Annotated in this window: 51 protein-coding genes, 1 tRNA gene and 9 pseudogenes (1 of these 61 cut by a window edge); 31 read left to right on the forward strand and 30 right to left on the reverse strand. The window is 68.4% G+C overall.

Annotated features, from left to right (window positions below):
- Window positions 1–395: 395 nt before the first annotated feature.
- Together CG747_RS50320 and CG747_RS50325 are read left to right on the forward strand one after the other, a co-directional pair.
- Window positions 396–1,283 (forward strand): recombinase family protein, encoded by an 888-nt coding sequence (locus tag CG747_RS50320; RefSeq protein WP_180985961.1) that lies wholly within the window; start codon window positions 396–398, stop codon window positions 1,281–1,283.
- A 447-nt stretch (window positions 1,284–1,730) separates the two neighbouring features.
- Window positions 1,731–1,925 (forward strand): annotated as a pseudogene (locus tag CG747_RS50325) (transposase); the annotation flags it as partial.
- Here CG747_RS50325 and CG747_RS50330 read toward each other — a convergent pair.
- The 8 genes and pseudogenes from CG747_RS50330 to CG747_RS42425 form a co-directional block, all read right to left on the reverse strand.
- On the reverse strand, window positions 1,916–2,665 hold the full coding sequence (locus CG747_RS50330) for a hypothetical protein (protein ID WP_257981125.1): 750 nt from the start codon (window positions 2,663–2,665) through the stop codon (window positions 1,916–1,918). The pseudogene CG747_RS50325 and the gene CG747_RS50330 overlap by 10 nt on opposite strands.
- 206 nt (window positions 2,666–2,871) lie before the next feature.
- Entirely contained in the window at window positions 2,872–3,477 is a 606-nt protein-coding gene (locus tag CG747_RS42395; RefSeq protein ID WP_100607235.1) for a TetR/AcrR family transcriptional regulator, read from the reverse strand.
- A complete protein-coding gene (locus tag CG747_RS42400) occupies window positions 3,474–4,418 on the reverse strand; it encodes an SDR family NAD(P)-dependent oxidoreductase (protein ID WP_100607236.1) in 945 nt (314 codons plus the stop codon). Before CG747_RS42400 ends, CG747_RS42395 begins: the two co-directional genes overlap by 4 nt.
- Window positions 4,419–4,691: 273 nt before the next feature.
- A pseudogene (locus CG747_RS42405) lies at window positions 4,692–5,567 on the reverse strand (IS701 family transposase); the annotation flags it as partial.
- 84 nt (window positions 5,568–5,651) lie between these two features.
- Window positions 5,652–6,029, reverse strand: coding sequence for a VOC family protein (locus CG747_RS42410; protein ID WP_100607237.1), 378 nt, complete (start codon window positions 6,027–6,029; stop codon window positions 5,652–5,654).
- Between the two features lie 277 nt (window positions 6,030–6,306).
- A complete protein-coding gene (locus CG747_RS42415) occupies window positions 6,307–6,588 on the reverse strand; it encodes a DUF3817 domain-containing protein (protein WP_100607238.1) in 282 nt (93 codons plus the stop codon).
- Window positions 6,589–6,590: 2 nt separating this feature from the next.
- A complete protein-coding gene (locus CG747_RS42420) occupies window positions 6,591–7,055 on the reverse strand; it encodes a DUF2269 family protein (protein ID WP_100607239.1) in 465 nt (154 codons plus the stop codon).
- A gap of 186 nt (window positions 7,056–7,241) precedes the next feature.
- A complete protein-coding gene (locus CG747_RS42425; RefSeq protein ID WP_100607240.1) occupies window positions 7,242–8,258 on the reverse strand; it encodes a cytochrome c oxidase assembly protein in 1,017 nt (338 codons plus the stop codon).
- Between the two features lie 260 nt (window positions 8,259–8,518).
- Here CG747_RS42425 and CG747_RS42430 point away from each other — a divergent pair, with 260 nt between their 5' ends.
- Window positions 8,519–9,133, forward strand: coding sequence for a plasmid pRiA4b ORF-3 family protein (locus CG747_RS42430; RefSeq protein ID WP_100607241.1), 615 nt, complete (start codon window positions 8,519–8,521; stop codon window positions 9,131–9,133).
- Here CG747_RS42430 and CG747_RS48575 read toward each other — a convergent pair.
- Complete coding sequence (locus CG747_RS48575) at window positions 9,101–9,346, reverse strand: hypothetical protein (protein ID WP_180985962.1); 246 nt, start codon at window positions 9,344–9,346, stop codon at window positions 9,101–9,103. The genes CG747_RS42430 and CG747_RS48575 overlap by 33 nt on opposite strands.
- Before the next feature lie 548 nt (window positions 9,347–9,894).
- Between CG747_RS48575 and CG747_RS42440 the strand changes: the two genes are divergently transcribed.
- Window positions 9,895–10,689, forward strand: coding sequence for a DJ-1/PfpI family protein (locus CG747_RS42440; RefSeq protein ID WP_219621631.1), 795 nt, complete (start codon window positions 9,895–9,897; stop codon window positions 10,687–10,689).
- Between the two features lie 165 nt (window positions 10,690–10,854).
- On the opposite strand, the pseudogene CG747_RS50335 reads toward CG747_RS42440, so the two are convergent.
- Window positions 10,855–11,016: pseudogene (locus CG747_RS50335) on the reverse strand (transposase); the annotation flags it as partial.
- Between the two features lie 161 nt (window positions 11,017–11,177).
- On the opposite strand from CG747_RS50335, the gene CG747_RS42450 reads away from it, so the two are divergent.
- The 4 genes from CG747_RS42450 (at window position 11,178) to CG747_RS42465 (ending at window position 14,876) form a co-directional block, all read left to right on the forward strand.
- Window positions 11,178–11,408, forward strand: a complete 231-nt coding sequence (locus CG747_RS42450) for a hypothetical protein (RefSeq protein ID WP_180985967.1) — start codon at window positions 11,178–11,180, stop codon at window positions 11,406–11,408.
- Window positions 11,409–11,750: 342 nt separating this feature from the next.
- A complete protein-coding gene (locus CG747_RS42455; protein ID WP_257981122.1) occupies window positions 11,751–12,719 on the forward strand; it encodes a heme o synthase in 969 nt (322 codons plus the stop codon).
- 238 nt (window positions 12,720–12,957) lie between these two features.
- Window positions 12,958–14,181, forward strand: coding sequence for a Dyp-type peroxidase (locus tag CG747_RS42460; RefSeq protein WP_100607244.1), 1,224 nt, complete (start codon window positions 12,958–12,960; stop codon window positions 14,179–14,181).
- 221 nt (window positions 14,182–14,402) lie between these two features.
- Complete coding sequence (locus tag CG747_RS42465; RefSeq protein WP_100607245.1) at window positions 14,403–14,876, forward strand: hypothetical protein; 474 nt, start codon at window positions 14,403–14,405, stop codon at window positions 14,874–14,876.
- A gap of 258 nt (window positions 14,877–15,134) precedes the next feature.
- Here CG747_RS42465 and CG747_RS50340 read toward each other — a convergent pair whose 3' ends face one another.
- The 3 genes from CG747_RS50340 to CG747_RS48965 form a co-directional block, all read right to left on the reverse strand.
- A complete protein-coding gene (locus CG747_RS50340) occupies window positions 15,135–15,263 on the reverse strand; it encodes a hypothetical protein (RefSeq protein WP_257981104.1) in 129 nt (42 codons plus the stop codon).
- A 188-nt stretch (window positions 15,264–15,451) separates the two neighbouring features.
- Window positions 15,452–16,129 carry a transposase family protein gene (locus CG747_RS42475; RefSeq protein ID WP_257981105.1) on the reverse strand — a complete coding sequence of 226 codons (678 nt, stop codon included), beginning with the start codon at window positions 16,127–16,129 and terminating at the stop codon, window positions 15,452–15,454.
- Between the two features lie 198 nt (window positions 16,130–16,327).
- On the reverse strand, window positions 16,328–17,056 hold the full coding sequence (locus tag CG747_RS48965) for a hypothetical protein (RefSeq protein WP_219621634.1): 729 nt from the start codon (window positions 17,054–17,056) through the stop codon (window positions 16,328–16,330).
- Between the two features lie 92 nt (window positions 17,057–17,148).
- On the opposite strand from CG747_RS48965, the gene CG747_RS50345 reads away from it, so the two are divergent.
- Together CG747_RS50345 and CG747_RS42490 are read left to right on the forward strand one after the other, a co-directional pair.
- A complete protein-coding gene (locus CG747_RS50345; RefSeq protein ID WP_257981106.1) occupies window positions 17,149–17,451 on the forward strand; it encodes a helix-turn-helix domain-containing protein in 303 nt (100 codons plus the stop codon).
- 234 nt (window positions 17,452–17,685) lie between these two features.
- Entirely contained in the window at window positions 17,686–18,147 is a 462-nt protein-coding gene (locus CG747_RS42490; RefSeq protein WP_180985963.1) for a MarR family winged helix-turn-helix transcriptional regulator, read from the forward strand.
- Between the two features lie 107 nt (window positions 18,148–18,254).
- On the opposite strand, the pseudogene CG747_RS48580 reads toward CG747_RS42490, so the two are convergent.
- Window positions 18,255–18,383: pseudogene (locus CG747_RS48580) on the reverse strand (IS5/IS1182 family transposase); the annotation flags it as partial.
- Between CG747_RS48580 and CG747_RS48585 the strand changes: the two are divergent.
- Window positions 18,378–18,536 (forward strand): annotated as a pseudogene (locus tag CG747_RS48585) (IS5/IS1182 family transposase); the annotation flags it as partial. The pseudogenes CG747_RS48580 and CG747_RS48585 sit on opposite strands and share 6 nt — an antisense overlap.
- 173 nt (window positions 18,537–18,709) lie before the next feature.
- Here CG747_RS48585 and CG747_RS42500 read toward each other — a convergent pair.
- Window positions 18,710–19,642: a LysR family transcriptional regulator gene (locus CG747_RS42500; RefSeq protein WP_100607250.1), complete on the reverse strand. Its 933-nt coding sequence runs from the start codon at window positions 19,640–19,642 to the stop codon at window positions 18,710–18,712.
- A gap of 81 nt (window positions 19,643–19,723) precedes the next feature.
- On the opposite strand from CG747_RS42500, the gene CG747_RS42505 reads away from it, so the two are divergent.
- Window positions 19,724–20,605, forward strand: coding sequence for an alpha/beta hydrolase (locus CG747_RS42505; RefSeq protein ID WP_180985964.1), 882 nt, complete (start codon window positions 19,724–19,726; stop codon window positions 20,603–20,605).
- Between the two features lie 104 nt (window positions 20,606–20,709).
- Window positions 20,710–22,431 (forward strand): MFS transporter, encoded by a 1,722-nt coding sequence (locus tag CG747_RS42510; RefSeq protein ID WP_308303846.1) that lies wholly within the window; start codon window positions 20,710–20,712, stop codon window positions 22,429–22,431.
- Window positions 22,432–22,706: 275 nt separating this feature from the next.
- Here the strand turns inward: CG747_RS42510 and CG747_RS42515 are convergent, their stop codons facing one another.
- Both CG747_RS42515 and CG747_RS42520 read right to left on the reverse strand, forming a co-directional pair.
- Entirely contained in the window at window positions 22,707–24,158 is a 1,452-nt protein-coding gene (locus CG747_RS42515; RefSeq protein WP_257981108.1) for a HAMP domain-containing sensor histidine kinase, read from the reverse strand.
- Window positions 24,155–24,835 (reverse strand): response regulator transcription factor, encoded by a 681-nt coding sequence (locus CG747_RS42520; protein ID WP_100607252.1) that lies wholly within the window; start codon window positions 24,833–24,835, stop codon window positions 24,155–24,157. Before CG747_RS42520 ends, CG747_RS42515 begins: the two co-directional genes overlap by 4 nt.
- A gap of 213 nt (window positions 24,836–25,048) precedes the next feature.
- Between CG747_RS42520 and CG747_RS42525 the strand changes: the two genes are divergently transcribed.
- The 4 genes from CG747_RS42525 (at window position 25,049) to CG747_RS42535 (ending at window position 28,049) form a co-directional block, all read left to right on the forward strand.
- Complete coding sequence (locus CG747_RS42525) at window positions 25,049–25,450, forward strand: hypothetical protein (RefSeq protein ID WP_257981109.1); 402 nt, start codon at window positions 25,049–25,051, stop codon at window positions 25,448–25,450.
- Window positions 25,447–27,453 (forward strand): beta-N-acetylglucosaminidase domain-containing protein, encoded by a 2,007-nt coding sequence (locus CG747_RS42530; protein ID WP_257981110.1) that lies wholly within the window; start codon window positions 25,447–25,449, stop codon window positions 27,451–27,453. The genes CG747_RS42525 and CG747_RS42530 overlap by 4 nt, the downstream gene beginning before the upstream one ends.
- Before the next feature lie 184 nt (window positions 27,454–27,637).
- Entirely contained in the window at window positions 27,638–27,766 is a 129-nt protein-coding gene (locus tag CG747_RS50350) for a hypothetical protein (RefSeq protein ID WP_257981111.1), read from the forward strand.
- Window positions 27,767–27,773: 7 nt separating this feature from the next.
- Window positions 27,774–28,049 carry a hypothetical protein gene (locus CG747_RS42535; protein ID WP_100607254.1) on the forward strand — a complete coding sequence of 92 codons (276 nt, stop codon included), beginning with the start codon at window positions 27,774–27,776 and terminating at the stop codon, window positions 28,047–28,049.
- Here the strand turns inward: CG747_RS42535 and CG747_RS42540 are convergent.
- Window positions 27,985–28,557, reverse strand: a complete 573-nt coding sequence (locus CG747_RS42540; RefSeq protein ID WP_257981112.1) for a hypothetical protein — start codon at window positions 28,555–28,557, stop codon at window positions 27,985–27,987. The genes CG747_RS42535 and CG747_RS42540 overlap by 65 nt on opposite strands.
- 1,142 nt (window positions 28,558–29,699) lie before the next feature.
- Here CG747_RS42540 and CG747_RS42545 point away from each other — a divergent pair.
- Entirely contained in the window at window positions 29,700–30,728 is a 1,029-nt protein-coding gene (locus CG747_RS42545; protein WP_100607255.1) for a phosphotransferase family protein, read from the forward strand.
- 5 nt (window positions 30,729–30,733) lie between these two features.
- Here CG747_RS42545 and CG747_RS42550 read toward each other — a convergent pair whose 3' ends face one another.
- Together CG747_RS42550 and CG747_RS42555 are read right to left on the reverse strand one after the other, a co-directional pair.
- Entirely contained in the window at window positions 30,734–31,024 is a 291-nt protein-coding gene (locus tag CG747_RS42550) for a hypothetical protein (protein ID WP_100607256.1), read from the reverse strand.
- 35 nt (window positions 31,025–31,059) lie between these two features.
- Window positions 31,060–31,353 carry a hypothetical protein gene (locus CG747_RS42555; RefSeq protein ID WP_100607257.1) on the reverse strand — a complete coding sequence of 98 codons (294 nt, stop codon included), beginning with the start codon at window positions 31,351–31,353 and terminating at the stop codon, window positions 31,060–31,062.
- A gap of 664 nt (window positions 31,354–32,017) precedes the next feature.
- Here CG747_RS42555 and CG747_RS48590 point away from each other — a divergent pair.
- Window positions 32,018–33,301, forward strand: a complete 1,284-nt coding sequence (locus CG747_RS48590; protein ID WP_180985965.1) for a hypothetical protein — start codon at window positions 32,018–32,020, stop codon at window positions 33,299–33,301.
- Window positions 33,302–33,458: 157 nt separating this feature from the next.
- Here CG747_RS48590 and CG747_RS42570 read toward each other — a convergent pair whose 3' ends face one another.
- Window positions 33,459–33,911, reverse strand: a complete 453-nt coding sequence (locus CG747_RS42570) for a Uma2 family endonuclease (RefSeq protein WP_257981123.1) — start codon at window positions 33,909–33,911, stop codon at window positions 33,459–33,461.
- Window positions 33,812–34,036: a hypothetical protein gene (locus tag CG747_RS50355; protein WP_257981113.1), complete on the reverse strand. Its 225-nt coding sequence runs from the start codon at window positions 34,034–34,036 to the stop codon at window positions 33,812–33,814. Before CG747_RS50355 ends, CG747_RS42570 begins: the two co-directional genes overlap by 100 nt.
- 179 nt (window positions 34,037–34,215) lie before the next feature.
- Here CG747_RS50355 and CG747_RS42575 point away from each other — a divergent pair.
- Window positions 34,216–34,289, forward strand: a tRNA-Met gene (locus CG747_RS42575).
- A 76-nt stretch (window positions 34,290–34,365) separates the two neighbouring features.
- Here the strand turns inward: CG747_RS42575 and CG747_RS42580 are convergent.
- The 5 genes from CG747_RS42580 to CG747_RS42600 all read right to left on the reverse strand — a co-directional run bounded on the left by CG747_RS42580 (window position 34,366) and on the right by CG747_RS42600 (window position 38,606).
- Window positions 34,366–34,923 (reverse strand): Uma2 family endonuclease, encoded by a 558-nt coding sequence (locus CG747_RS42580; RefSeq protein WP_100607259.1) that lies wholly within the window; start codon window positions 34,921–34,923, stop codon window positions 34,366–34,368.
- A gap of 257 nt (window positions 34,924–35,180) precedes the next feature.
- A complete protein-coding gene (locus tag CG747_RS42585; RefSeq protein ID WP_146022263.1) occupies window positions 35,181–35,519 on the reverse strand; it encodes a hypothetical protein in 339 nt (112 codons plus the stop codon).
- A gap of 326 nt (window positions 35,520–35,845) precedes the next feature.
- Entirely contained in the window at window positions 35,846–36,436 is a 591-nt protein-coding gene (locus tag CG747_RS42590; RefSeq protein ID WP_257981114.1) for a hypothetical protein, read from the reverse strand.
- Window positions 36,433–37,908 carry a HAMP domain-containing sensor histidine kinase gene (locus tag CG747_RS42595; protein WP_257981115.1) on the reverse strand — a complete coding sequence of 492 codons (1,476 nt, stop codon included), beginning with the start codon at window positions 37,906–37,908 and terminating at the stop codon, window positions 36,433–36,435. The genes CG747_RS42590 and CG747_RS42595 overlap by 4 nt, the downstream gene beginning before the upstream one ends.
- Complete coding sequence (locus CG747_RS42600) at window positions 37,905–38,606, reverse strand: response regulator transcription factor (RefSeq protein WP_100607262.1); 702 nt, start codon at window positions 38,604–38,606, stop codon at window positions 37,905–37,907. Before CG747_RS42600 ends, CG747_RS42595 begins: the two co-directional genes overlap by 4 nt.
- A 146-nt stretch (window positions 38,607–38,752) precedes the next feature.
- On the opposite strand from CG747_RS42600, the gene CG747_RS42605 reads away from it, so the two are divergent.
- The 5 genes and pseudogenes from CG747_RS42605 (at window position 38,753) to CG747_RS42625 (ending at window position 44,362) form a co-directional block, all read left to right on the forward strand.
- On the forward strand, window positions 38,753–39,571 hold the full coding sequence (locus tag CG747_RS42605) for a polysaccharide deacetylase family protein (protein ID WP_257981116.1): 819 nt from the start codon (window positions 38,753–38,755) through the stop codon (window positions 39,569–39,571).
- Window positions 39,572–39,667: 96 nt separating this feature from the next.
- Entirely contained in the window at window positions 39,668–40,504 is an 837-nt protein-coding gene (locus CG747_RS42610; RefSeq protein WP_100607263.1) for an SGNH/GDSL hydrolase family protein, read from the forward strand.
- Between the two features lie 180 nt (window positions 40,505–40,684).
- A complete protein-coding gene (locus CG747_RS42615) occupies window positions 40,685–41,932 on the forward strand; it encodes an acyltransferase (RefSeq protein ID WP_100607264.1) in 1,248 nt (415 codons plus the stop codon).
- 216 nt (window positions 41,933–42,148) lie between these two features.
- Window positions 42,149–43,091: pseudogene (locus CG747_RS42620) on the forward strand (cyclic nucleotide-binding domain-containing protein).
- Between the two features lie 476 nt (window positions 43,092–43,567).
- A pseudogene (locus CG747_RS42625) lies at window positions 43,568–44,362 on the forward strand (family 2 encapsulin nanocompartment cargo protein terpene cyclase).
- Between the two features lie 508 nt (window positions 44,363–44,870).
- Here the strand turns inward: CG747_RS42625 and CG747_RS42630 are convergent.
- Window positions 44,871–45,257, reverse strand: coding sequence for a hypothetical protein (locus CG747_RS42630; RefSeq protein ID WP_100607265.1), 387 nt, complete (start codon window positions 45,255–45,257; stop codon window positions 44,871–44,873).
- A gap of 682 nt (window positions 45,258–45,939) precedes the next feature.
- Here CG747_RS42630 and CG747_RS42640 point away from each other — a divergent pair.
- The 3 genes and pseudogenes from CG747_RS42640 to CG747_RS42650 all read left to right on the forward strand — a co-directional run bounded on the left by CG747_RS42640 (window position 45,940) and on the right by CG747_RS42650 (window position 48,836).
- Window positions 45,940–46,696: pseudogene (locus CG747_RS42640) on the forward strand (transposase).
- A gap of 113 nt (window positions 46,697–46,809) precedes the next feature.
- Entirely contained in the window at window positions 46,810–47,373 is a 564-nt protein-coding gene (locus CG747_RS42645) for a helix-turn-helix domain-containing protein (protein WP_100607267.1), read from the forward strand.
- Between the two features lie 29 nt (window positions 47,374–47,402).
- Complete coding sequence (locus CG747_RS42650) at window positions 47,403–48,836, forward strand: S9 family peptidase (protein WP_257981117.1); 1,434 nt, start codon at window positions 47,403–47,405, stop codon at window positions 48,834–48,836.
- 1,610 nt (window positions 48,837–50,446) lie between these two features.
- Here the strand turns inward: CG747_RS42650 and CG747_RS42655 are convergent.
- Both CG747_RS42655 and CG747_RS42660 read right to left on the reverse strand, forming a co-directional pair.
- The gene (locus tag CG747_RS42655) at window positions 50,447–51,355 is read right to left on the reverse strand and encodes a GNAT family N-acetyltransferase (RefSeq protein WP_257981118.1); all 909 of its coding nucleotides are present in this window, start codon (window positions 51,353–51,355) and stop codon (window positions 50,447–50,449) included.
- 239 nt (window positions 51,356–51,594) lie between these two features.
- Window positions 51,595–53,253 carry a mycolysin gene (locus tag CG747_RS42660; protein WP_257981119.1) on the reverse strand — a complete coding sequence of 553 codons (1,659 nt, stop codon included), beginning with the start codon at window positions 53,251–53,253 and terminating at the stop codon, window positions 51,595–51,597.
- Window positions 53,254–54,091: 838 nt separating this feature from the next.
- Between CG747_RS42660 and CG747_RS42665 the strand changes: the two are divergent.
- The 3 genes and pseudogenes from CG747_RS42665 to CG747_RS42675 form a co-directional block, all read left to right on the forward strand.
- Window positions 54,092–54,939, forward strand: a pseudogene (locus CG747_RS42665) (IS5 family transposase).
- 335 nt (window positions 54,940–55,274) lie between these two features.
- On the forward strand, window positions 55,275–56,057 hold the full coding sequence (locus tag CG747_RS42670; protein ID WP_100607269.1) for an ABC transporter ATP-binding protein: 783 nt from the start codon (window positions 55,275–55,277) through the stop codon (window positions 56,055–56,057).
- Between the two features lie 53 nt (window positions 56,058–56,110).
- Window positions 56,111–56,521, forward strand: partial view of an ABC transporter permease gene (locus CG747_RS42675; RefSeq protein ID WP_100607270.1) — the start only. The gene runs 2,133 nt beyond the window's last position; only the first 411 of its 2,544 coding nucleotides appear in the window; its start codon is at window positions 56,111–56,113; its stop codon lies off the right edge, out of view.

The raw sequence follows: 56,521 nt of genomic DNA on the forward strand, positions 1-56,521 counted from the left end.
CCAACGAGCTGAAGTCAGTAAACGCGGTCAAGCCTGAACGCCCGACGAGGACACCGCGACCAGTGGCTCGGCACCCGTCTGAAGGCCGCGCTCGTCCAGTTCCCGGCCGTGGCTGACGGTTCGCGCTGGAACAGGCCGACGTCGTCCACGCCATGACCACCACCCGGCACGCTGTTCCTCGACCTGCCGCGACAGAAATGGAAGCGTCGTATTTGCGGCAATGGGGCTCACGGCCTGCGGATCCATGATTGGGCTCGTGCCGAGCTGCGGCCTTGGCACCGCCCAAATCCGAGCTGCAAAGACGCTGGTCAAGTTGCTACATCCACAGCACCCCGCCGAAGCCAGTACCTATGGAAGCCGAAGAAGCACCGCACACAGCATCGGACCGGTCCGCCATGCTCAGGCGCGTTCAGCTGTCCCCAGACCAACCGGGGCCTGCTACCAGCCCGCCCCACAGCGCTTCTCGGTCCCGCGCGTCCACTGTCAGCCGGCCCGCCCGCCGCGTCGCCCGCCAGCACCTCTCCGCCGCCCAGAACGGCCAAGTCCAAGGTCGCATCGCCTACGGCTGGGTCCGGAAGGGAGAGCACAAAGGACAGCTCGTTCCGGCAGAGGCCAACATCGTCACCCGCATCTTCCAGGACTTCCTGACCGGCGAGTCCGCCTACATCCTCGCCAAGGCATTCAACGCCGAAGGAATCGAACCACCGGCCGCCAAGACCTGGTCCTCCACCATGGTCGCCAAGATGCTCCGCAATCCGCGTTACGCGGGCATGGTCTCCTACGAAGGACGCCACCTCGCCAAGGCTGCGACAGCCGGGGACGGTTGGTCCAGCGTCCTGTTCAACGACGCAGGCCGGCCGCTGCTCGGCTCATGGGAACCGATCGTCTCTCCCAAGGTCTGGTCGCAGGTCCAGTTCGAACTGCAACGCCGTCGCCGGAAGGCCGGCATCACACCCGGGGAGTCCGGACGAACACCGGTGATCAAGTACTTCCTCTCCGCCATCCAGCGCTGCAACAAGTGCCACCGCGGCCTGGTCGGACACGCCTACACACAACGCAAGACCGGCCGGATCATCCGCAACTACGAATGCCCACCGTCCGATCGGAACGGATGTGGAGGCACCGCCATCTCAGCTCCGTCTGCCGACCGCGCCGTCGAAGAAGCCATGACCGCCTTTGCCTACGCCCGCGGGTTCGCCGAGTACCTGCTGATGTGCGAACGGGAGGACGCCGACCCGCTAGCCGCGAACCGCGCGCATATCGCCGCCTTGTACGGGTGTTGACCTCACGACCTCACCGCCGAGGGAGCAACGTTGTCTCGATCGACTCGGGGTCGGGGCCGGCCAACGCCACCATCCAGCAGTGTCTGGTGCCGGTTCGTCTGTTCTACGACTTCCTCGTGGAGGAGGGCCTGCGGGAGTCGAATCCGGTCGGCCGGGGCCCGCTACACCCCCGGCCGGCGGGACGGGGCCAGCCATCAGCGAGGGCTGGTGCCCCGGCTGACCGAGCTGCTGTGGATCCCGAGGTCTCCACCGAACCCGGGGCGGTTCGGTTTCGCCCTGCTGTGAGTTGACGCACCGTTCGGGTGCTGTATCGGGCGGCGCGGGGCCGTCAGGCCGGCGAGCGCAGGACTCGGAACAGGGAGAACGTTGCTTGACGCGGCACTGGACCGTTTCTGATGGCTCTTGCTGGGGTGGTGGATCAGTGCTCCGGCTGGGCAGTTGCGTCGTATGGTGCGGCGACATGAGCTCACGGACGCGCAGTGGCAGAAAATCGAGGCTTTACTGCCCGCGAATGGCAAGCCTGGCGGGCAGTGGGCCGATCACCGCACAGTGATCAACGGAGTGCTGTTCAGGGCCCGTACCGGTGTTCCCTGGCCGGACCTGCCCGAACGGTACGGCCCCTGGCAGACCGTCTACGAACGGCACCGCCCAGGACTCCGCCGCCTCGGCAGTGACGAACGTGGCGGGGACCACGCCGGCGGGCGGGGGCCGAGCCGTTCGATTGGACGCTGCGGGGCCATCCGCCAGCACGCCTCGTCTACCAAGTGTGCAAACCACGCGGTCAACCGGCGGACCGCGGCGGTGCGTTCCTCCTCGCTGTCGATCTCGGCGCCGCGCTCAGCGGCATATCCCCGCAGCAGATCGTGCCGCTGATACCGGTCCGGGCCCGCCTCCTCCAGGAGGTGCACGGTCACAAGGGCGTCCAGGACGCGCCGGGCCCGGACGGTGGAGAGGTTCAGCAGGGCGCCGGCCGCAGCGGCGCTGAACTCCGCTGCGGGGTACAGGCCGAGGAGCCGGAACGCGCCCGCCTGGTCGTCGGGCAGGGCCTGGTAGGAGCTGTCCAGTATCGGCCGGATGCTCAGCTGTGGGTCGTCTGGGTCCGCCAGCGCGTCCAGCAGGGCGTCGTCGAGTTCTTCAACGACGTCGGCGACACGGCGGAGGGTGTGCGTGGCCAGCCGTTCGGCAACGATCCGAAGTGCGAGCGGCAGATGCGCACACCGGGCGGCCAGCCTGGCCGCGGCCTCCGGCTCCTCGTCGATGCGGGAGCCGACGATGGAGCGCAGCAAATGGCGCGCTTCGGGTGAGGTGAGAGCGGCAGCGACATGGACATCGGCGTGGGTGTCGACTCCGAGGGTCACGCTCGTGCTGGAACTGCTGGACACCTGTCCTCCTGGCGGTCCGCGGGGCTGGCGCTGCACCGACGGAGCACCGGGGACACACTGCGATGGGGCGTGTGAGCCAGGCTCTTGTCAGGTCACGTCCGGCGGTCCGCCGATGCAACTGCACGCGCACTCCCGGGTGCTGGACTGGTGGTCGAGCCCGCTGCGAGGTTGCGCATGTCCCGGCCGGGCGAAGGCCAGTCCGCCGCTTATGCGGCGGTGGCGCCCAGCAAGAGATCGAAGGCGTCATTCGCCTCGCGGAGCACCGCCGTCGCGTCGTGGCTGCCGAGGCGCCAGGCCGCCTGGTAACAGGCGACGGTCAACTGGGCGGCGAGGACGGCGGTGGCCGGCGGGGTGCCGTGGTCGATCAGGTGTTTCTCGAGGAGGTCGGCGTAGTGCCGGGTCTTGCGGGTGTGTCGGTCTTCGAGCTCGGGGTGCTGCTTGACCAGACGGTGGTAAACCGCGTAGTGGCCGGGGTTGCGGGCGGCCTCGGTGCAGATCACGAGCAGCAGCCGCCGAGATGTGGCCAGTGCCTGCGCGAGATCCTGGAGTGGCTCGGTGGGCGCATCGCGCATGGCCGCGGTGAGCGCGTGCAGGAAGTCGTCCTCGGTGGAGAAGACGACTTCCTGCTTGTCGCCGAAGTAGCGGAAGAAGGTGGTGCGGCCGATCTCGGCCCGCTGGGCGATCTCGTCCACGGTGACGGCATCGAACCCTCGCTCCATGAAGAGCTCGAAGGCCGTCTCGATGATCCGTTCCCGGGTCTGGCGGCGTTTGCGGTCCCGCAATGACTCCACCGGAAACTTGTTCGCGCTCATTCGGTCAGGATATCCGCCCGTCCCGCCCCGCGGTCAGCGTCGACGAGGCGGGCGGCCTCGCGCCACAGCTCCTCCTCGCGGGCCTCGTCCTGCGACTCTGGCGACGACGGCACGTTGCAGCCGCGATCGAGGTAGGACCCGTTCCGGGCGGTCAGCCCGGTCAGGATCGTCTCAGCGAGCCGCGCGCCCGCCTGCTGCGGTGTCATGCCCCGGCCGAGGAATCGCTGAAGCTGGAAGAATCCGTTGAGCACGCCCCGCACGGGCCCCGGGGCGTGGCGGAAGAAATCGGTGCCCGCGACGAGCGCCGGGTTGTAGGAGTAGGCGGCGACGCTCTCGGGCAGGCGGCGGGCCAGCGCGTGGGTCAGGTAGATGACGCCGAGTTTGCTGGTCGCGTACGCCCGCCCGGCCTCCCGCGCGCCACCGGTACGAGGCGTGGCCAGTCGTTCCGGCGTCTCCCAGTGCGGCGGCGGCGTGGCGCCGAGCGTGTAGCGGAACTGTCCGAAGTGGCAGTCGCTCGAGGTGAGCACGATCCAGCCGGGACCGGTAAACCGGGGCAGCAACTCCCTGACGAGCAGGTAGTGGGACAGCACATTGACCCCGAAGGTGATCTCGTACCCGTCCGTGGTGCGTTTCTCGGTCGTCGTGACCGTCAGGCCGGCGTTGCCGAGATAGCCGCCGAGCGGCGGCAGGTACCCGGTGTCGAGCCCACGCAGAATCTCCTCCACCGCCCGCCTGATCTCAGCGAGCGAAGCGAGGTCACAGTCCACGCCTGTGACCGCGGAAGCGCCGGTGGCCTGGGCGAGTTCCGCAGCGAGGCGTTCGCCGCCGCGGCGAGCCAGCACGACGTAGTGGTCCTGCGGCCGTGCCCGGATCAGCAACTCGGCGGACTCGCGGCCGAAACCGCGGGTCACGCCGGTCAACACGATGGTCCGGCTATCCATGGCAGACTCCTTGGTATCAAGTTCCAAGTGGTACTCAGTACCGTAACATGCCATGGCCCACTTCAACTTTGAGCGACGGAACGGCAGTTGACGCGCCGGCCCGCATTCCCAGGCTCGAACGGATCTACATCCGCGGCGTGCACCTCCCGGCTGCGAGGCGTGTGCGGGACCCCGCGAACTGGTACCCGAGCATCAAGGCGGCGATCGACCGGCTGACCGACAACAAGCGCTGGGTGCTTCCCGACGGACTACCTCGCTGTCGATTCCCTACTAGGCGAGTTCACCGGTGGTGCGGTTGCGGCGGATCAGCAGTTGGTGGTGGCCTGGTGCCGCTTCGGCAAGGTCGATGACGGCCCATTCGTAAAACCGCTGTCCTTTGCGCCGCGTCCGGCTGAGAGCATCTGCCAGGCTCGCTTGGGCACCTTCTTCGCCAGAGCATCGGCTCGGAACGTGCCTGCGGCGGTGGGCACTTCGGCCGAGCAGGCCACCGCGAGCACATAGCCGATGCCGCGTTCCTCCAAGGCAGTCCGCAGTTTCGGGTTGCCGCCGTAGACCTCGTCGCCCGTGACCCAGCCGACGCGGTGTCCGGCGTCCAGAAACCGTTCGATCATCACCCGGGCCAGTTCCGGCTTGGTCGCGAAGACGGTGTCCTCGCCGAGCCCTGCGGCCCGGCAGCGGTCCGGATCGCTTGTCCAGGAGCGCGGGATGTACAGCTCCCGGTCCACCGCCGCGTGCCCGCGCTCACCGGCGTAGACGAGGTAGACGGCGACCTGGGAAGTTCACGATCCGCCCGGCAGTGCCGGTGTACTGGAGCTGGACCCCGACGGTGCCGGTGCCTTTCTTCGCGTCGCCGGTCTCGTCGACGACCAGCACCGCGGCATCGTCGTGGAGGTGCTCGTCGACGTATTCGCGCACGTCATCACGGACGGCATCGGCGTCCCAGGAAGCCCGGCACAGCAGGTGCTGCATGCCGTGCGGGCCGGCCTCCCCGGCCCATTCGGCGATCGTCCAGCAGTTCTTCCGCGGCAGGTCCGACAGCAGGCCCAGCACCAACCGCCCGGCCCGCAAGCGGGGCTCGTACCGGGCGAACCGGCCCTCAATCCGGCCCGTGGCCACCTCGAACGCCTCCCGCCAACGCGCGGGATCCATGCTGTGACCTGCGGCCACCGTCTCTTCGTAAGTCCACACAACTCACGATGGCCAACGGTGGCCGCACCCCTGTGGTGTTGTCTGTCAGTCCCTGACGAGACAGAACGGGTGTCCTGCCGGATCCGCGAAGATGCGCCAGCTCCGCTTTCCTTCACCCTCATCGAGCAGTGTGGCGCCCAGCTTGAGGACGTCCCCCTGAGCTTGGTCCAGGTCTTTGACCCCCAGGTCGAGGTGGAACTGCTGGGGCCGAACGGGATCCGGCCACCGCGGTGGCTGATGGTCTTCCACCCGCTGGAAGGCCAGGACGAACCCACCGTCGATGTGGAGCGTTGCCCAGCCGTCGCCGAGCGACCACCGCGGATCCGGCTGATTCACCACTCCGCCGAGAAGCGACCGGTAGAACCGGGACAGCTCAGCGACATCAGCACAGTCCAACACGACACACTGCAGCTTGGCGATCATGAAGAACAGCGTAGAGCAGCCGCGCGCACCAGCCTCAAACGAGCCTGATCACGATCTACAGCTGGAGCATTAGAAAGCCGCCCCCCAATCGAACGCAATCGTTGATTCTCGCCGGTCGCCGTAGTGACTTTCCCCTGCTCCGCTCACGAACACTGCCCAGGTGCCGTTTCACACAGCCCTCATGATGAGGGTCTCCAGTTCGCTCGGGTCTTACCGGAGCCGCCGCCCGGACCTATGGAGCACAACAGTGGCTGGAGACAGGGCTGCTGCTGCACGGTCAGCCGCAGGCAGACGCCGTTGACTTCTCGGCAGAGGAGAGCTGCCTCAGAGCGAGAGTAGCTCCTACACCAGGAATAAAAGCCAGAACGACGATTGCACCTCGCTTCAGTGGATCGCGCAACACGCTGCCGATTGCAACCAAGTACCCGCATCCGTGGATTGGGCCGGTCAAGGATGCAACGGACGCATTATGCACCGTGGCGAGATTTATCAGGAGAATTGCCAGGGAGATGAGTTCGACCAGGGCCGCAATCTTTAGAGGGGTGCGGTTGCGGTCCATGTTCACGCTCCCGTGGTGGAGCCGGGACGGACGACCATCAATACGGTGACTGCTGCCCACAGCAGGTTGAAAAGGCTGGCATACATGGCCAGTTGAGCAGTGTGTGATCGCTCGATGGTGCCGTTGGTGGTGATGCGCGCAAGGAGCTTTTCCTGGTTGGGTAGTACGAGGACGACGAGGATGCCAGCCGCCGCCGCGGTCAAGATGATCGATGCGATCAGCCATGCGCTCCCGAGAATGCCCATGTACGAGGCAGTGGCGAACCCCAGTACCGGGACAGCCAGACCGATGCCGGCGTAGACCCGGCAGACTCGGTGGAGGAGTTGGATCGTAGCCGCCGTGGAAGTGTCCGACTCGCTTGCCCCGGCACGGCGGGCAGCCGGCGGGAACATGCTGGCCGCAACGGAAACGGGGCCGATCGCGATGATGGCAGCCAGGACATGGAGAGAAAGAAGGATTTTGGTCATGATTCAGTACGCTTCGCCGATCGTGAATTACGTATGAAGAACATTGCTATTCCTGTTACTCAGGCACCCGAAAACGAGCACCATGTGAAAGACGATTCGAATGACAGACTTGTGACTGCCACTGCGATTACTTCCTCGCCTACATCGGCATGACTCCGTTCCTTGGCCGGCCCGTAAACGGCCCTTTCATCGGTGCATACGCTGGCCCACCTCGCCCTGGTCGGTCTCCCACCAGGGGCGGAACCGCTCCGGAGCCTCGGGGGTCCCGGCTGCGACGGAGGCCGGCGCGGCTTCCGGCGCGGGCGTGAGAGCAGCCGGCTCGGTGGTTGGCGCGGCCGGGTCCGGACCGGATCCGGCAACGGGGGTGAGCTCGTGGTCGAGCCGCGCGTCCAGCTCGGCGGTCTTGTTCCGCTCCCAGCGCCACCACTGGAAGAACACCGCGACCAAGAAGGGGAAGGCGACCAGTTCCGCCAGCGTCAGCATCAGGCCGCCGCCGAGCATCTGGTCGAACTCCAGGGTGGGACCCCAGGTTCGGGGGTGGGCGCGGTACCAGTTCTCTGCGACAAGGGTGTTGCAGGTCATGACGGCGATGCCCGGAATCGAGTCGAAGAGTCCGTCGAAGAAGACCAGCGCCGCCCTGACCGGGTAGGTGCACCAGCGTGGGAGCATCTCCTGGCGGGTGAGCATTGGCACGATGAACAGGCAGCCGGTCAGGAGCAGTTGGGCATGCATCAGCTGCAGCACCAGGCCACCCTGCAGCGCCGCAGGGAAGTACGGCGTGAAGTAGATCGTCAGCTCGGACGCAAGCACGAACAGCGAACTGACCAGCGGAAACGTCAGGATCCTCACCGGCCGCGAGGTCACCGCCCGCTGCACGGGGCCGTCCGGGTCGGCGAGGCCCAGGGGGTCGCCGAGCGCAAGGCCCAGCGGGACCAGCAGGCCGAGCAGGATGTTCTGCACCACGGCCGGCCAGAACAGCACCCGGTCGTAGACGGCGAGCGACGACATGGTGGCCACCACGAGCATGCCGAGTCCGAGCAGTGCGAAAGCCAGGGTCCTGGTCACCGACCAGCGCTGCCCGGACCTCACCCGTCGGACCACTCCCGCGGCGTACAGCCCGCCGAGTACGACCACGGCGGCCAGAGCCACCGGGTCGAGGGTCCAGGACGAGAACCCCCGGGCAACGTCGAGTTCCGGCAGCACGCCGCACCTTCCTTCCCGTCATCCCGCGATGCATCCGCAGGCGCCCACTTACAGGCAGACTGTAGGTTACGCCAACCCGCCGGAAAGGGGAACTCGGCACCAGGGGCACCGCGCTGGCGCTGCCACGATTCCAGCGCCTGACGTTGGTCGTCGTCCCACGTCACCGCGAACGGGCTTTGCACCGGCATGACCCCACTCTTTCGGCTCCCCGAACGGTGAACATTGTTGCCGCAAGGCGGCAGGCTGGCAGGATGGCCGCCATGGCGAACACCAGGCGCTCCAAGCCGAGTTCACACACCGCACCGAGCCGGACCGTCCACAAGATCAAGGTCACCTTGCGAGACTCCCGCCCTCCCGTCTGGCGCCGCCTGGAAGTGCCGTCGGGCACCACCTTGCGGGCGTTGCACGGCATCATTCAGGCAGCCTTCGGCTGGGAGGACTACCACATGTGGGCCTTCGAGATCGGCCACGACCGCTACGGCGTTTCCGACCCTGGGCTCGGCATCCGTAGTGCCGCCTCCAAGCGGCTCGACCAGGTGGCGCCCAGGACCGGCGACCGGCTGCGCTACACCTACGACTTCGGCGACGACTGGGAACACGACATCCTCGTCGAGGACGTCACCGAGCCCGAGCCGGGTGCTGCCTACCCCCGCTGCCTCACCGGCCGCCGGGCCTGCCCGCCCGAAGACAGCGGTGGGATCTGGGGCTACGAGTACCTCATCGAGATCCTCGCCGACCCCCAGCACGAAGAACATGAAGAGCGCCTGGAATGGCTCGGTCTGGTCTCCGCCGACCAGTTCGACCCCGCGGCCTTCGACGCAGCCCAGGTCAACTCCGCGCTATCAGCCCTTGCCACCGTACTGGTCAAGAACTGACCAGCCGATCGACGCACCGAGGCCAAGGATCAGCCCGGCCGACATCCAGGTCCCGATCATCCCTGGGGCAGTGCGAGCGAACGCGGTCCGGGCCGCGGAGGGAACGCCGATGCGTGACACGAGGGCATCGCCGATGCCTTGACGCTTGCCGACCGTCTCAGGCGAGGCCGCTGTGACGACGATGGCGATGATCGCGAGTGCGGCCCCGAACACGACCGCGGCGGGCGGCAGGCATCAGGGCCGAGTGCGCTCTGCAGGCCCGCGTCGGCCGAAGCGTACGCATCCTGGCCGGCGGCCGGCAGCCGCATGCCGTCTTCGGTGACGTGGAGCTCGGCGGTGCGGCCGCGACCTGCTTCGGTGCGCCGCTCGACGGCCCCCGTTGCTCAAGCTGGCGGACGGTGGCCTGGGCGCTCTGCGCGGTGTTCCCCGCCCGGCGACCCAACTCGCTGTAGAACAAGCCGGGTTCGCGGCGCAGATGCCCGATAGTCGCGAGGTGGCGCAAGGTGTAGCCGGTCGGTTTGAGCGCGTGTTCGACGCCGCTGCGCACGTGCCTGCCGAGGGCTGCGAGCAGGAAGGCGGGACTGGTGGGCTGCGGCGGGACGGTCACGTCACCTCACTCGATCGAAACTTTCAGGTTGACTGTAACTTGCGGATGGAGCAGTCTCCACTCCTGTCGGTGAACGGCGCGGTGGAGTACCCGCCTCCCGCGTTTCGGTACGACAGGAACACTGCAAGCCTTTTGATTCGAGAGGTTCCGAAAAATGACGGATCAAACCACGAACTGGCCCGATCACCTGACAGGCGATGCACAGCCACTGGAAGTGGGCATCCTTCTCTACGAGGGACACACCGCACTCGACCTTGTTGGTCCGTACACCACGTTTGCACTGGCGGGCATGAAGGTCCATCTCGTGGCCAAGACCCTCGACCCGGTCGTCTCGGATGACGGCGGCATGACCATCGCTCCCACCACCACCTTCGATGACTGCCCCGAGCAGCTCGACATCCTGTTCGTACCTGGTGGCGGGATGGTGTACAAGCCGATGCTCGACCCGGCCACCATCGCCTGGCTGGCAGACCGCGGTGCGACGGCTTCCTACATCACCGCGGTCTGCAACGGTCCGCTCGTTCTTGCGGCGGCCGGACTGCTCGACGGTTACCGCGTAGCTACGCACTGGGCGTCCCGGGACCAGCTGGCACGGCTGGGCGTCGAAGTGTCGACGGAACGTGTGTGCATCGACCGGAACAGGTTCTCCGGGGGCGGCGTGACCGCGGGAATCGATTTCGGGCTCACCGTTGTCGCACACACCCTGGGCGAGAAGGCCGCAAGGTTTGCACAGGTCGTCATGGAGTACGACCCGGAGCCGCCGTTCGACTCCGGGTCGCCTGAGAGCGCAGGTCCCGAAATTGTGGCACTGCGCACGCGGTTCATGGCCGAGCCCGACACCGCCCTCCGAAACGCTGTGTCCCACGTGTTGGAACAGCGTGCAGCAACAAGTTCGCACCCTGTATCGGACGAGAACGCCGATCCCGCCGCCGGCATCGTCAGCAGCTGAGCATGACGCTGAACCGGTGACCAGATCTGCCACCTGGGCGAGGTCGTGCCGGACGTCGAGGCCGCCGCCGCTTTCCTCCGCTGCATGGCGGATGTAGCGGCATCTGATAGGGCGTCTAGCCGTAGGCATGGTGGCCGTCCAGGCCATCAAAGTCTGGAAGACTTACCGCAGACGCCGGTTGTAGCGCTTGGGCCGGTGGCAGTTGCCTGGCCGGCGGCCGGAGTCGCGGGGTACGGGGGCCAGGCCCGCGTGCGAGGCGAGGCGGCCGGCGTACTCGCAACCGGACAGGTCGCCGACGATCGCGACGAACTCCGCCCCGAGGACCGGGAGGTCTGGCACTCGGTGAGCATGACGAGCGGACCTTGGCGGCGGAGTAGTCGAAGGCCCGCTCCAGGGCGGGACAGATGCCCACCAGGGCATCTGTCCCGCAGCCGGTTGATCAGCCTCACCCGGTCGGCGATCAGGTCGGCTCGGTAGGTGGTCAGCAGTTGCGTGTCCAGGCGGCCGTGGAGGGCGCCACCGGTGCCTTGTTCGTCGTCGCGTCCCTGCTGTCGGCCACCGCGTTCGACACCCTGGGATGGCGGATGTCGAGCGTGCTGGTGCTCGCCGTCGCCGGGCCGCTGCCGGTGTGGCAGCGGCGATACGGAAGGCGGAACGCGACGGTGGCGGACGCCCTCGACCTGTCCGTGGCCGCAGCGCGCCCGGCGGCCGAGGCCTGAGGACCCGGACCGTCGCAGGGGAGGCCCTCGGAGCGGACACGTCTCGCGCCCGCTCCCGGTGTGACGTTGACGCCCTTGGCCTGGGTATAGGCGAACACGTCTGGCAGCGCCCTCACGCGCAGGCCGGGTTACTCAGGGACCGCGTAGCCGCGCTGTGCGAGGAGTCTCTGCCTGTTGGTCGTGGCGGCACGGATCATCGCCCCCGTTCAAGACGCCTCGAAACTTACAGTTAGACTGCAAGTGGCGCAGATCGAGAGTCGATGCGGGAGCTGCCGTGCGGCTTGCTGCCCTACGCCGGAAAGGTAGGCCGTTGTGAGCAGCGGAGACGCTCGACAGAGCAGCGTGCGCACCAAGGACCGAAACTCAGAAGAGCGGAGCAAACAACTCGCATCCCCTCTCACGCGCGATCCGTCAGACTCAGTTGCATATAGAGGATTTCTACGCGTCCGCGCCTACGTTGTTATGACAAAGCCGCGAGTTATGGAACTCCTGCTTGTCACGACTGCGCCGACCATGGTTTTGGCTCATGGCAGCCTGCCGAATTTGTCGCTCATCGTGGTGACGCTCATTGGTGGAGCGGCAAGCTCAGGCAGCGCATCGGCTTTCAACATGTACCTGGACCGGGACATGGATGCCCGCATGAGACGCACATCTGGTCGCCCTTTGGTGACCGGAGAGGTGACATCGCGGTCTGGATTGATCTTCGCCTGGATCCTGGCCATCTCCTCGACGGTTTGGTTCTGGTGCCTTGTGAATTACTTGGCCGCTGTACTGTCTGTCTGCGCGATTCTATGGTATGTCGTCGTGTACACGATTCTCCTCAAGCGTCGCACTGAGCAAAACATCGTCTGGGGCGGCATCGCGGGTTGCTTCCCTGTAGTCATCGGCTGGGCATCAGCGACAGGGACCGTGTCATGGCCGGCGATAATACTCTTTCTAGTGATTTTCTTTTGGACCCCGGCTCATTATTGGCCTCTGTCCGTCAAGTACGGCGAGGACTACCGTAGTGTCGGCGTCCCCATGCTCGGCGCAATCCACGGAATCGAGCACGTGGCCAAGAGAGTGATTGCGTATGCCGTCGCGACTGCCGCGACCTCCATTCTCCTCATTCCTATTGCAGGAATGAGTTGGACCTATGCAATGGTGGCTGTAGTCGGTGGAGCGTGGTTCGTATGGGAAGCTCTTCGACTCCAAGCCGCTGCCCGTCGAGCGGAAGCCGCCGCGCGACCAATGCGGATGTTTTTGGCATCGAATGCGTATCTCGCATTGTTGTTCGCCGCAGTGGCCATCGATTCACTCGTGAAATACTGATTCAGCTGGAACTCTGCCGCACCGGCCTCCCGCGCCTATGCTCCTAACATTCAGCGCGCAAGAAATCTTGGTGGAGTCGACGGGATAAGCGACATGGCCTGTAGCGGATACGCGGCACCTGAACCGGACACGGTCTCAATGCGAGTGCGAGCTTCTCGCTCCATCTCATAAGAATCATGCTTACTGCCATGACCTCAAGCGCAACGCTCACCTACACGCAAACTGGAATAGCTGACTAATGGACGTGCAAAAACACACCCGCCGGAGGTTCCTGACCGGCAGTGCCGCTGCCACACTGGGCGCTGCAGCAGTGGGAACTGCCGCCGGAACGCAGCTCCCACGCAAAGGAACGGCCAGCGCGGCGCCCTCGCCGACACGCCATACGCCCTCCACTATCCCGTTCTTCGGCGCCCACCAGCCAGGCATCACCGATCCGACCCCAACCAACGCGACTTTCCTCGCCTTCGACCTCAAAACCTCGACAGTAAAATCTGACCTGGCGGACGTCATGCGAGCGTGGACGGGTCTTGCGGCGGCTCTGATGAGGGGAGACACCTCTGCCGATACATCACTGGTGTCTACCGGCTCAACGCCAGGAAAGTTCACCATGACCGTGGGGCTCGGAGGCGCCGCTCTCGACCAACTTGGCATAAAGCGCCCACCTGCACTCGTCGACCTGCCGTTATTCCCCGGCGATGAGCTCGAAGTCGCAGCCTCACATGGCGCTGTCTTCGTGCAACTTTGCTCCGACGACGCCATATATCTTGGGGGCGCCGCACGCGCCGTTCGCGCGGCTGCGAAGCGCGTCTTGCAGCCCCGCTGGCAGATGAATGGCTTCCGCGGTGCTGCCGCCTCGACTGCTAGCAGCAATGGCCGCAATCTCATGGGCCAGATCGACGGCACCAATAACATCGCCGTCAGTCGGGCCTCCACCGGTGGGCCGGTATGGGTCGACGCAGTTTCACCCTCATGGATGACAGGTGGAAGCTACGTCGTCGTGCGGCGATTCCGCATGTTCTTGAGTAAATGGGAAAGTGCGGGATCGAGCACACGGGACCGCACGGTAGGTCGACACATCCTGTCGGGAGCTCCACTGGGGGCGCAAAAGGAATCCGATCCGGTCGACCTGAACGCCAAGGATCCGTCCGGGGCACTGATCATCCCGGACGACGCCCATATCCGTCTTGCCGCGCCCCGCCGAGGCGCCGGCGAAGATATGCTCCGTCGGTCCTATTCCTACTCGATCGGACAGGCAAGTGGCGCCGCAGGCGACGAAGACGCCGGCCTGATTTTTGTCTCCTACCAGGCCGATCCGACTACTAGTTTTATACCGGTACAGCAACGACTGGCTAAATCTGATGCCCTCGCACACTTCACGCTGGCTACGTCTAGCGCGCTGTTCGCGATCCTGCCCGGCGTCGCTGGGAAACATGACTGGTATGGGCGATCGCTTCTAAGCTGATCTCGACGTGGTGATTCGATATCGCGTCGCCGCTCTCAAGGCGAGCGTACCGCCGGAATCCTTTAGCTCTCGCGCGTGAACGCATCGTAGTCGAACTTGGCGCAAATGGTTTACCTCATTAGGCGTCGGCATATCTGGCTTCGTCAGTTGAGCGACGCCGCGAGCCTCTGCTCCGCATATTTGTCACTCGCCTCAATGGGATTTACAGAAAGGTTGCAGGCATGTCAACGTCTACGCGTCGCTTGTTCTCGGTTGTAATAGCTATAGGCATCGCCGCCACACTCGTCGGCTGCACAGCCGGCGACTCAGAAAAAGTTGGTGCTCGAACATCGGCCATAGCAGTACTGGACTCCAAGGATCTTGGCGACATACTCGTTGATGGCAAGGGAAACGTTCTCTATGCCTTTAAGCCGGACAACGCTTCGACGGTTAGCTGCACATCCGGCTGTGCGACGGTCTGGCCCCCACTCCCGGTTGCCGATAACGCGTCCACCGCAGCTGGTGACGGCGTTGACGTAACCCTATTGGGTAAGCTGCCCAACCCCGCTGGCGGTCACGTCGTTACTTATAACGGTTGGCCGCTCTACCGATACGCCGCCGATAAGGCACCTGGTCAACATCGCGGACAGGACACCTTCCTGAATGGCGGCTACTGGTATGTCATGAAACCTGACGGTAAACCTCTTATGCCATGAAGCGCGAAGTCGGTGAGAGGCGAACAAGCAGCCGAACTGTCAGGGGGCGGTTACTGTAATCGTCGGGCGCGCAAAGCAGCCGGCGTCGGCTTCGGTAAGGATGCCGAGTGGGGGTATGGGTACGGCCACCGCGATCATGAACGTTTGTGACGACGTTTCAAGAAGCGGTGGCCGTGGAGGTCACGACAGCCCAGGCAGCCTGGGGCCGGGTGTTCGGCAGGGCGATTGCAAAGTCCGTTGATCGTGCATTGGCGCAGCTCAGTTGAGTCCGAGGACGGCCTGTGGCCGCTCATAGGGGCGGAGGGCTGTCCTGCGGAGTGCGGCGGCGATGTTGGTGTGGCCGGCGGTGCGGAGTTGGTTGATCGCGAAGCTGCGCAGGGTGGCCATGTTCTCGGGTCCGCGGCCGGCGCGGACCTTCGAGGCGTCCTCGGCGAAGGTGGTGTCGCGGACGAAGGGAGCCGGTTCTCGATGGTCCGCTGCGAGCGCACGATCACCGCGAAACGCTCGGGGGGTGCCTGGCGACTGGTGAGGTCGGTGATCACGTAGGTCATCTCGCGGGTACGTTTTACCGGTCTTCACGCGGGTCCCGTGCCGGACGGTCTTCGCGACCTGCGCGGCGTACGGAAGTCGATGCCGAGGGCGGTGACGGTCAGGACCTGCACCAACCAGGTCTCCAACTGCCCGTGGCCGTGGGATCGGTAGAACTTCGCCGTCGCCTTGTCCCAGGGCAGGTTCTTGAGCTGCGCATACAGGATCGGCTGGTTCTTCTTGACGGTGAAGGCGTAGTGCGCGTCCTTCTGCCCGACGAGGAAGTGGGCGTGTGCGCGTCGGGTGTGCAGGGCGGCGAAGCAGGTGATTGCGTTGACCTTGTCCGGCCCCGCAGCCGGGTGACGGCCGTCCCGGCACCAGTCATCGCGGCCAGTAGGTGGGCGGCCGGGCTGTCGCCGCTGCGCGAGCCGCGAGCGTAGTTGCCGTCCACGGCCAGGGGGTCGGACCTGGCCGGGTCGGCGCCGAGCAGGTCGGCAAGCCCGGGGTGGCGGCGTCCCGGACCCGGCGGCCCCGGGGCAGGTGGCGTTGATGATCCGCCGGACGGTCGCCGTGCTCGGCGCGACACGGATGGCGAACACGCTGGTGGAGCGGGCACCGAGCCGGGTGAGAGCCTCCTGCGGAGCTTTCCTGGCCCACTGGCCGATCGCGGCGAACGAACGCGCTCCGGCCAGCACGGCTGAGCACGCGATGAGCAGTACGCTCACGAACGGGAGACGCTTCCCGCGCCGGTGCCGCGAATCCGCCAGTGTGGCCAGTCGCTGCGGCAGTCCCGGCAGTGCGCGGTGCTGACGCAAGGGCGCCTTGCTCAGGCAGACACTGGCCGGCTGACGGCACATCAAGGCTCCGTTCGGCAGGGCGACTTGAGTGGCTGTTCTGCGAGTGTTCGGCCAGCCCTTGGTGGCTCACACCGTCGTCGCAACAGCGACGGCCCAACCGATGTAGGCAAAGTTGAGAAGCACCTTGACGGTCGCGCTCGCCAACCCGCGAGCACGGCGCGGCCGCTCAGCCACTACCCGGGCCAGCCCATCGAGATGCGCGACGACGAAGACCGAGATCATCGCCGCGGCGATCCACCCGCCCGCCGCTCGGCTCCGCGGAGCAAGGAGGAGGACACTGTCGGTGATCAGCGCAACCCCGCCCGCAGCGACGAGAAGTCGTGCGCGACCCAGCCAGGAAGGGACCAACCGGCGGACGTAGTCCGGGCGCACGAAGTGCGCGACGCCGTTGACAATCAGGAAGGCCGCCAAGGCGACGGCCGCAATACAATTCATGCCATGACAGTGCCGCCGACCCGGGCGTGGACGCTTGAACGAAACGATCGCCGCCTCCACTTCGCGTCCGGCCCGGCGGCGACGATGTTCGCCGAGTCCGGCGCCTTTCAGGTACGCCCCCACCGGCACCCAGCGTGGAAGTTCGTGCTCGCGCTCGGCGGCGGTGTCGAGGTCGGCTACGGCGGTAACCGCACCGTCACCGCGGTCGGCGTGATCGTGCCGCCGCAGCTGGCACACACCTGCGCCGTCTCGTCGGCCTACGTCGCCCTCTTCCTGGACCCATGGGAGCTGGCGCTCGGCACCGGCCCGACCCGCCTGAACGAGACCGCGACCCACCGCGTACTCGCGGCCCTCGACCATCCCGGCCCCGGCGCCGACCTGGACGCGGCCCGTGCCGAGCTCGCGACCCTCGCCGGAGCGGGCCCCCGCTCGATTCCAGGGTCGCCCACGCGGTGCGGGAGATCACCCGCCCCGGGTCCACCGCCACGATCGGCGCGGTCGCCGCCCAGGTCGGGCTCTCCCAGCCGCGGTTGCGCACCCTCGTCCGCGACTGGGTGGGTATCCCGCTCCCGCGGCTACGCCTGTGGGCCATGCTGCGCACCGCCATGACCGAACTACCGGCCGAGTCCGCGGCCGCCGCGGCTGCTTTCGCGGGCTTCGCCGACCAGGCACACCTCACCCGCACGGCGCGAACCCTCGCCGGCCGCACCCCGTCGGAGATCCTCCGCCCAGGAGCGTCCGGCGCCCCGGCGTAGACCCGTCAACCCTGGCATTCGTAGCCTCGGCGGGTCCCCCACGGGCCTGTTCCCTCGGCGCCCAGGTCCTGGCGCGGGGCCCAGGTGGGCGGGGCATCCTTGAGGGGACTAGGCCATACGGTCGACCTGCCCTATTCCGATACGGTGGGAGTGCTCCGACATGGCCAGGGAAGGAAGACGTGAATGGCAGACGCAGGGGACGCCAGCTCGGCACGATACCCACTGGGTCCAACGATGATCATGATCCTCCAGGGGCGTTCCCTGGAAGGACGAGTAGAGGACTCACTGAAGGGCATCGGCCTGTCCCTGCGTCGCCTGGGCCTCTTGGGGCACCTGCGACATGATCCAGGCATATCGTTCAGCGCACTGGCGCGGCGAGCGGGGATCAAAGTGCAGAGCCTGCATCCGATCATCGACGCGCTGATCTCTGACGGATACGTCGCCACCGTCGGGAGCGGGGGGCAGGGCCGCGCAGCGGTGATAGAGCTGACGGACCGTGGTGTGAAGGTGCTTGAGCGGGCAACCCAGTTGATCGCGGACTACGACCATGAGGTGTTCGCCGAGGACGAGTGGAAGGATCTAGGTACAGCGCTTACTCGTTTGGGGGAGGCGTTGGGGCGCGAGCGTATGGCCTCATCCGATGCAGTGACCGCTCCGGCGGCGCCCCCCGTTGCCGGGCGTCCTTCCCGAGGCTGACGTCTTCTCTGGGTCCGTGGGAGCTTCCTTTGCTTGGGAGTGGTTGTTCGGCCGTGCTCTGCGAGGGCGTTTGAAGTAGGCAGATTGCCCTTGATGCCCTAGCAAGCTCATCGCCAGGTGAGGGTCGACTCGTCCGTTATGCGCCTCGCGAAGTTGTCGATCGACGCGATGTGGATCATGGCTTCGGAGCTGGCGGTGAGGGTCTCGTAGGCGCGGGCGAGGCGGCGGTGCACCACTTGATCGTCGACCGTCACGGAACCCCTCTCGCCGTCACGCTCACCGGCGGCAACCGCGACGACAGCACCCAACTCCTGGCACTGCTGGACACGGTCGCACCGATCCGGGGACTTCGCGGACGCCCCCGGCGCAAGCCCCGATGCCTGGATGCCCCGTAAAGTCTGCGCTCAGCCTCTTCGGTGACTGCGGCGAGCGGTGACAGGTACTGGGCCTGCGGGCCGACGCAACGTTCGGAGACTCGCTCGTGTACGCCGCGCGCCTCACGCCGAGGCCGACCCGTGCCGGAAGGCCGGACACGCGCATGCGAAGGGATGACCGGCCCGAATCAAGTGTGGGGCCGGAGCCGGTCGTTGAGTGCGGCACCGACGTCGGGGCAGTTCTTCCGGATGGTGTCGAGGAAGGCGCGCAGCACCGGGGAGTGATCGCGGGCCGCGAAGGACAGGACGAGATCGGGCAGGTGCGTGCGCGGGGTCACTTCACAGAACCGCACTCCCGGACGCGGGACCGCCCTCATGCGGGACGGCCCCAGGCCGACGCCCACGCCCGAGGCGGCGAGGCCGATGATCGTGTGCACGTCCCTCGCGACGGTCGCGCCGCCGAGAGCCGATGAGTCCGTGCCCAGCAGGGTGCGCAGTCCGGCGACTACAGCGGGCTCGTCCTCGCCGGCCGACACGATCAGCGACTGTCGCCGCAACTGGTCGGCACTTACCGACTGTTGGCCCGCGTACGGGTGCACCGTACTTACCACAGCGATCACGTGGTCGCGTCCGATCGGGACGGACACGAGGTGCTCGGCTCCGGCACCCCGTGGCGGGCCGAGGGTGAGGGCCACGTCCAGCTCCCCGGCGACGAGAGCTGAGCTGCTGCGGCTGGTCGCCATCTCGTGCAGTTCCAGTCTCACGTCGGGCCGTTCACGGCCGAACCGGCTCAGGACGCCCGGCAGCGGGTCGAGCAGTGCCGAGGCGATGAAGCCGAGGCGCAGACGCCCCGTCTCGCCGCGCGCGGCCCGGCCCGCGTCGACCGTGGCCGCCGCGATCTCGTCGAGCGCCCGGCGTGCCCGCGCGAGGAACGCCTCACCGGCGGCGGTCGGGAACACCCCCTGACGTGTGCGGTCGAACAGCCGGGCCCCGACCTCGCGCTCCAGGTCGGCGATCTGCTTGGACAGCGGCGGCTGCGCGATGCCCAGCTCGCCGGCCGCCCGGCCGAAGTGTTCGTGCTCGGCGAGAGCAACCGCGTACCGCAGGTGTCGCGCTTCCATGACTCGCCCTCCATCCCGTCGATCCCATCGGCTGCCGACAAGACCTCAAAGATATTGCCATGCCACTTACCAGATCTATGAATGGATGGCGCTGTGGTTCCTGTCTGGAATGGAGCCGTGAAGAACATATCTCTGACCGACACCGTCTTCGTTTTCGTGCACGGCGCCTGGCACAGCTCCGGACAGTGGGCAGCGACGCAGCGCGCGCTGGCCGGACTGGGCGCCGCGAGCGTGGCCGTCGACATGCCGGGGCACGGCTTCGACGCACCCCTGCCCACCGGATACCTGCTGCCCGGCCAGCCGGGCCTGCTGACCGAGAAGTCACGGCTCGCCTCCCTGACGATGGACGACTGCGCCGAGGCAGTACTGAGCGTCCTGCGCCAGGTGCGTCACCATCGCACTGTCGTGCTCGTCGCGCACAGCGCGGGCGGCGGTCCCGCGTCCCTGGCCGCGGAGCGGGCGCCCGAGCTGGTGGACCGGATCGTCTACCTGTCCGCGTTCGTCCCGGGCGGGCGGCCGCGGTTCTTCGACTACCTGGGCTCACCCGAGAACGCCACCGCGCTGGGCCAGAACCTGAACCTCGGCGACCCCGGGGCCCTGGGCGCCGTAAGGATCAATCCGCTCTCACCGGATCCCGCCTACCTCGACGAACTGCGGGAAACCCACTACCACGACACCCCGCTGGACCGCTTTGACCGGTGGCGGTCCGCGCTGAGCCCTGATCTGCCCCTGGCGATCCCGACGGCTCCGGTCACCCTGACCGCGGCACGGTGGGGACGAATTCCACGAACTTTCCTGCGCTGCGCCGAGGACCGGGCGCTGGCACCGGCCGCGCAGGACCTGATGATCGCGGAAGCCGACCGGGCCTTCCCCGGTAACCCGTTCACTGTGCATACCCTGCCCGGCAGCCACAGCCCGTTCGCAGCCCGGCCGGGCGAGCTCGCCGCGGTCCTCGCCTCGTGAGCCGGCATCGGCCCGTGAGCCGGCATCGGCCCGTGAAGGGTTCCCCGTTCCTGAGCGCGGGACGGCTCGCGGCCGGTGGCGGCGGGCGGCTCGTACTGCCGGTCGTGCTGTGCGCGACATTCGTGCAGTTGCTCAACGTCACCGTCGCGCAGATCGCCGCCCCGGCGATCCGGGCGGACCTGGGTGCCGGCTCAGGTGCCGTGCAGCTGATACCGGCCGGGTACACCCTGACCTGCGCCTGCTTGCTCATCACGGCCGCGCGCCTCGGCGACCGGTACGGCTACCACCGGCTGTTCGCGCTGGGCACCGTCGTCTTCATGGCCGGTTCAGTAGCCGCCGCGTGTGCTCCCGATGCCACGTTCCTCATCGCGGCCCGGCTGGTCCAGGGCGCGGGCAGCGGCTTGGTCGCCCCGCAGGTTCTGTCGATCATCCAGGTCACCGTCCCCGCTGCCCGGCGCCCACGGGCTCTCGGCCTGTTCGGTGCCACGATGGGAGTGGCGTCGCTGGCCGGGCCGCTGATCGGCGGACTCCTCGTCGGCGCCGACCTCTTCGGTCTCGGCTGGCGCTCGGTGTTCCTGGTCACGGTGCCGGTGGCACTCGTCTCGCTCGCGGGCGCGACCGTACTGCCTCGCACGCGAGGCGCGGCCGGACAGCGCGTGGACGGGGTGGGCGTGTCGCTGACCACCGTGGGCTTCGGTGCGCTGGTGCTGCCGCTCGCGCTGGGAGGGGAAGCCGACCGGCCCTGGTGGACATGGGCCACTCTGGCCGTTTCCGCGGCCGTTCTCGGCTGCTTCGCCCTGACTCTCCCGCACCAGCCGGATCCCCTGGTGCATCCGTCGCTGTTCCGCGACCGGAGGGCGCGTGCGGGGATGCTGCTGGTGTTCGTGTTCAACTCCGGGGTGCCGTCCTTCACGTATCTGCTGTTCCTGCATCTGCAGTCGGCCATCGGGTATCCCGCCCTCACGGCCGCGCTGACGTCGGCTCCCTTCGCGGCCGCGGCCGTGCTGGGCAGCCGTAGCGCACCCGCGCTGGCCCGCCGACACGGGTCGGCCGTGCTCACGGTCCCGGCGCTGGTATTGGCGGGGACGGCCCTGGCTCTCGCGCCGCTCATCGGCACGGCGGCCGGACGCTGGGCGGCGTTGCCGGTCCTGGCTCTCGGCGGCGCCGCGTTCGGCTCGTTCACCGCCTCGGTGTTCGCGTCGGTGCTGGCTAGGGTGGACGGCTCCGCGGCCGGTTCTGTGTCCGGGCCGTTGCCCACGGCTCAGCAACTGGGCGGGTCGATCGGGGTGGCTGCGGCGGGGCTCGTCTACTTCGCACCCGCCGCCGGCCCGGGCGCCGCATTTCGGCACGCCATGACCTACGAGGCCGCCGTCTTCACCGCCACCGCGCCTTTCTACCGGGCCTTCACTGTTCGCGCTCTCGATCGAGGTGAGGCGACAGCGGAGTTAGGGGCCCCAGTAGGAACGGACCAGGGGCGCGCAGGCTGTCGAGGGCGACAGCTGGTCCTTGCCTCGCCACCAAGGTTCACAGGAACAACTTCCTGGCCACGGGTACAGGGGCTCACTCAGGGGGACTCAGGGGGACTGAGGAGAACTCACGGGATGTCGCACAGCGTAGTCGGAGCAGTGGGTGGCCGGGGTGGTGTGGCCTGTGCCGGTCAGTTCCACCAGTGCCGTTACGGACGCCGTGCACGTGAGCTGTCCGAGTGCGAGAGGGGTGAGTGCGGTCGGGTCGTAGGGCAGGGTGACGCGCAGCCGCCCGGGGGCGTTCGGGGTGGCGGTCACCTTGGCCAAGGCAGTTTCCAAGGTGCCGGTCAGGGGCGGTAGCGCGCTGGTCAGGCCCTGCTTGTGGTCTTCGGGTGAGGGGCCGGCGAGGAGGGCGCGGACGGCTTCGGTGGGTGAGGTGATGCCGGCGGCGGAGCGCTCGGCGGGGTGCAGTGTTCTGCCTTTGAGGAAAAAGACGGCGGTGCCTGCCGCGATTCCGGTGGCGGGCTCGCCGGCTCCCATGGGCTTGGACGCGTCGATCGCCGGGCCGGTGCCGCAGCTTGTGAGGCCGAGGAGGAGCACGGGGAGGAGAGGGCGAAGGAGGCGGCTGCTCTGTGTCATGTGCCCTCTCCTGTCGTGGGGGTGCGTGGGAATTCCGCGGTGAAGACGGCTCCGCCGTGCGGGCCGTTGGCTGCGGTCAGGGTGCCGCCGTGCAGGCGGGTGTTCTCCCAGGCGATGGCGAGGCCGAGGCCGCTGCCCTCGGAGCGTGACCGGGCCTGGTCGGCTTTGAAGAAGCGGTCGAAGAGATGTGCGCTGGTCTCGGGGGACAGTCCGCCGCCGTGGTCGGTGACGCTGATCCGTACGCAATCCTCGTTGCCCTCGGATGCGGTCACCCGGACGGTCACGGGGGGCGCTCCGTGGCGCAGGGCGTTGCCGATGAGGTTGGCCATGACGACGTCGAGGCGGCGGGGGTCCAGGCGCGCGGTGACGGGGGGTTCGGGGAAGTCGGTGGAGACTTCGTCCTGCCAGCCGCGGGCGCGTAGGCAGGCGCGTACGGCTTCGGCTACGTCGATGTCGCAGGCGATCAGGGTGTTGGCGCCCGCGTCGAAGCGGGAGATTTCCATCAGGTCGTCGACGAGCCGGGCGAGGCGGTCGGCTTCGGTGGTGACCAGGCGGGCCGCCCGGCTTATGTCCGGTCGGAGGGTGTCGGCGCTGTCGTCGAGGACGTCGCTGACGGCGACCATCGTGGCGACGGGTGTCCGTAGTTCGTGGGAGACGTCGGCTGCGAAGCGGCGGGCGGAGGCTTCCATTCTGCGGAGTTCGCCGATCGTGGTCTCCAGTGTGGCGGTCGATTCGTTGAACGCCTTGGTGAGGTCGGCCAGTTCGTCGTTTCCGGTGACCTTGATACGGCTGGTGAGATCGCCGTCGGCCATGCGGCGGGCGCCGTGCTGGAGCCGGCGTACGGGGCGCAGTACGCCGCGGGCTGCGAGCAGTGCGGGCGGCACGGCGAGGACGAGCGCGGGGATCGCGCCGTACTGGGCGGCGACCCACACGGCGGCCTTCGCGTCGTTGAGGAAGCGCAGTGGGGTGGCTCCGTAGACCACGATGCCGGAGGGTTGTCCGCTGTCGGCGAAGGTGATCGGGGTGCCGGCCGTGAGCCAGGGGGCGCCGTCCTGGGTGACGCGCTGGAAGGTCAGTTCCCGGTTGGCGGTGACATCACGGCGGAGGGTTTCGGGGATGGCGGGGCCGCCCTGGGCCGAGGTCACGGATTTGGTGCCGTAGGAGACGGTGATGATCCGGAAGCCGCTGCCGGAGGCAACTTTTCCGGCGAAGGAGGTGAGCTGGGCGCGAGTGGGCGGGTAGGGCAGGTCGTCGGCGAACGTGGTGGTCGCGCCTCGCAGGCTGTTGAGGAGGGTGTCCTGTCCGGTCCGGAGGATCGAGATGTGCGCCTGGTAGTAGGTGAATCCCGCCGTCGCCACCACGCTGGTGGCCGCGACCAGCAGGTATCCGGCGATCAGTCGGCCCCGCAGCCCGAACGACAGGCGCTTGATCAGAGAGAGGCGCTTCACAGCGGTCCGAAGCGGTAGCCGAAGCCGCGCGCCGTCTGTATGTAGCGGGCGGATGTCGGATCGTCCTCGATCTTCGTACGGAGCCGGGCGATGCCGGAGTCCACCAGGCGTGCGTCGGCCGACGGGTCGTGGCCCCATACCGTTTCGAGCAGTTCCTGCCGGGTGAACACGTGGCCGGGGTCCGCCGACAGGTGCAGCAGCAGGCGTAGTTCCAGCGGGGTGAGGGCGACGGGGTGTCCGTTCTTGGTGATGCTGAGACCGGAGCGGTTCAGGGTGAGCTCCTCGTAGATCTCGGTGGCTGTGGTCGCGGGTGAGGGGTCCTGCCCGCGCAGGACGGCGCGGATACGGGCATCGAGGACCCGGCCGCGTACGGGCTTGACCACGTAGTCGTCCGCGCCCGCGTCGAGGCCGCGCACGATGTCGGAGTCGTCACCACGGGCCGTGAGCATGATGACGGGCACTGGCCAGGAGGCGCGGATGCGGCGGCAGACTTCGAAACCGTCGGTGTCCGGCAGCATCAGGTCGAGGACGACCAGGTCGGTGCGCGTTGTCCGCAGCGCCGTGAGACCCGCGTGGCCGGACGCAGCGGCGTGGACCTGGTGGCCCTGGTGCTCCAGGGCCAGCTGAAGGCCGTCGCGCAGGGACTGGTCGTCCTCGATGAGCAGAATCCGTGGCATAAGGAAATTATGGCTACCTCTGCCAGCAGATCCGGGCAGCAGGCCCCCTCCGGAAGCTTTGTTACGGTCCGTCCACATTCTGCCCACAGGCAGCGGACAAAACGCGGAAACGCTGGCTGGGTGAGCGATCACCGCCGTCGCCGAGGCGCCGCCCGCCGGAACCCCTCCGGCCAGGAGCGCCCGCCCGTACCCTCCGCACCCACAGGAACCTCCATGAACCGTACCCCTCCCCCCGCCCCGGAACGCCCCGCACCGGCTGTACCTCGCACCTCCGTGCGCGGCTGCACCCCCGCTCAGACGACAGCCGTAGTGCTACTGGTCTTCGGGGGGTTCCTGCTGCCCGTCGTCGGCTGGCTGATCGGCCTGGCCGTGTGGTTGCCGGCCCGCGGATGGAGCGGTCGCGCCAAAGTGGCGGGGGCTCTGGTGTGGCCGCTGGCCGCTCTGGTGGTGATCCTCACCAGTGCCGTGGCGTACTGGCTGGTACTGCCACTGGGCGACCCCGTCTCCTCCGTCGCCACCTCTCTGTTCCTCCTGGTGCCCGGCAGCTGGCTCGTCCTGCTGCTGCTGGCCACCTGGGCCCTGCTCGGTGCCCGCCGCACGGAGCAGAGCCGATGATCCGCCGCAGGACCGTCACCGCATGGCTGGGCAGCGGGCTGCTCCTCGCAGGCTGCGCCCCCCTGGACAAGATGGGAAACCAAGGCCACGCAGCAGGCCCCCGCAGCACCCCCGATGTGCCCTCGATCACCCGGGCATCCGTCACCGGTAATGACCTGCCCCGGGTGTCGCCGACCCCGCAGCAGATACGCCGTACCGGGCCCGACCTCTCCGTGCCGCTCCGTGTGGACCTGCTCACCGCACAGGGCACCGACGCCCGCTCCGTCACTTTGGTGAAAACGGCATTGCGCCGCGCGGGTGCCACCGACGTCCGTGTCTCTCCCCTCGGCGGTGCCTCGCCTCCCGCAGCACCGCTGACCGTCGTCATCGGAACCGTCTCGGCTCCGCACATGGCCGACAAGCTGGGACGCAGCAAGGCCTTCACCTCCGGGACACTGCCGCCTGAGGGCTACCAGATCACCACCGGTGGCCTCGACGGCCATACCGGAGTGCTGCTCGCGGGCGCCGACGGCGACGGTGTCTACTACGCGGCCCAGACCTTCACCCAGCTGGCCACCGACGGCCGGATAGCGGGCGCCACGGTCGTCGACCACCCCGCCATGCCGCTGCGCGGGGTCGTCGAGGGTTTCTACGGCAAGCCCTGGACCCACGAGGAACGCCTGGACCAGATCGCCTTCTACGGCTCCGTCAAGCTGAACACCTACCTGTACGCGCCCAAGGACGACCCGTACGAACGTGACCGCTGGCGTGAGCGCTACCCGAGGAAACTGGAACGCGAGCTGGCCGAGCTGGCCCAGCACGCCGCCGACCACCACGTGCGCTTCACCTATGTCCTGTCCCCGGGCAAGTCCATCACCTACAACGATGCGGGCGACCGCCAGGCCCTGACCGGCAAGCTCCAGTCCCTGTACAACCTGGGGATCAGGGACTTCGCCCTGGCCTTCGACGACATCCACCCGCTGCCCGTATGGAACGGTGCCGCGGACTTCGCCCGTTACGGGCCCGTCTCGGAGCAGTCCGCCGCCGCCGCTCAGGCCGACCTCGCCAACCGCATACAGCGCGAGTTCGTCGACCAGCACCGCGGCATGCGCCCGCTACAGTTCGTGCCCACGCAGTACAGCGACCTCGCCGACACCCCGTACAAGAAGACCCTGCGCCGCGCCCTGGACGACCGCGTGCAGGTGTGGTGGACGGGCGCCGACGTGGTGCCCACCTCCATCACCACCGCACAGACCCGCCGAGCCGCCGACGTGTGGGGCCACGACGTGCTGCTCTGGGACAACTACCCCACCAACGACTACGACCACGCCGCCGGACGCCTGCTGCTCGCCCCGTACGCCAAGCGCACCCCCAGGCTCGGCGAGCACCTCAGCGGCGTCGCGCTCAATCCGATGAACCAGGCATCGGCCAGCAAGATCGCCGAATTCACCGGCGCCGACTACGCCTGGAACCCGCACGCCTACCGGCCCACCGACTCCTGGCACAGCGCCGCGGCACACATGACCGCACACGACCCGCAAGGCACCCGCGCCCTGCTGACCTTCCTCGACACCCAGCACCTGGCGCCCAGCTGGACCGGCACACCATGGCAGCCCGCAGCCCCTGCCCTCAAGGCCCGGCTGGATGCCGTCGAACGATCCTGGCGCACGGGCAGTAAACACCAGGCGGTCACGGCACTGCGCGCGCAGACACGCTCACTCGCCGAAGCCCCCACCGAGATCCGCAGAGCCGTCACCGACCCGGGTTTCGCCGCCGAGACCAAGCCCTGGCTGGACGCACTCACCCTGTGGGCCAAGGCCCTTGAGCACACCTGTGACGGGCTCGAACACCGCGCCAAGGGGGAGAAGGGCAAGGCCACCCGCTCGTTCACCGCAGCGGCCGAGCTCGCGCGCGAGGCGGCCGCGGTCCGCACCATCCCCGGCGCCACCCGCCCGCACGGCAACGTCAAGGTCGCCGACGGCGTACTCGACACCTTCATCCACCGAGCCGCGAAAACCCTGTAGGACACTGAGCAAAGGCAGGTGTGCGGCATGCTGACCCGACCGAGACCCCCCAACGCCGCAGAACGCGAAGGCCAGACCGAACGGACGATGACGTGCGCAGCGCTCGCTCTCGCGCCGATCCGGCGCAGGACCGAAGCCTGGCTGCTCGCCTTCGTCGTGGCCGTCACCATGGGCGGATACATGTATGGGCGACGTGCTGAACTTCGTCTTCACCCCCATCGAGCTGAACCACCCCGACCCGTTCGGCGTTACCGCCGGGCCGATGGAAGAGGACGGCTCCTGCGTGCGCCTGACCGAAGCGTTCGGCCGCTGACCCGCCCGTGGCACGGAACTTCGACGACGACGCGCCCCGCCGGATCCGGGACGCGGATGAACTGGTCCACGCCCGCAGGCGGGACGCCGACGAACGGATCTACGTGGTGAGCACCAACCTCGTCATCGACGCCCAGGAGAATCTCGGCCGACGCCGGCGGCTGGACCGCATCTGGCGCGCCGGGGCGGCCGCCAGTTGGCTGTCCTTACTCACCGCCGTCATCGGTACGGGCATCGCCACGCTGACCACGGGCACCCCGCAGGGTTCGTCCTGGGCGATCTGATCGGCGCCAGCCTGCTCCTGCTGTCCGTGCCGGCGCTGGTCGGGGTGCACTTCGCCGGCCGGGGCCTGCCCACCCTCCAGCGTGCCGAGGCCCGGCTTGTCTCCGCGCAGGAGCAGCTGACGTGGTCCTCTGCGGCGTCGGCGAGTTCGAGCGCGCGCAGGTAGTACTTCTGGCCAAGGCCCTGCTGGTTCTCGTACATGGCCATCCAGCCCGTGAGGTACGCGAAGTCCGCGACGGCGGCCCGCATGGCGCGGGTGACCTCTTCGGTGCCGCTCGCGCGCAGGTAGGGGCCGGCGGTGTCGACCAGGAAGGCGGCGGCCATCGGCCGGGCATGCCCGGCCCCGACTTGGTCGAGGATGTCGGCGACCTTGTCGGTCATGGTGCGGACGGTTTCGACATCGGACCTGCCGATGTGCACTGTTCGCCCGGCCGCCGTCGCCTCCAGCCGGCCCTTCACGTCTTCGAACCGCGGGACGGCCAGCGCCGCGGCGTACCTGCCGGTCTTCAACACGCCACGGCGCGGGGGATCCATGTCTGCTCGACTCAGGTCGACCACTCCCGTCACGACGTCGCCTTCTGCGGCCGGTTCTGCCACGGTCGGCCAGCCGATTTCCGCGCACGCTACGGGTCGTCCGAGCATCCGGGAGAGCGCCTCGGTGATGGCGGGCCGCGCCTCGGGCTGCAGGACCAAGGCGTCGAGGTGCGTTACTCGTGGGCTCCGCTGGCTGCGGGCGGTGAGGTCAAGTGACCTCTGCACCGATCATGCCGGAGACGCACCCGAAGGCGGCACGGTGAGCGGCCGTCACACCGCCCCGAGGGCGCCCTCGATTCGGTTGTCCGTGTGGCAGCCCCTAACGGTGCTGGCGGTCCTGGGGGCTCTTCCTCCCACCGCGGTCGTCGCCAGCGCCGCCCGGGCCCTTTCGATCCCCGCTCCGGCCGCGGCCGCGGTCCCGGATCAGGCGTCAGCAGGCGTCACGACGGCGGACGCAACCTCGACCGCCCCATAATCTCCGGTGGGTGCTGTTTCGCCCGCGCCCGCCGGTCACTCGCTGCGGCTGCCGTGGTCCGCGGCGATCCAGGTGGTTTCTGTCGGAGTCGGGTCATGCGCTCGCGATGCCGGAAGAAGTCCCGGAACACGTCGCGTCGGTGTTCGGACTCCTGCGGCAGGAACGACGCTGCTCCCACTATTGCCGTGAGCACGACGGCGCAGAAGACGACGACCCACCAGGGTGCGCCTGTGTACGCGATCGCCCCGATGCCGGTTCCCCCACTGACGGCGCCGGTGACGCCGGCAGGTAGGCAGGAACGGCGCCCGCGCGACCCGCGAGCACCGCGCGGGGCTGTTACGGCCATGACGGTTCCTTGCTTTGGGCGTGCTGGAGGAGCACGCGGGTGAATGGATGGTGCGACCTTGGACCGCCGGGGGGGGTAGCCCCGCAAGCGCGCTGGTCGGGTCCGGTGGCGCCCCCGGACTTGGAGGAGACTGCCGCACGGCTGATCACCTCGGGATTCACTGGCCCATAAATGGGTGCCGGCAGGGCGCTACGGAGCGGCCCTACAGTGACCGGCCTTAGAGGCCACGCGGATAGGCGGAGCAATGCCGTGGCGTAAACGCAGTTCGCTCGCACGCGTGCGTGCGAGCATGAGTCCATGTGGTCACGACTGCCATTCGGGGACGAGCTGCGGTCCGGGCTAGGCTCACCTCGTCGGGCTCACCGACTGGGAAGCAGCCCGCGTTCTCGGGTATGGCGGGCCGAGCTGTCCGGCACACCCGTGGTGGTCAAGCAGCTCATCGAGGCTCCGGAGGCGGCCGAGAGGTATGCCCGCGAGGTGGCGGCGCTGAAGCTCGCATCCCGGGTTGGCCCGCCCGTGGTGCCGATGCTTCTCGGCACCGATCCGGACGAACGTGTCCTGGTCCTTGAGCACTTGGACCACCAGCCGCCCGGCGAGGGCTGGGTAGTTGACTACGCTGCGGCACTGGCCCGACTCCATGCGGCCACCAGCACCGACGACACAGGTACACTCCCCGCCTGGTCCGGCCCAGCCCAAAGCGACATCGGCTCCTTCCTCGGACTTGCCTGGACGCTCGGCGTCGCGGTTCCGACCGGAGTCCGAGCCGAGCTGGACGACCTGGTGAACCGCCTGGCCGGCACACAGGGCCATGCCCTGCTGCATGGCGACCCCTGCCCCGGCAACGACATGCACACCAGCAGCGGCGTCCGGTTCATCGACTTCGAGCAGTCCGCGCTGGGCAATGGGCTCGTGGAACTCGCCTACCTGCGCATGGGCTTCCCAACCTGCGGGTGCGTCACGGCCCCGGCACAGCCCCTGCTGCACGCAGCAGAGACCGCCTATCGCGCGACCTGGCGCGACGCGACGGGCACCGATACCCAAGATGATCTCACCGATGCATGTGCTGCCTGGCTGCTACGAGGCGACGCACTGGTCCAGCGAGCCGAACGCGGAACCGTCGACCACTTGGCCGAGATCCCGAAACGGGACCGGAAATGGGGCACGGCAACGGCCCGGCAGCGACTCGTCCACCGTCTCGGAATCGTCAGCCAGATGACCGCTGATGGCAGTGAGCTCAACGGCCTGGGACAACTCGCCGCGGCCATCAAGAGAGCCATACTCACCCGATGGCCCACGCTTCAACCACTGCCCCTACAAAGGCCATAAGGGCGCTAAAGGAGGTCGTCTTGTTGGCCGGCGGTCATGCCCGCGGGATTCAGGGTGGCGACGAGGTGCTCGTCGAGCTGCTCGGCACCTGTGCCGGGGCTGGTGCCGAAGGGGGCGTAGAAGCGGGCCGTGCTGGGGTAGAACTGGTCGGTCAGTTCCGGTGCTCCGATGCTGTGCGGGTCGCCGTCGGCGGAGTGCAGGGCCTTGTCGAAGGAGGCGGGTTCCCAGACGAACGCCGTGGCGGGACTGGAGGGGTGGATTTTCAGCAGGCCGCAGCGGACGAGCTCGCCGAGCATCGAAGCGGTTTCGTTGGCCTTCGGATGTAGTGGGTTCAGCCAGGCTCCGACATCGCTGATCGGTGCGGTGGAGGTGCGTAACGCCGGAGGGCCAGCGCCGCGGTCATCCCCTTGACGGGTGCTTGCGGCACCACGGAGTCATGGGTGAGCGCGTACTCCTCCGTGAGGATGCTGCGCCGTGTCTGCGTCCAGGCGGTACGGACGGCTTCGCGGGCCTGCTGGGCGGCGGCCTTGGCTTCGGCGGCCTCCCGCTTGGCTTCCCGCTTGGCCTTGCGTTTGGGGTCGCTGACTGCACGCGCGGTCAGGAGCACCGACTCGTTGCAGTCCACGCAGTCCGGTATTTCGCCGTTGCACAGTTGCTGGAACGCGGTGCGGGACGTGAGGCTGAGGGGGCCGTCGCACTGGGAGCAGTGGTGGTCGGGAACGATGGCGAGGACGCCGGCCGCGGCTACCGCGTGGATGGGGTTGCCCCAGCCGGCGGTGTCGATGGCGTTGGTCTTCTCACACCACAGGGGGGTGTCGTAGCCCGGGGCGAAACCTGCCAGCGCTCAGTACCGCACGCCGATCGCCACGATTTCAGGGTCGGCCCCTTCGTTCGCGATCACCGTCGGAATCAGGCGGGTGAGGTCGTCGCCGCTCTGTCCCGACTCAGGCACATCAGTCATACCTGCATACCTTATGCAGCCGTCTCTGGCCGAGGAACCGAGGGCCGATCTGGAGTTCCCGCCCGGACGGACACCGGCACACGGCCGTCGTGACCCACTTGCTCCTCCACGAGGCCGATCTGGGCCGGCGACACGCCTTACAGCGCGCCGGGGGGCGGAAGCGACGTGCCCGGCCGGGCACGTGCATGTAAGCCGGTCTGGTCGGTTTGAGCCTGAACAACCGTCGCTCTTAAGCCAGTTGCCCCGATCCTCCTGCAGAGGGAACTCCACCCGGGGGAGCATACACAGCGAACTCGTTTGACTACCGAACGCGACGAAATGGGGGACGATGCCACGCCAGCCCAACCCGGACATCACCACGACCCTGACGATGCTCCACACCGCCGTCATGCACACGGACAAGAACATCCGGGACGCGCTCGAAAAGAGCGTCGAGAAGCTGGAGTCGACCGGCCGGGCCGGCCACGACAAGACGACCAAGGAGGTCGTCGACGAGCTCGGCCGGATGCGCGCAAACTTCCGCGACGTCCACAACAAGCTCAACTCCAACGGAGATGCGCTCAACGCCGCCGTCCAGGACGTCGTCGCCGAACTGCGCAGCGAGTTGCAGGAGGTCCGCATCATGCTCGCGGAACTCGCCCCGCCCGTGCCTCTCCCGCCCTCCCCCACCTCGGCCGTCCAGCGGGCATCAGGTGCCGAGGGCGCCCCCGCCGGACCCGTGCCCGCACCGGTCACCGCCATCGCTGAGCACGACCAGCCCGCGGCAGAAACCGCCCTCCATCCCGCGATCCCGGCGCAGCGTGCCGCCGATCAGACTCCCTCGCCCAGCCCGGCGCTATCGGTCGACGCGGTCCGCCAAGCCGTCCGTGAGGTCCTCTCCGAGGAACTCGCGCCCGTGCTCGCCCCCCTCGTAGCCGCGAACCGCAACGGCGCCGGCCCGGTCGGCGACCAGCACGACGCGCCGGACCGGGTACACGAAGCGGCCGCAGAGATCAAGGAGGAGCTCAGCACCACCCTGGGAGAAGCCCGGTCCGGGCTCGCTTCCCTGCAGCAGGAGATCGCAGACCTGCGCACCGTCGTAGAGGAGCTTCGGCCCCGTCCCGCCGCCACTGCCGAAACCACGACCGCCGCAGTGAGCAAGGAGCATGGCGACCTGCTCAAGACGGCGGCCCGCGTCTCCTCCGCCAGTCTGCTGTGCCACCGCGACATCTGGGAGTTCATCACCGGCCACGCCGGCCGACACCCACACTTCCGCGTGCCACCGCAGGTCGCCGACGAGGGAGACCAACGGATCCGCGCCGCACTGTCCGGCCGCTCCCTGATCGCCCTGCTGATCAGCCTGCACTCCATCAAGCACACCGCCAACGACGGAGACGGTGACCGGGAACTCGCCACCACCGTGTACGAGCGGATCGAGGAGAGCCTGACCGGCCTCACCCCCAGCGGTACGCCGGTCACCATCACCCTCGACGACCGCACCGCCGCTCCAACCACCCCGCCCGCCGCGAACGACGCCGAGTCCGACGACGAACCGGTGAACACCGGCACCCCACCAGCCTCCACGGAACCGGACACGGACCCGGGCGAGGAGGCCGACCCCGCCGCCGCGTGAACGGCTGGCGCGGCACCTGGCACTCCGGGGTGCCGCGCCGCCGCCCGGCACTTGCGGCGGCCTCGAACAGGTCAGCTGCGGGGCCGTATCGCAAGGACGGCGTCGCCGACGTCGCGGGGAGCCTCGCAGGTGGTCTGCCGATCTCCTGAGGGAGGTCTCACTTCCTATGTTGCGGCTGGGCCAGTCCGGCCGGGTCGATGTCGAAGGGGAACGGCTTCTCGATGCGGGTCACGCTGCCCGGCAGGGCGGTCGCCGTTTCGACGTACGGGCCGGCGTCCAGCTCGCAGGTGATCAGGCGCGGGGCCGGGTCGAACTCCAGGCGCCAGTAGTACGGGACTGCGGCCTCCGCGTACAGCTGCGGCTTGAGCTTGCGGTCCATGGTCTTGTTGCCGGGCGTGACGCGCTCGACGACCAGTTGCACTGCCTCGGCGTCGATGCTGACGCCGTCCTCGGCGGTCGCACCCGCGTCGGCGACGACGATGTCCGGCACAACCAACCCGGACGGCAGGATCACGTTGATGGCCTCCAGCACTTCGACCGGGGCGCCGGCAGCCTGGGCGGCCGCGTCCAGGGCGATGTGGAGCCGGAAGCTTGCGCGCTGATGGCGCAGGCCGGGGCGGGGGACACCACGAGCGACTCCCCCAGCAGCTCGTAGCGGACGGTCCGGTCTTCGGGCAGGGCCAGGACGTCCTCGACGCTCCAGGGCCCCTGGTGCGTAAAGCTGGCAACGCTCATCCCTTCACCTCCATCACGTACTACCAGTGTGGCCTGCCGCGACGGCCAGTGGCTCCCGTCATGCCTCCGTATCCGCGATCGCTCCCTGCGCCCGTTGGCTGGCCCCACCGGAACCGTCGGGTCGGGGTGGAAGTCGATTCGGCTGATCCAGGTCGGTGCCGTAGGGTTCGGTGTGCCGTCGCGGGGTGGAGCAGCTCGGTAGCTCGCTGGGCTCATAACCCAGAGGTCGCAGGTTCAAATCCTGTCCCCGCTACTTCCAGGTGAAGGCCCGGTGGACACCACCGGGCCTTCACCGTTCGCGTTCTCGATCGAGGTCGTGGGCGGAGCGCTCAAAGGGCGCTGGTGTCCAGGTCGAGTCCGAACGGTTCCGGTAGGTGCACGGTGGTGCCGTAGGGGTGAGGGCCGTCGGCACGGGTGTAGCCGAGGCGACCGGGCTCGGCGTACAGGGTCACCGAACGTTCCTGCCGGTCGACCAGCAGGTACAGCGGTGCCCCGTATTCGGCATACCGCTTGCGCTTGACCACGCGGTCGGTGTCCCCGTTGGACTCGGAGGTGACCTCGACGACGAGGAGCGTGTCGGCGGGCAGTAGGGCGCCGGCGCCCTTGGCCGCGGCCGCGGGGACGACGGCGAGGTCGGGGATGTACCAGTTCGGCGAACCGGGCAGGTCGAGGTTGCCGGAGCCGATGACGCAGTCGAGTTCGCGGGCGCGGACGCGGATCTGCTCGCGGAGGGTGTCGGCGACGGCTTCGTGGTCCCAGCTGGGCGGCACGGTCTCGATGACCCCTTCGATGATTTCGGCGCGGTCGTCCTTGAGGTGCTGGATGGCGTACTTCAGGGCCCGCTCGGGGTCGATGCCCTGAGCGTAGTCGGCGGGTACTTCACTCACTGGACCGTCCTTCAGCTGCGGCAGCGTGTGCTCACAACGTAGCGTCCCCGCTGGATGGGAGCGTGGTTGAAGGGTGGTGTCCCTCGTGCGGGCGATGCACCGGTGTTGTTGATGTCGAGGCTCCCCACACGAGGGGCCGGCAGGCAGGTCCATCCCGCCGGTCGCCATGGTGGAGTCGCTGTGGGCGATGGCAGCCCACGTGCAGCGAAGCACCGGTGGCCGGGAGTTCCGCGATGGATCCGTGACCAGGATGCCGGTCACACCCTGTGGGGCACCAGTGGCCAGGTCAGGGGAGCCCAGCCGAAGAAGATGTGGTCTACGGCGCCGTACCGGAGAACCGCGTTGGAGCCCGCGGAGGACACCGGCTCGAACATGGTGGAGACACCCAGCAGCAGGCCGCCCCGCTTCCGGCCTGCCTTGATGGTCTCCAGCTCCGCCGAAGACGACCAATGCTCATCGGGGCCGGCGTCGAGGTGAATGGTCGATCCCGTCAGACGCGTGAGGGGCGGGGCCTGGTCGGCCACCCACTTGTCGACCACCAGCTCGCGGCCCATTGGACGGAACCCGCGGGCGCGCCAGCGCCGCTCGGTGTTCACCGTCCATCCGCCCCCGCCGTCCTGGTCCAGGTGGACCGCCTTCGTCGACGCTACCTGACGGACAGCCAGGAATCCCCGACAGTGCGATAGCACGCCTATTCAGCTTGCGGTTCGCCGGGCCCTCGGCAGCGACGCGGTTCAGTGCAACGTCAGTGAGGGCTTTACCCTGCGCTTTGGGGTGCCGTCGCTTCGTGGCTGTGGCGGTCTGCTGCCTGAGGGCGCGCGGCGCGGTGCCAGTTCCCTTACCTGCCTTGACGAACTCCGCATCGAAGCGTGCCGGCCTCTTCCGCTCACGCTGTGGGCGGTCGCGATTTCCGTGTGGTGTGTCAGCCGGTTACTGGTGTCACGTTGCCGTTGGGGCCGCAGTGGACGGTCCAGGGATTCTGGGAGCGGATGTTGTTCTCGTGGATGCGGATGTCGATCTGTGTGGGGGGTTTGTTGCCGGGGACGTTGGCATGGGCGGCGGTGCAGGCGATCTGGCTGACTGCCGTGACATCGAGGTCGCCGGTGCTGACTTTTTGGGGGACGAAGACGTCGACGGCTCCGTCGGTCGCGGTGGCGGTGAGTTGGCCGGCCATCGGTGGTACTTGGCTGATCAGGCCGCGTTGGCGTTCGGCCGGGGTGGGGCCTTCCAGGAGGAGGTCGAGGGCTTGCTGGGGGCTGAGTGGTCGGTCCGTGGGGCGTGAGACGGCGCGGGGGCCGGTGGGACCGGCGAAGTAGAGGCGTGCGAAGCGGGCTTCGGTTCCGGGTTGCTGGATGCCGGAGGCCGGGGGGCCGGCGGGCACGGGGTTGGTGGGGCCGATCGCGCAGCCGGTGGTTGTGGCGATGAGCAGGGTGGACAGGGGCAGGGTCCCGAGGGCGACTGCCGCGGTGCGGAGGGTACGTCCGGGGCGGGACCGGGACGGGGGACGGGTCATGGCTGGTCCTGCGGGGTGGCGGGGAGTGGCAGGGTGAGGGTGAAGACGGCGCCACCGTCGGGAGTGTTGGCCGCGGTGAGGGTTCCGCCGTGCAGGTGGGCGTTTTCGTAGGCGATGGCCAGGCCGAGGCCGCTGCCTTCGGAGCGGACGCGTGCCGTGTCGGCTTTGTAGAAGCGTTCGAAGACGTGCGGGAGTACGTCGTCGGGGATGCCGGTTCCGTGGTCGGTGACGGTGACGACCGCATGGTCGTTCTCGGCGCGGGCGGAGACGGTGACCGGTGGGAGCCCGTGGCGCAGTGCGTTGCCGATGAGGTTGGCGAGGATGACGTCGATACGGCGGGGGTCGGCGCGTACCGGTACCGGGGTGGGGATGTCGGCGGTGACGCGTTCGCCGTCGGTCCAACCGCGCAGTTGGAGGGTTTTGGTCACGATGGTGCGCAGGTCTGTTTCCTCGGCGTGTAGCGGGGCGGCTTTGGCGTCGAAGCGGGAGACCTCCATCAGGTCCTCGACCATGCGGGCGAGGGTGCGGGTCTCCTCGCAGATGAGTTGGACGGCGTCGGCGGTGTCGGGGGGCAGGACACCGGAGGTGGCGTCCTCGTCGAGGACCTCGGTGACGGCGGTCATGGCCGCGAGGGGGGTGCGCAATTCGTGGGCGACGTCGGCGGCGAAACGGCGTGCTCCTGCTTCCATGCGGCGCAGTTCGGCGTCGTCCTTTTGCAGGGTTTCGGCCATGGTGTTGAAGGAGCGGGTCAGATCGGTCAGTTCGTCGTGTCCGTCAGCGTCGAGGCGGGTGCCGAGTTCGCCGGCGGTGATGCGTTCGGCGCCGCTGCGCAGGCGTCGTACTGGGCGTAGGACGCTGCGGGCGGCGAGAAGGGCGGGGACGAGGGCGAGGGCGAGGGCGGGGATGGCTCCGGCCTGGGCCGCGGAGACCAGGGCGGCGATGTCGGCCTGGTCGTCGTCGAGGGGGGAGGCCACGTACACGGTCAGTCCGGAGGGCTTGCCTGCGCTCGCGGACTTCTCGGGCTCCGCGGCGTAGGCGACGGGCATGCCGACGGCCAGCCAGGGGCGGCCGTCGCGTTCGATGCGCTGATAGGTCGCCTGGCCGCTTGCCTGGACAGCTTCGCGGAGCTCTTCGGGCACGGGCAGAGCGTCGGGGGAGGCCGAGACCGGTGTGCCGCCTTGGTAGGAGGCCGAGGAACGCCAGGCGCGGGAGCCTCCGGCCCGATCGAGTTGGAGGGACAGGCTCCGCAGGTCCTCAGTGCGGGGTGGGAAGGTCAGGCCGGGGGCGAGGGAATCGAGTTGGCTGCGCAGGTCGGCGACGACGGTGTGCTGGGTGCGTTCGAGGACGGAGGCGCGGGCCTGGCGAAAGGTGAGGCCCGCGGTGAGCAGTGCGCCGAAGGCGACGGCGAGCAGCACGGCGACCACGAGCCGTGCCCGCAGTCCCCTGGGGAAGCGGAGCCTGAGGTTCTTCACAGGGGTCCGAAGCGGTAGCCGAAGCCGCGCACGGTCTGGACGTACACGGGCTTGCGCGGATCGTCCTCGATCTTGGCGCGCAACCGCATCACGCAGGCGTCGACGAGACGGACGTCGCCGTAGAAGGAGTGTTCCCAGACCTGTTCCAGGAGCTGGTGGCGGGAGTAGACCTGACCGGGCGTGGCGGTGAGGAACAGCAGCAGCTTGAGTTCGGAGGGAGCCAGGACCAGCTCCGTGCCGTGCTTGGCCACGACCAGGCTGGTGCGGTCCACGGCCAGGTCGCCATGGTGTTCCGCCCCCGTTGCCGTGGGCGTGGCCGCGGGGCTGTCCTGGGCGGGGGCGACCCGGCGCAGGACGGCTTTCATCCGGGCCTCGATGATCTCCCCGCTGGCGGGTTTGATGATGTAGTCGTCGGCGCCGGCTTCCAGGCCGACGACCATGTCGATCTCGTCACCGCGGGCCGAGAGGATGATGATCGGGATCTGTTTGCTCTCCCGGATCCGGCGGCACACCTCCAGGCCACTCATCCCCGGCAGCATCAGGTCGAGCAGCACCAGGTCGGGTCGGTGGCGTTCCAGGGTGAGGAGTCCCGTCTCGCCGCTCGCCGCGACCTCCACTTCATGGCCACGGCGCTTCAACGCGAGGGTGACGCCCTTTTGTACGGCGGGGTCGTCTTCGACGAGCAGGACTCGTGCCATCGGGTTGCGCTCTTCTCGGGCTGGGCGGCGTGGGGGCGGTGTTCTCTGACCAGGGTGCTGGAAGCGTATGACGCCCGGTTCCGCATTCCTTGACGAAACGATGACGGCCAGCCGTTCGCCGTACGGCGGCAGGTTCCGTCGGGCGCATGAACAACGACACGAACAGCACCGGGAACGGCAACGGTAGGCGCGTTGGCACCGTGCGGCAGGTGGTGGTCACCGCCGCGGCTCTGGCACTGACCGCAACGGTCGCCTTCGCCGTTCTGGCGGACGAGAGCGCTGGTCAGAGCGCTGGGGCGGCCGGTGGCAAGACAGCCGGGGCGAGCACGACGATCGATTCCGCACTGCCCGCGCCGACGGTGGACATGGCCATCGTCCGGGAGTCCGAGGACGACGGAAAGGCGGTGAACCTCACCCTCGACGACGGTCCGGACCCGCGCTGGACTCCGAAGGCCCTGGAGCTGCTGAAGCGGTACAAAGCCAAGGCCGTCTTCTGTCTGACCGGCCCCAATGCCGCCGCCCACCCCGACCTCGTCCGGCGGATCGTCGCCGAGGGCCACCGTCTGTGCGATCACTCAGTCAGCCACGACGTCGCCATGGACAAGAAGCCGGTCTCCTACCAGGAGAAGGAGATCCTCGACGCCAAGCGCATGATCGACGAGGCGTCCGGTGGCGAACGGATCTGGTACTACCGGGCCCCGGGCGGCGCCTTCACAGCGCAGAGCCGCCAGATCGCGGCAGCCCACGGGATGCGGAACCTCGGCTGGAACGTCGACCCCGGCGACTTCCGGCAGCCCGGCGCAGACACCCTCGTCCGCGCGGTGAAGGAGCAGCTCTCCACGGGGCCGACGGTCCTCCTCCACGACGGCGGCGGAAACCGCGCCCAGACGATGGAAGCGATGGAACGGCTTCTTCCCTGGTTCGCCGAAGAGGGCTACACCTTCAGCTTCCCGAAGGCCAGTTGACGGTCATGCCCGCCCTCTATGGCCGGCCTTCTTCCGGTACGTGAGCGAACGATGACGACCCTCCCAAGCGGCCTCCTCGCGGATTGTGCTGGAGACATGAACAGCAAGAACACGCCCTCCGCCCTTCTTCAGCGACCCACGCGCCGTACCGCGGGCCTCGTACTCGCCGCCACGACGGCCGCGCTTGCGCTCACCGCCTGCCAAGCATCCGGCGACGGCTCCTCCCCCACCGCCGACCGCAACACCGCCTCATCTGCTGACCGGCAGACGCCCGACGGCCAGAAGAACGCCACGAAGCCGCACCGGATGTTGTGGATGGGCGACTCCATCGGCGAAGTCCAGGCACCGCCCCTCGGTGCGGCGATGAAGGCCGGCCACGTGGCGTTCAAGTCGATCGCCGCCGCGGGGGGCGGCGGTGTCGTCGGGGAGATCTCGCAGCCCACCTGGGAGCAGCTCCCGAAGGAGCTGACGTCCTTCAAGCCGGACGTCGTCGCCTACCAGATCACCACCTACGACTGGGGAACCCCAGGCGAACAACGCGCCGCCTACGAACGTCTGGCCAAGACGGTGAACGACGCGGGCGCCGAACTTCTCATCGTGTCGGCGCCCCCCTTCAAGGTGGATGACTTCTACAGGCCACACGAGGCCGCGATCAAGACCGCGCCGAAGTCCGCCAAGGAAGTCGCGGACAAGCACCCGAACACGGTCCGTTTCCTTGACGCCTCGGCCCTGTGGGGCACCGACAGCACGGCAGCCAAGGCGCAGCGCGGCAAGGACGGCATCCACTCGTGCCAGCAGGGCTCGGCCGCGTTCGCCGCGTGGTTCGGCGAACAGTTGCACAAGCAGTACGGCTTCACCCCGGCCGCCGTGGACCAGTGGGCCACCGGGTCGTGGACAAGCGAGAAGGTCTACGCCCCGTTCGGCTGCAAGTAGTCCGCCTCGGGCCGGCCACCGCCCTGCCGGTCAGCCCAGCCGCAAGGCGGCTGGGCTCGGTGGCCGGCCCGCTTCGGCCCGCTTGGGGCTGAGCCCGAAACCGAGCCGGCTCGCTCATCTCGTTGGAGACCCATGCCCACCTCAACCAAACCCGTGCGCACCCACCGTCGCCCTCACACGATGATCGTCCCTGTACCGTCCGGCAACCGTCACATCGCGCCTTTGGACGGCCTGCGCGGCCTGGCCGTCCTGGGTGTGCTGTTCTTCCACGCTGGCCACTTCAGCGGTGGCTTCCTTGGCGTTGACCTGTTCTTCGTCCTGTCCGGCTTCCTGATCACCGGCCTTCTCCTGACGGAGACACAGGCGCGGGGCGGCCGCGTCGACCTCCTGGCCTTCTGGGGGCGGCGCGCACGCCGTCTGCTGCCGGCACTCGCCGTGACGATCGCGGGCACCCTGCTCCTGGTCTGGGCGCTCGGCCCGCCGCCTCTGCTCCGGTACGCCCTCGACGACGCTCCCTGGGTGGCGGCCAACCTCGCCAATTGGCACTTCATCGCCGACCAGGTCGGATACTGGAACGCGGCCGACACCAGGGTCTTCGGCCACCTGTGGAGCATCGCGGTCGAGGAGCAGTTCTACCTGGTCTGGCCCCTGGCCATCGCCCTGCTGGCCCGCGGCCGCAACGGCGGCCGCCGCGTCGCCCTCGTAGCTGCGGCCGGAGCCGTCGTCTCGCTCGTCCTCATGACCGTGTTCACCAACCCCGTCGACACCACGCGCGTCTACGAGGGCACCGACACCCGCACCTTCTCGCTCCTCCTCGGTTCCCTCATGGCCACGCCACCGGCCACCCGGCTCCTGGCACGCGCCGGTGAACGGACCACAGCCTGGGGAAGCCTGGCCCTGGCATGCGGGATCGGGGCGTACTGGGCCCTGTCCGACGGGCAGAAAGACCTCTCCCTCTTCCAAGGCGGACTCTTCCTCCACGCCCTGGCCGCCGCCCTGCTCATCGCCTGCCTCGCCCAAGCACCCCGTACCCTGGTCGGTCGCGTCCTCGCCACGCCTGCCCTGCGCTGGTGCGGCCTGGTCTCCTACAGCCTCTACCTGTGGCACTGGCCCATCTACCTGCTCCTGAGCGAAGAGCGCCTCGGCCTGACGGGCTGGAGCCGTACGGTCGTCATCCTCACGGTGTCCCTCGCTGCCGCGTGGCTCTCCAAGGTCCTGGTGGAGGACCCGATCCGGTTCCGGGCCCCCTGGGCGAAGGGCCGCACGGGAGCCGCCGCCCTGCTGGCCACCTTCGCCGCCCTCGCGACGTTGTGGGCCCTCATCCCCGAACCGCAGACCGGGGCCGGCACCGTCGACGTCACCCGGCTCGTCTCGGCCAGCGCCGTACCCCACACCGGGGCCACGAGGAGGCCACTCGCCAGCCCGTAGCGTCACGTCTTCCCCGGCAAGAGCCGTGTGAGTCCCGTCAGCGCGCCTCCACGCCGGTCCTGGGCGTCCGGGCCGCCGAAGGTCGTATCCGCCGTGGAAGGCCGGTCGGAAGCGACAGTTTGCGGTTGCCAGTTCACTCTGCGTAGCGGGTCTCGACGGTGGCCGGCCGTTCCTGTGACTCCTTCACCCCGTGCGCAAGGACGGAGAGGATGAACAATGACGACCACAGCACCCTCGCAGTCTGCGGGGCAGCCCACGCAATCGGCCGGGCAGGAGCAGCTCAGTCTGGGTGTCGCCGCCGCCCGGAATCTGGCGACCACCACGAAGTCGGCGCCACAGATGCAGGCCATCACTTCTCGATGGCTGCAGCGGACGCTGCCGTGGGTGGAAGTGAAGGGCGGCACGTACCGGGTCAACCGCCGTGTGGCGTATGAGATCGGTGACGGCCAGGTGACCTTCCTGCAGGACGGGGCCGGTGTCAGGGTTGTTCCGGCAGAGCTGAGTGAACTTTCGTTGCTGCGCGGTTTCGACCATGCCCAGGTTCTGCAGGCGCTGGCCGATCGGTTCGAACAGCGGGAGTACCAGCCGGGACAGGCAATCGTCGAGCAGGGGCGGGCGGCAGATCACATCTACCTGATCGCGCACGGCAAGGTGGAGAAGGTCGCCAACGGAAAGTACGGCGACGAGGCACGGCTGGACGTGGTGTCCAACGGCGGCTTCTTCGGCGGCCAGGCCCTCTCCGAGGACCCGGGCGAGTGGGGGTTCACAGCGCGCACGGTGACCGCATGCACGGTGCTGGCACTATCCCGGGGTGCGTACCAGGATGTGGCGAGGCAGAACGGTCACCTGAGCGCCCATGTCCGGCAGCGCCAGGCCGAGGGGAGTGCCGCTCTTCTCCTGCAGCAAGCTTCAGATTTCGGACGAGGGAACTTCCTCGATCCTCGCGATGCGACTGGGAGAGGACCACGAGGGCGTGGTCGGCCTGCGTCAGACCGGCATTCCCGACGAGTACGAGCCCGGCCTGAACGTGCGGTTCATGGGCATCAACGACCAGGCCGTCATCTCCTACCTGGTCAGCACGTACTACTCGGCGGCCGTTCTCGTCCCCGACGCGCTGGGCGTCCTGGACAACGTCGAGGTCTACCGCAGGTCGTCCTGACACCGGTGGCATCTCTCGCTGCTCACGGCACTTGAGCAACACTCTGAGAACGGAGAAGAGAACCGGTGTCACTGCTGTCCCGAATGACCGCGCGCGCAGCCGACCACGATGTGGCGCGGCTCGTGGCCACGCTGCTCACTCACCACCACGGCGTCCGCAACACTGCACCGCGGGCCTTGCCCCACACGGGGCCTCGCTCGTCAGTGCACCCGGCGCTGAGGGGACCAACCGGGCTGGGCACCTCCGCCGCTCGTGTCGCGGTCGGCAGAGCGACTCCTGATGCCTCGGTACCGGAGTCGGCCGGCGCATCCGGTACCGAGGACGGTGTCCCGGAGTTGTACTGTCCGCCTCCGGTCCGCGACGATCCGAAACTCGGCGAACACGTCAACGACCGCCTCGTGGACTGGGCCGAGGAAATCGGCCTCTACGCGGGTCGGATCGAGCACATCCGCGCGGTGAACGTCGGACGGATGATGATGCTGGCCCACCCCTACAGCGACGACGCGGACCGACTGCTGGTCGCGGCAAAATGCGCCCTGGCAGAGTGGGCAACGGACGACTACTACTGCGACGACGGGGCCCTGCCGGAACCCCTCGGCGCTCGACTCGGGATCGCCTACACAGCCTTCGACCCCGCCCATCCACCGGTCCGCTACCTGCCCGAACAAGAGAAGGTCCTTTGCGACGACCCCGTCCGGGTCGCCCTCCGCTCCGCCTTCGAGCACCTGGCACGGGCAGCGGACGGGCCCCAGGTGGCGCGGCTGCGCCAAGAGGTCGCCGCCCTGTTCGTGGCCTACACCCACGAGGGCACCTGGCGTGTCCAGGAGCGCATGCCGACGGTCTGGTAGTACCTGGCGCACCGGCAGTTCAACAGTTTCCTCCCCTGCCTTGCGCTGATCGACGTCGTAGGGGGCTACCAGCTCTCCCCAGCCGAATACGACGATCCGCGCGTGCGACGCGTGGTGACAATGGCGGGCAACGCCAGCACGCTGGTCAACGATCTGTACTCGATGGGCAAGGAAGACCACGATCAGGGCGTGGAGTTCAACCTGCCCGTCGTGATCGCCGCACACGAGCAGTGCTCCCCGTCCGAGGCGGTCAAACGGAGTATGGAGATCCACGACGAACTGGTGCGCACCTTCGAGGCGGAGGCAGCCGCCCTGGCCCTTACCGGCTCTCCCGAGCTGCGCCGCTTCCTTGCAGGGGTGTGGTCTTGGCTCGGCGGCAACCGCGAGTGGCACAGCGGCAGTCCGCGATACAACGACGCCTGACCCCACCACCCTGGCCGGCGCCCGCGACGCGAGATGCACGCCACGCGCAGCTCGGCGGGAAGCCAGCCGGCGGCTCGGCAAGCGGCAAGCCCCGGGCGACCGCGAGCCGGGGCGCCGGCCGCGGCTCTGCAGCAGGCACGTCGTTGGTCGGTGCGACGTTCCAGCTCGGAGGCAGCGCCAGGTCAGTCGACCAGGTCCTGCGGGCGGCGGGTGGAGACGTAGCGACCACACATACCCTCACCCTGCCACGACACCGGCGAGCACCACGCCCCACAGTGCCCTGCGAAACAGTGAGGCCGATCGGTTCCACCGGACCGCCACTGTCCGCAGCAGCCACCTCAGCGGGGACGCGGCTCGGCGCCTCCGCGCAGCGTGACCGGTGACAGACGCAGGCCGTCTGTCCTGTGCCACCGGACCTTGATCACGTGCCATCGCAGTTTGATCGGGCAACAAGCTTCCGGCCGATGGTGAGCAGTCGCTGCTGGTTGTTCCGGCTCTCTCTGAGGAGCTATGCGGGGACGCACAGCGCGCGAGCCTGCACCTTGCCTTGCAGCTCTCGGGCGTTCCAGCCCTCACCGTTGAACCTCGGCGCGCTGGTGACAATAGCGTCGCGGACGACGCCGGTGATGTGCGTGCAGAAGGTGTCCCAGATGTAGCCACCGTTGAGGACCTTGGTCCCCGACGGGCAGAGCGCTTGCGACATCTTGCCATCAGCGCTGACCGGGCCAACGACAACCTGTGGAGCCTGTGCGACCTGCGTCGCCTTGGAGGCGGCGGCTCGGGGCTGGGCCTCAGCTGGATCGGTTCCGCCGGCGAAGCTGGGCAGCAACGCGACAGACAGCGCAGCAGCCGATACCCCGAACCGTCGCAGAGCGGTGAACAGCAGTTTTCGCATAGGGGTTGCCCTCCCAGGCCGCTCCTCAGGGTGGGAATGAGTAACCCGCTGTGGCTGCGCTGCCATGCCCCCTCCAAACGCCCTCGAAAGCGCGAGCGCGCAGTAATCGCCAACAACCCCATCCGCCCGCAAGAGGCCGCCGGCCACCTTGCCTGACCGCTTCACCACCATCGAAGGTCACATCAACGAACACGATCAGACACCAGAACAGGTCCCGGTCGGCAGCCAGTGACCAACCGGAACGGTCAGTCGCATGCACCGTTGACCTCTGGCAAGTGATCTTGACCGATCGCTAGGCGACCTTGACCGCTCCTAGTCACCACCGCTGGTGGTCCGCGTCACGCTCCGGCGCCGGCGCCTCTCGGCGCGACGTACCAGCTCGCCCGCGGCGAGCGTCACGGTCGCCACGCGGCGGACCCAGCGGGGTCCGCCGCGCTCCGCCCACACCACGCATGTACACCCGCCGACGGCAAGCGCCAAGACACCGCTCAGCACCAGATCAACCATTGCTCTTCACCCCTGCGTTCAGTCGTATGGCCCTGCTGATCGTCTCAGACCTGGAGAGGCCCCAACGGGATGTCCGACCGACCACGTCTGACCCACCGCCTCTCCCCTTCGCACTAGGGACTGTTTTCAGTCGTGATCAAGCCCGGGCTGGGCGCCGGTCCGGTAGGAATGTGGTGTGACGCGTGCGCAACTCGCCAACAGCGAGTGGGAGTTCATCGGGCCGTTGCTGCCCGTAGACAGGTTCGGCCCGTACCCGGAGCGGCTGCGTGAGCAGTTCGAGGGGGTGATCTGGCGGTTCCGCACCGGCAGTCAGTGGCGGGAGATGCCCGAGCGGTTCGGTGCCTGGCAGACGGTTTACAACCGCTTCATGCGGTGGCGGGACGCGGGCGTCTTCCGGGCCCTCCTGGAAGAGGCGATCGCTGAGGCGGCCCGCAGGGACGAGATCGACATGTCCCTGGTCAGCGTGGACTCCACCACGGCACGGCCATCTGGCCGCTGACCGGCGCTGTCGGCCGATGGCGCTCCTTCTGACCGCCGGGCAGGCCGCCGACAGCCCCCAGTTCATCCCGGTCCTGTGCAAGGTGCGGGTCCGCCTGCCTGTCGGCCGCCCCCGCGCCGCAGTCGCTGGCGATAAGGCTCACTCCTCCCACGCCAACCACGCCCACCTGCGCAAACGCCGCATCAAGGCGGTCATCCCGGAGAAGAAGGACCAGGCCGCCAACCGCAGGAAGATGGACAGCCGGGGCGGCAGGCCCGTCACTCACGACGCCGATCTCTACCGCGACCGCAACACGGTCGAGCGGGCCATCAACCGGATGAAGGACTGGCGGGGCATCGCGACCCGCTACGACAAGACGCCCGAGAGCTACCTCGCCGGACTCCATCTCCGCGCCGCGACCATCTGGATAAGCAGCCTTTTGAAAGCCCATTAATCACGACTGAAGACAGCCCCTGGTCGGCAATCTGCGGCGAGGTGACGGCACGGTCAGCAACAGAGTTGCAAGGGCCCCTTGCAAAGTGGATTTGCAACTCGTAGCCTTCTGGCATGACCGAACAACCGCCTGCCCAGGAGATCAGCGACGTCGAGGCGCTGCGCGCCTTCGCGCACCCGATGCGGCAGAAGATCGAGCAATGCCTGCGCCGGGGACCGGCCAACTCGGCCGCGCTCGCACGCGAGTTGGGCGAGAGCACGGGGCTGGTCAGCTACCACCTGCGGCAGCTGGCCAAGCACGGCTTCGTCGAGGAGGTCCCGGAGCTGGCGAAGGGGCGAGAGCGGTGGTGGCGGGCGGTGGCGGGGGACCGGCGGTTCCCGCCGTACAGCCGGCAGACGCCGGAGATGCGCGAGGCGCTGACCGAGATGCACCGGCTGAACCTCGCCGAGCTGATCGACTCCGCCCGGCGGTTCGAGGAGGCGCGCGACACGCTGGGGCCCTGGGCCGACGCGGCGCTCTTCTCACGCGCCACGCTCCGCGTCGACCCCGACCAACTCCGCGCGTTCTTCGAGGAATACATCGCTCTCCTCTACCGGCACTCGGCCCCGGAGGGCGAGGCAGCGCCCGAGGCGCGGACCGTGCTCGTCCGTCTGCTCGGAATTCCCGAGACCAACTGACCGCGCGGCCCAACCGACAACGAAGGGGGATGCACGCCGTGCTGCTCTCGGCTACGCCCGCATCACCGATACGCGCAGTACTGGCCGTCCTGTCCGGGGCGTTGGCCGGAGCCCTCCTCTTGCTGGCCGCGCCGGTGGCGTACGCCACCGGGGACGGGCTGGTCCGCCAGGAGGTCGCCTTCCGGGGCGGCGGTGGGCTCGTCCTGCACGGCACCGTCCTCAGCAAGGCCGGAGCACCCGGCCCAGGACCTGGCATCGTGCTCGTCGGCGGCTCGGGTGCCGGGCCCAGGGAGGAGTACCGGCAGGAGGCCGAGGCGTTCGCCCAGGCCGGGATCACCACGCTCGCCTACGACAAGCGGACCGTCGGCTACTCCCGGCTCCAGCCGGACTTCGGCCTGCTGGCCGACGACGCGCTTGCCGGAGTACGGTTGTTGCAGTCCAGGAGCGGGGTGAACCCACGCCAGGTCGGGCTGTGGGGGTTCAGCGAGGGGGGCTGGGTCGCGCCGCTGGCCGCGTCGCGCTCGGCCGACGTAGGGTTCGTTGTCACCATCGGCGGGTCCGGCTACGACCCGCTGCGCACCCAAGCCTGGAACCTCACCACACATCTGCGCCACCAGGGAGCGGGCGGACCGTTCCGTCGCACCGTGGCCGGTCCCACCGCCCAATTCCTGGGCGCCACCGGGCTGTTCCCCGCGGCGGGCTACGACCCCGTGCCGGTGCTCAAGCAGCTCCACCGAACGCCGGTGCTGGCACTGTGGGGCGAGCACGACACGCAGGTGCCGCCCCAGGAGAGTGCACGGATCTTCCGCGAGACCCTGGCCCGGGCGGACAACCGGCACGCGGTCATCCGCTTCGTCGCCGGCGGTGCGCACAACGGGCACCGCACGACGGACGGCTTCGACCGGATCGGCGGCCCCCTCTTCCACGGCAAGAAGCTTGGGGAACTGGCCCCAGGCTATGCGCAGACCACGACCTCATGGGTGCGGGCCGTCGCCGCCGGCCACCCACCGGCGTCAAGCGCCACCCCCGCACCCGGACAGGCACTCGTCACCACCCCCATACCGGGGCACGCCTGGTACGCCTGGCTCGCCCCGGCATTGCTGCTCCTCGGCTTCGCCACCTATCCGGTCAGTGCCCTCCTGCGCCGGGGCCCGATCCTGCGCCCGGTGCGTTGGCTGGCCGGGCTCGGCCTGCTCGCGGTCGTGACGGCAGTAGCCTGCCCACTCGCCGTCTTCGTGGCCGGGGACAGCGCGGCGGCACCCGTGGTGTGGGGCCGCCCGGCGGTGTGGCTCGTGGTGCAGGGGTTCGCCGTCGCCGTAGCGGTGTCCGCCTGTGTCTCGACAGCCGCACTCTGGCGCCGCCGGCCGACACCGAGCTGGGCGGCCTGGCTGCGCCTGGCCCCGGTCGGGATGGCGGCGGTCGGGTTCGTGCCATGGGCGGTGTGGTGGGGTGTTGCTGCGTGACGGCCATCGTCCCACTACGACAAAACGCCTGAGAGCTACCTCGCCGGACTCCATCCCCGCGCAGCGACGATCAAAATCAGCAGCCTCCAGCAAGTCCCTTGATCGCGACTGAAGACAGTCCCTAGGGCGGCCTTGGTGTACGGCTGGCCGTAGCAGTGCCTCCGCGCCGATTCAAGCGGTCGCGAAAACCGCCCCACAGCAGCGCCCTGACACTGGTTCACGGACCGCGTTTCACAAATATGCAGGTCAGAGGCCCGCGCTGAGCAGGCCACTGCGGTGACCATGGTGGTGCTTCGCGGAGGCTGTCGAAATCGCGAGACCCCGAATCGGCTCTCCGCGCAGTGCAGTCTCCTCCCGTGTCCGGGGGCGCCACCGGACACGACCAGGGCACTTGCGGGGCTAACCCCCCGCTGGTCCACGGTGCGTTCACCCCATTCACCGCGTGCTGTCGCACGCACAAGAACCAAAGGCTTGCCATATCCACCACAAATGATCACCCGGACGACCCTCAGACGCACGGAACGCCGCCGGGCCAGCCGCACACGCCGGACCAGGCCCCCGCGGAGCGCCCTCACACCCAGGACGCCCTCACCTGGACCACCCTCGGCCCAACCGGAGCACTCTGCACCACCGGCGCAGCCCTCACCCTCACCAGACACACCGAAGCGGGCCTCGCCCTCATCCAAGCCGCAACCGCAACAGCCGGCATCCGCGCCCGAAGGTAACACCACCCCGGCCTCTGCCATCAACCTCAACCCGGCGGCAGAGGCCAACAGTTGGTCTTCCGCGACGAGTCGGCGACCAGGACAGGAACATGGCCACGGCCGGCGGCAGGGCGAGCAAACGCCGGACAGGAGCCGGGCTCGCAGCGTGACGGCGCGGGCCCGGCCGCATCTCGGGGGACAAGACGCATCAACCCAACGTCCCCAGCAGCAGAAGTTCCGGTGCCCGGCACGACCGCGGCCGCCGGGACGCGCTGAGTGGTCCGAACGCGGTCAGAGGCCGGGCGACGAAGACGACGCGGCGGCAGGCGGCGCGATATCAGGAGTGCTGGAGGAGCCACAGCCGGCAACCGTGTAGCGGTGCGGCGCCGGCATCGGTGAGGGCGGTCAGCCCAGCGTCCGACCTTGCACCGGGTCTGTCCTGGGCTGCGCGACGCGCCCGGCCCCACAGCCGGGGAGTTCCCGCGGGCTCTTCCGGCTACCGAACCTCTGCTGCTGTGGGGTCGTTAGACCGGTCACGCGTCTTGTCCCCCGAGATGCAGCCGGGCCCGTTGCACACACGCTGCGGGCTCGGTCCTGTGATGCGGGAATCGAGCTGCCGTGCCGGGCGGATGACCGAGACGGGCGGATGATGACTGTATGAACACCGCGCGCCGTCCCCTTGGGTTCGGCCCCACGGCTCCGACCGTCGCTGCCTCGGCACCTGCCCGCGGGGCTCGGGTGCCCGCCGACAGCGTCCTGCAGGGGCTTCGCCTGCCCGGAACCGATCCAGCCCGGGCCCCCTCGGCGCCCGGGCCTAGCGTTCTTCTTCGCCTCGGTGAAGAAGAACGCTTCCATCAACGGACCAGGGAGGTCGGTCGAGCCTGACGTTCCGCGCCATCCTCCGGTTCAGCCAGGCCGGGCCTGCGTGTCGCCGTTACTGACCTTTTCGGGGTGGTGTCGGGTAGTGACGGTTCTTGGTCCCTGCGCTATGCCGATGGTGTGCGGTATGCGCAGGGAGGGGGCCTGACCGCGGAGCGGCAGGTGCAGCGTGAGCAGGTTCGGTTGGAGGCTGGCGTGCGGTTTGCCCGGGGTGAGCGGACGTCGGTGATCGCGAGGGATCTGCGGGTGAGCGAGCGCCGCGTAGCCGGTGGTGTCGCCGGCCGCGTCGCGATGCACCAAACAGCGCAGTGATGTGGCGCCGCCACGCGAGTGCGGTGCATCGGCCAACCGGCTGTCCCAGAAGCGCTCGGCCCGGTCGGGCCAGGCGACCGAGGCGGCCCGGACCTGGTCGTAGACCTTCTCGATCAAAGGCCGGGCTGTGTCGCGGTCCAGGAGCTGGATGGTTCCGTCGCCGAAATCGGTTCCGGGACGGAAGTGCAGGGATCGTTTGTCGCACCGGAACTGGTTCTGGCGGGTGGCGGGGCCGTAGCCGAAGCGGCCGTAGATCGCGGCCTCGGAGGGACGGAGCGCAGCGATCGGCTCTCCGGCGGAATCGTGCAGCTCGGTCAGCTGCTTGCGCATCAGCGAGGTGAGGACGCCGCGGCGCCGGTGGGTGGGGGCCAAGCCGACCCAGGTGACGCCTGCGACCGGCAGCACGGCGCCAGGGACCGTGAGGGATCTGGTGTAGATCGCCGCGCCTCCCACGGGCGTGTCCCCGTCCAACGCAGCGACCGTGCGGTTCAACTCGATGGCGGCGCGTTCCCGGGCGAGTTCCTCATCGGACCGGTCACTGCCGTAGGTGTTGGCGATCATCCGGGCCCATGAGGCGAACTCGCCGTCGGTGACGCGGCGGAGGAGGAGGGAGGGATCAGCCACCGCGCCTGCGTAGCGGACATCGAGCCATCACGCGATCGAATTTCCCAACGAGCAGCAGCTTTTGTCCGCCGGTGGGGGCAACGTTGGCGGGAGGCTCCGTTCGCGTCCGGTGCCGGCGAGCCGGCAGGAATCGGTGCCGGTCCCGATGAGGGTGCCGTTGAACACCCGCATGGACCGGGCCGCCTGTCGACCCGGTCCATGGGACCCTTTGCCGCCAGTCCCACTGACAGCGATCAGGATCAGTACTGGATGGTGTGATTGAAGAGGATGTTCCGGGCCTTCGAGCCGCTGTCCAGGCCGTAGACGGGCCGGTCGTTGACGAAGTACTCGCGGAAGCTGGACTGCCCGGTCCGCGACATCATCGAGTTGCTCTTGGTCCAGCCGCCGTCGACCTGGGACCACAGGTCGACCAGTGCGGTGGCCACGCGGGCCTCGCAGGCGTCGCCCGGATCGATGCCGTTCGTGGAACGGTCATTGGCGAGGTTCATGGAGCTGCCGTTGCCCCAGTAGTACGTGGTGTCGTTGAAGGTGTGGAACGCCACGGCGTTGGCGAAGCCCTCGGTCCAGCCGCAGCTGGTGGAGGAGGTGCGGTTGACGTAATGGGGCGAGCAGTTGCTCACCTGCGGCCACCAGCCTTTGTAGAGCTTGCCCATGAGGGCGTGGCCCGCTTCGTGGACGGTGGTGTGCTCGGCGTCGGGGTCGTTGTCGGCCAGGTGGATCTTGTCGTCGTTGGTGGTCCAGTAGGTGCCGTCGGTGGAGCCGGGGTACCACTGGACGGTGATCGGCGTGCAGTGGCCGTCCTGCTGGCTGCTTGCCCAGCAGTTGGTCGTGGAACCACGGTTCCACCACAGCTTGTTGAGCGTGTCGAGGGCGTGCCAGGCACGGCTCTGTCCGTCGTTGGCGTACACGTTGCCCAGGCTGGTGCTGCGCGAGATGTTGTTCAGCGCATACGTGGCGGTGGAGTAGAAGCGGCCGTTACCGTCGACCACCGACCACATGCGGCCGGCCTGGGTCTGGAACTCCACCCATGCCTGGGGGGTGACGGAGGCCCTCGGGGCGTAGCAGAGGTTGAACTTGCCGTCGCCGTTGCCGGTCATTCCCGTGGCGAGCTTCTGCGTAGCGCTGCCGGCGGTCGGCTTGCCCCACAGGGTGATGTTGGCGTTGCTGACCGGCTCGTCCCGGTTGGCCTTGCCGTTCCAACTGCCGCCCTCGGCGGACTGGAAGCGGTTGCGGAAGGTGCCGCTGACGCAGACCTGGGCGTTGGACGTGGCTGCGGCGGCGCGCGGGGCGGCAGGGGCCGAGGCAGCCGAGGCGCGGGCAGAGACAGGGGCGGGGGCAGCGGCCTTGGGGGTCACCGGGCGCGCCTTGCGGGCGCCGGCCCCGGGGCGGTGGACCGGGGCCGCGCCGGCCTTGGTGACCGAGACGCCCTTGCCGGAGGAGCCCTTCGACGTCCCGACGGTGAGTTCCAACGAGTCGTGCCCGGCACGACGCGGGTCGGGGCGGTCGATGTCGGTGACGTCCGCCTGGATCTGGGCGGGTCCGGCGGCGACGGCCTTGACCTGGAGTTTGATGGTGCGGGTGCCCGGGGTGAGGGCGAACGTCCGGCTGGTGCGCTGGCCGAAGGTGTCCGTGGTGGGTGCAGCGAGGCCGGATCTCTCGCCGGTCATCTGGATCGCGGGCGGCAGTTGGAGGGACAGTCCGGCGTGCCTGACGTCGGACTGCGCCGTGACGTTCACGGTGAGGGTGGCCTGCTCGCCGACAGCAGGCAGGTGGTCGAGGGAAGTGGTGACGCCGAGGCAACTGAGCGGCGCCTCGGAGCCTTTCGCCGTGGCACGGATCGTGCAGGTGTGGTCGGCCGGGGTGGTCGTACCCGCGAACGCGGACGGCACGACGACCACTGACAGACAGGCTCCTAAGCCTGCCAGCGCGGCCAGAGCGGCGGGTCTGGTGACCCGTATTCGGGACATGGGCATGCCTTTCTGCGGCGTGCACGACCCCGGTCTGGCACGACCGGGTCCGGTGCACGCAGGCAGAGCTGTGAGGGAAGTAGGGACTGCACCCCGGCCACTGCGGCGTTCAACCAGCACATCAATCGTTGGCCACAGCGCCACCCTGGGTGACAGTGGCCGACACCATATCCCGATGGACCGCGCATGTCATCTCTTAAGGCAGAAGAAGAGAGCGAAACGGGCGTGAACGAAGCACAGTTGACGTTCCGTCCACCGGCCCGAAGTCCAACAACTACGGCCCGAGGCAGCGACCTCAACAGCGAGTCGATCTGCCGCCGCGGTCGGCTTTCCGCACGAAGGACACGACGGGACGGCTCGAAGCAGCCGCCCGCGGTGGACCCGCTCAACAGCGGTTGCGGAGCATTCCGTTCGGTACCGTCTGTCCACCAGACCCATGAGGAGAAGACCGTCGAGCAGGACCGGCGCATCTCCCACCCGCCGGCCACCGTCCAGCACGGGTGGAACACCCTGAGGGGAGAGGCCCCGACCAGGTGCGCCTCCACCTCGCCCACCGCACCAGAACAGGCCGCGCACGAACCGGCTCAGCCGTCGCAGAGCGCTTCGTGGCCGAAACATCGGAGCAGGGCGGGCTTGTCCCAAGGCCGTGAAGTTAAGAGTGACCGGCAAATGGTGGGGCGGGGCCGCTGAGACGGGCCCGAATGCAAGGCGAGGCACGAGCCTGAGTGATCATGGAGTTCTTGACGCTCAGTGATCACCCGGAGGGCTCGTGCCTGCGGTCCCATCATCTCTTCTGGAACCCCTGTGGGATCAGTTCGCCGCTCTGCTGCATGTGCGGGGCAGATACGCCAAGAGTCATCCATTGGGCTGCCACCGGCGACGGGTTCCGGACCGCACTGTCTTCGAGCACATCGTGCTCGCGCTGGTCCACGGCTCCGGCTACGAGCGCATCTCCGCCCCGGGATGCTCCGACCGCACGATCAGACGGCGTGTCAAAGAGTGGGCCACGCTCGGGATATCCGAGAAGGTTCACGCCCTCGCACTCGAGGCGTACGACCGGATGATCGGCCTCGGGCTGGGCGAGATCTCGGTGGACGGCTGTATCACCAAGGCCCCATCCGGTGGCGAGAGGGCGGGGCGGTCGCCGGTAGACCGAGGTAAGCAGGGGCTGAAACGCTCGGTCGCGTCCGACGCGTGCGGTGTCCCGCTCGGGATCGTCTCCGACGGGGCCAACCGGCACGACTCGTCCCTGCTCGGCCCCACCCTGGACGCGGCGAAAGCTCAGGCCGGTGCGATGCCGGCGACGGTCAACGTCAACCTCGACCGTGGCTACGACAGTTCCAAGTCCCGTGCACTGATAACAGAGTTGGGATTCACGGCCGAGATCGCACGCAAGGGTGTGTGCCGGACCCGATCCAGACCGGCAAACGCCGGGTGGTCGAGCGCACCCACGCGTGGATGAACGACTACGGCATGCTGCGGCACCGCACCGAGAAGAGCGGCAGCATCGTGGACTTCTACCTCGCCGCCGCACTTGTCACCCTCCGCATGCTGATCCGCCGAGCAACGAGCCGCTATCGCTGGGACGGCCGCCCCACCACCCGGCGCCTCAAGTGATCCACTTACCGGTCGGCCCAAGGGGAGAGAGGGCCGGGCGTGCGCGAAGGGGGCCGTCGTAAAGCGGCGTAACGAAGCGCGACAGTGCCTCCTTGGGCCGACGCGCCCAGGGTGCCTGACCACCCTGGGCGAGCCAGCCGGACACCGGGGCGGCAGCGTCATACCGGGGGATGACGAAGGGGGTGTGGTTAATCCTCTGGGGTGGGCCGAGGACGGTCACACAGGTTGACGCCCGGGGCCTGTGGGCTGCGGACGATGGATACCGATGTTCCTCTGCCCGCTCGCCGTGGCGGTGCGGAGGCGGCCCTCCCTCGTTCCGACAGGAGTCCTTTCCCGTGAGTACCCTCAACTCCGGCGTCTCCACCGCCACCCGCGCCACCGCGGCGCTCGCCCGTGCTGCGGACCTCAGCAAGGTCTACGGACAGGGCGAGACCCGGGTGGTCGCCCTGGACGCGGTCTCCGTCGACTTCCGCCAGGCCCAGTTCACCGCGATCATGGGCCCCTCCGGGTCCGGCAAGTCGACGCTGATGCACTGCATGGCCGGTCTGGACGCGATCTCCGGCGGGTCCGCGAAGATCGGCGACGTCGAGCTGACCGGGCTGAAGGACAAGAAGCTCACCCAGCTGCGGCGCGACAAGATCGGTTTCGTCTTCCAGGCGTTCAACCTCCTCCCGACGCTGACCGCGCTGGAGAACATCACCCTGCCCATGGACATCGCGGGCCGGAAGCCGGACCGCGCCTGGCTGGACCGCGTCGTGGAGACCGTCGGCCTGGCCGGCCGGCTCAAGCACCGCCCGAGCCAGCTCTCCGGCGGCCAGCAGCAGCGCGTGGCGGTGGCCCGCGCCCTGGCCTCCCGGCCCGAGATCATCTTCGCCGACGAGCCCACCGGCAACCTCGACTCCCGCTCCGGCGCCGAGGTGCTGGGCTTCCTGCGCAACTCCGTGCGCGAGCTGGGCCAGACCGTGGTGATGGTGACCCACGACCCCGTCGCCGCGTCGTACGCGGACCGCGTCATATTCCTCGCCGACGGCCGGATCGTCGACGACATGCCCGACCCCAGCGCCGAGATGGTGCTGGAGCAGATGAAGGGCTTCGACGCCAAGGGCCGTACGAGCTGACCGACAGCAGCCGACCCCGCCACCCCCGACCTCTCCTCCAGGACTGACCACCCATGTTCCGTACCGCCTTGCGCAATGTGCTCGCGCACAAGGCCCGGCTGCTGATGACCGTACTCGCCGTGATGCTCGGCGTGGCCTTCGTCTCCGGCACCCTGGTCTTCACCTCGACCATCTCCGACGCCAGCCAGGGCAGCTCCCGCAAGGGCTTCGACAACGTCGACGTGGCCATCAAGCCATCCGGCAACACCCAGAGCACACCCGGTGCGCGCTCCCCGGTCGACCAGAAGCTGCTCGACAAGGCCGCGCACCTGCCCGGCGCCGCCTCCGCCACCGGCACCGTCTCCGGCTTCACCGCCATCGCCGACAAGAGCGGCAAGCTGATCGGCGACGGCTTCTCGACCGACGGCGGCAACTACTTCCCCGGCGCCGACGGCAAGGACGCCCGCTATCCGATGCGGGACGGC

Source organism: Streptomyces sp. CB02959 (assembly GCF_002803155.1).
In the GTDB taxonomy this organism is placed as follows: Bacteria; Actinomycetota; Actinomycetes; order Streptomycetales; family Streptomycetaceae; genus Streptomyces.

Excerpts from the sequence above, each read along its gene's own strand:
- CG747_RS50320 (WP_180985961.1), top strand. The coding sequence starts at position 396 with ATGCTCAGGCGCGTTCAGCTGTCCCCAGACCAACCGGGGCCTGCTACC.
- CG747_RS42395 (WP_100607235.1), bottom strand. The coding sequence starts at position 3,477 with ATGAGCGCGAACAAGTTTCCGGTGGAGTCATTGCGGGACCGCAAACGC.
- CG747_RS42400 (WP_100607236.1), bottom strand. The coding sequence starts at position 4,418 with ATGGATAGCCGGACCATCGTGTTGACCGGCGTGACCCGCGGTTTCGGC.
- CG747_RS42410 (WP_100607237.1), bottom strand. The coding sequence starts at position 6,029 with ATGATCGCCAAGCTGCAGTGTGTCGTGTTGGACTGTGCTGATGTCGCT.
- CG747_RS42415 (WP_100607238.1), bottom strand. The coding sequence starts at position 6,588 with ATGGACCGCAACCGCACCCCTCTAAAGATTGCGGCCCTGGTCGAACTC.
- CG747_RS42420 (WP_100607239.1), bottom strand. The coding sequence starts at position 7,055 with ATGACCAAAATCCTTCTTTCTCTCCATGTCCTGGCTGCCATCATCGCG.
- CG747_RS42430 (WP_100607241.1), top strand. The coding sequence starts at position 8,519 with ATGGCGAACACCAGGCGCTCCAAGCCGAGTTCACACACCGCACCGAGC.
- CG747_RS42440 (WP_219621631.1), top strand. The coding sequence starts at position 9,895 with ATGACGGATCAAACCACGAACTGGCCCGATCACCTGACAGGCGATGCA.
- CG747_RS42460 (WP_100607244.1), top strand. The coding sequence starts at position 12,958 with ATGGACGTGCAAAAACACACCCGCCGGAGGTTCCTGACCGGCAGTGCC.
- CG747_RS42465 (WP_100607245.1), top strand. The coding sequence starts at position 14,403 with ATGTCAACGTCTACGCGTCGCTTGTTCTCGGTTGTAATAGCTATAGGC.
- CG747_RS50340 (WP_257981104.1), bottom strand. The coding sequence starts at position 15,263 with ATGGCCACCCTGCGCAGCTTCGCGATCAACCAACTCCGCACCGCCGGC.
- CG747_RS48965 (WP_219621634.1), bottom strand. The coding sequence starts at position 17,056 with ATGGTCGAGGGCCGCGAGTACGCGGTGGGTCGCGGTCTCGTTCAGGCG.
- CG747_RS42490 (WP_180985963.1), top strand. The coding sequence starts at position 17,686 with ATGATCATGATCCTCCAGGGGCGTTCCCTGGAAGGACGAGTAGAGGAC.
- CG747_RS42500 (WP_100607250.1), bottom strand. The coding sequence starts at position 19,642 with ATGGAAGCGCGACACCTGCGGTACGCGGTTGCTCTCGCCGAGCACGAA.
- CG747_RS42505 (WP_180985964.1), top strand. The coding sequence starts at position 19,724 with ATGGATGGCGCTGTGGTTCCTGTCTGGAATGGAGCCGTGAAGAACATA.
- CG747_RS42520 (WP_100607252.1), bottom strand. The coding sequence starts at position 24,835 with ATGCCACGGATTCTGCTCATCGAGGACGACCAGTCCCTGCGCGACGGC.
- CG747_RS42525 (WP_257981109.1), top strand. The coding sequence starts at position 25,049 with ATGAACCGTACCCCTCCCCCCGCCCCGGAACGCCCCGCACCGGCTGTA.
- CG747_RS42530 (WP_257981110.1), top strand. The coding sequence starts at position 25,447 with ATGATCCGCCGCAGGACCGTCACCGCATGGCTGGGCAGCGGGCTGCTC.
- CG747_RS50350 (WP_257981111.1), top strand. The coding sequence starts at position 27,638 with ATGGGCGACGTGCTGAACTTCGTCTTCACCCCCATCGAGCTGAACCAC.
- CG747_RS42545 (WP_100607255.1), top strand. The coding sequence starts at position 29,700 with ATGTGGTCACGACTGCCATTCGGGGACGAGCTGCGGTCCGGGCTAGGC.
- CG747_RS42550 (WP_100607256.1), bottom strand. The coding sequence starts at position 31,024 with ATGCTCGGCGAGCTCGTCCGCTGCGGCCTGCTGAAAATCCACCCCTCC.
- CG747_RS48590 (WP_180985965.1), top strand. The coding sequence starts at position 32,018 with ATGCCACGCCAGCCCAACCCGGACATCACCACGACCCTGACGATGCTC.
- CG747_RS50355 (WP_257981113.1), bottom strand. The coding sequence starts at position 34,036 with ATGAGCGTTGCCAGCTTTACGCACCAGGGGCCCTGGAGCGTCGAGGAC.
- CG747_RS42590 (WP_257981114.1), bottom strand. The coding sequence starts at position 36,436 with ATGACCCGTCCCCCGTCCCGGTCCCGCCCCGGACGTACCCTCCGCACC.
- CG747_RS42600 (WP_100607262.1), bottom strand. The coding sequence starts at position 38,606 with ATGGCACGAGTCCTGCTCGTCGAAGACGACCCCGCCGTACAAAAGGGC.
- CG747_RS42605 (WP_257981116.1), top strand. The coding sequence starts at position 38,753 with ATGAACAACGACACGAACAGCACCGGGAACGGCAACGGTAGGCGCGTT.
- CG747_RS42610 (WP_100607263.1), top strand. The coding sequence starts at position 39,668 with ATGAACAGCAAGAACACGCCCTCCGCCCTTCTTCAGCGACCCACGCGC.
- CG747_RS42615 (WP_100607264.1), top strand. The coding sequence starts at position 40,685 with ATGATCGTCCCTGTACCGTCCGGCAACCGTCACATCGCGCCTTTGGAC.
- CG747_RS42630 (WP_100607265.1), bottom strand. The coding sequence starts at position 45,257 with ATGCGAAAACTGCTGTTCACCGCTCTGCGACGGTTCGGGGTATCGGCT.
- CG747_RS42645 (WP_100607267.1), top strand. The coding sequence starts at position 46,810 with ATGACCGAACAACCGCCTGCCCAGGAGATCAGCGACGTCGAGGCGCTG.
- CG747_RS42650 (WP_257981117.1), top strand. The coding sequence starts at position 47,403 with ATGCACGCCGTGCTGCTCTCGGCTACGCCCGCATCACCGATACGCGCA.